Origin of the sequence: Moraxella caprae DSM 19149 (genome assembly GCF_000426885.1) — a bacterium.
GTDB lineage: Bacteria > Pseudomonadota > Gammaproteobacteria > Pseudomonadales > Moraxellaceae > Moraxella > Moraxella caprae.
In genome coordinates this window covers 1-57,671 of record NZ_AUGF01000007.1, presented here as the reverse complement: position 1 = coordinate 57,671, position 57,671 = coordinate 1, and the positions used below count along the sequence as shown (strand labels likewise).

51 protein-coding genes and 1 pseudogene (1 of these 52 running past the window's edge) are annotated in these 57,671 nt (G+C 43.4%); 12 read left to right on the top strand and 40 right to left on the bottom strand.

All coding sequences use genetic code 11. The features are described from left to right. The 13 genes and pseudogenes from lepA to K941_RS16320 form a co-directional block, all read right to left on the bottom strand. Positions 1-625 carry the beginning of a translation elongation factor 4 gene (gene lepA / locus K941_RS0102705; protein ID WP_029102402.1) on the bottom strand. 1,175 nt of this gene lie to the left of the window's left edge, so the window shows 625 of its 1,800 coding nt (coding positions 1-625); it begins with the start codon at positions 623-625; its stop codon lies beyond the left edge, outside the window. A gap of 119 nt (positions 626-744) precedes the next feature. Then, a complete protein-coding gene (locus K941_RS0102700) occupies positions 745-1,965 on the bottom strand; it encodes a capsule biosynthesis protein (protein WP_029102401.1) in 1,221 nt (406 codons plus the stop codon). Positions 1,966-2,075: 110 nt separating this feature from the next. Further along, complete coding sequence (locus K941_RS14530; RefSeq protein WP_167539581.1) at positions 2,076-4,283, bottom strand: capsular polysaccharide biosynthesis protein; 2,208 nt, start codon at positions 4,281-4,283, stop codon at positions 2,076-2,078. A gap of 8 nt (positions 4,284-4,291) precedes the next feature. Further along, complete coding sequence (locus K941_RS0102690; protein ID WP_029102400.1) at positions 4,292-5,998, bottom strand: polysaccharide biosynthesis/export family protein; 1,707 nt, start codon at positions 5,996-5,998, stop codon at positions 4,292-4,294. A gap of 16 nt (positions 5,999-6,014) precedes the next feature. Further along, positions 6,015-7,124 (bottom strand): capsule biosynthesis protein, encoded by a 1,110-nt coding sequence (locus K941_RS0102685; protein ID WP_029102399.1) that lies wholly within the window; start codon positions 7,122-7,124, stop codon positions 6,015-6,017. Then, positions 7,102-7,773 (bottom strand): ABC transporter ATP-binding protein, encoded by a 672-nt coding sequence (locus K941_RS0102680; protein ID WP_029102398.1) that lies wholly within the window; start codon positions 7,771-7,773, stop codon positions 7,102-7,104. The genes K941_RS0102685 and K941_RS0102680 overlap by 23 nt, the downstream gene beginning before the upstream one ends. 9 nt (positions 7,774-7,782) lie before the next feature. Then, on the bottom strand, positions 7,783-8,595 hold the full coding sequence (locus tag K941_RS0102675; RefSeq protein WP_029102397.1) for an ABC transporter permease: 813 nt from the start codon (positions 8,593-8,595) through the stop codon (positions 7,783-7,785). Between the two features lie 193 nt (positions 8,596-8,788). After that, on the bottom strand, positions 8,789-9,517 hold the full coding sequence (gene tatC, locus K941_RS0102670) for a twin-arginine translocase subunit TatC (RefSeq protein ID WP_036387338.1): 729 nt from the start codon (positions 9,515-9,517) through the stop codon (positions 8,789-8,791). Positions 9,518-9,549: 32 nt separating this feature from the next. Next, positions 9,550-10,074, bottom strand: a complete 525-nt coding sequence (locus K941_RS0102665) for a Sec-independent protein translocase subunit TatA/TatB (protein WP_029102395.1) — start codon at positions 10,072-10,074, stop codon at positions 9,550-9,552. Positions 10,075-10,080: 6 nt separating this feature from the next. Then, positions 10,081-10,302, bottom strand: a complete 222-nt coding sequence (gene tatA / locus K941_RS0102660) for a Sec-independent protein translocase subunit TatA (protein ID WP_029102394.1) — start codon at positions 10,300-10,302, stop codon at positions 10,081-10,083. 64 nt (positions 10,303-10,366) lie between these two features. Further along, positions 10,367-11,155, bottom strand: coding sequence for a bifunctional phosphoribosyl-AMP cyclohydrolase/phosphoribosyl-ATP diphosphatase HisIE (hisIE, locus tag K941_RS0102655; RefSeq protein ID WP_029102393.1), 789 nt, complete (start codon positions 11,153-11,155; stop codon positions 10,367-10,369). Between the two features lie 69 nt (positions 11,156-11,224). Continuing rightward, positions 11,225-11,907 (bottom strand): annotated as a pseudogene (locus K941_RS17685) (Lnb N-terminal periplasmic domain-containing protein). A gap of 60 nt (positions 11,908-11,967) precedes the next feature. Further along, positions 11,968-12,285: a hypothetical protein gene (locus K941_RS16320; RefSeq protein WP_051225821.1), complete on the bottom strand. Its 318-nt coding sequence runs from the start codon at positions 12,283-12,285 to the stop codon at positions 11,968-11,970. Positions 12,286-12,361: 76 nt separating this feature from the next. Here K941_RS16320 and K941_RS0102645 point away from each other — a divergent pair, with 76 nt between their 5' ends. The 4 genes from K941_RS0102645 (at position 12,362) to hemN (ending at position 15,481) form a co-directional block, all read left to right on the top strand. Further along, positions 12,362-13,180, top strand: a complete 819-nt coding sequence (locus tag K941_RS0102645) for a YwqG family protein (RefSeq protein ID WP_029102392.1) — start codon at positions 12,362-12,364, stop codon at positions 13,178-13,180. 121 nt (positions 13,181-13,301) lie between these two features. Continuing rightward, a complete protein-coding gene (gene rpmI, locus K941_RS0102640; protein ID WP_029102391.1) occupies positions 13,302-13,499 on the top strand; it encodes a 50S ribosomal protein L35 in 198 nt (65 codons plus the stop codon). A gap of 16 nt (positions 13,500-13,515) precedes the next feature. Next, a complete protein-coding gene (gene rplT, locus K941_RS0102635) occupies positions 13,516-13,872 on the top strand; it encodes a 50S ribosomal protein L20 (protein ID WP_029102390.1) in 357 nt (118 codons plus the stop codon). Positions 13,873-14,104: 232 nt separating this feature from the next. Further along, complete coding sequence (gene hemN, locus K941_RS0102625; RefSeq protein WP_036387320.1) at positions 14,105-15,481, top strand: oxygen-independent coproporphyrinogen III oxidase; 1,377 nt, start codon at positions 14,105-14,107, stop codon at positions 15,479-15,481. A 54-nt stretch (positions 15,482-15,535) separates the two neighbouring features. Here hemN and K941_RS0102620 read toward each other — a convergent pair whose 3' ends face one another. Beyond that, a complete protein-coding gene (locus K941_RS0102620; protein WP_029102388.1) occupies positions 15,536-16,486 on the bottom strand; it encodes a calcium/sodium antiporter in 951 nt (316 codons plus the stop codon). A gap of 188 nt (positions 16,487-16,674) precedes the next feature. Here K941_RS0102620 and K941_RS0102615 point away from each other — a divergent pair, with 188 nt between their 5' ends. The 5 genes from K941_RS0102615 (at position 16,675) to K941_RS0102595 (ending at position 27,614) form a co-directional block, all read left to right on the top strand. After that, entirely contained in the window at positions 16,675-19,914 is a 3,240-nt protein-coding gene (locus K941_RS0102615; RefSeq protein ID WP_029102387.1) for a helicase-related protein, read from the top strand. A gap of 6 nt (positions 19,915-19,920) precedes the next feature. Then, the gene (locus tag K941_RS0102610; protein ID WP_029102386.1) at positions 19,921-20,586 is read left to right on the top strand and encodes a DUF4391 domain-containing protein; all 666 of its coding nucleotides are present in this window, start codon (positions 19,921-19,923) and stop codon (positions 20,584-20,586) included. Between the two features lie 34 nt (positions 20,587-20,620). Further along, complete coding sequence (locus K941_RS14520; RefSeq protein WP_051225820.1) at positions 20,621-22,552, top strand: RNA-binding domain-containing protein; 1,932 nt, start codon at positions 20,621-20,623, stop codon at positions 22,550-22,552. A gap of 64 nt (positions 22,553-22,616) precedes the next feature. Beyond that, positions 22,617-24,485 (top strand): site-specific DNA-methyltransferase, encoded by a 1,869-nt coding sequence (locus K941_RS0102600; RefSeq protein WP_029102385.1) that lies wholly within the window; start codon positions 22,617-22,619, stop codon positions 24,483-24,485. Between the two features lie 9 nt (positions 24,486-24,494). Next, positions 24,495-27,614, top strand: coding sequence for a type III restriction-modification system endonuclease (locus tag K941_RS0102595; protein ID WP_029102384.1), 3,120 nt, complete (start codon positions 24,495-24,497; stop codon positions 27,612-27,614). Positions 27,615-27,673: 59 nt separating this feature from the next. On the opposite strand, the gene fadA is transcribed toward K941_RS0102595, so the two are convergent. The 10 genes from fadA to rdgB all read right to left on the bottom strand — a co-directional run bounded on the left by fadA (position 27,674) and on the right by rdgB (position 36,573). Further along, positions 27,674-28,846, bottom strand: a complete 1,173-nt coding sequence (gene fadA / locus K941_RS0102590) for an acetyl-CoA C-acyltransferase FadA (RefSeq protein WP_029102383.1) — start codon at positions 28,844-28,846, stop codon at positions 27,674-27,676. 25 nt (positions 28,847-28,871) lie between these two features. Next, on the bottom strand, positions 28,872-29,108 hold the full coding sequence (locus K941_RS16315) for a type II toxin-antitoxin system VapC family toxin (protein ID WP_051225819.1): 237 nt from the start codon (positions 29,106-29,108) through the stop codon (positions 28,872-28,874). Further along, entirely contained in the window at positions 29,109-29,258 is a 150-nt protein-coding gene (locus K941_RS17020) for a type II toxin-antitoxin system VapC family toxin (RefSeq protein WP_147287544.1), read from the bottom strand. Further along, the gene (locus tag K941_RS0102580) at positions 29,258-29,488 is read right to left on the bottom strand and encodes a hypothetical protein (RefSeq protein ID WP_029102382.1); all 231 of its coding nucleotides are present in this window, start codon (positions 29,486-29,488) and stop codon (positions 29,258-29,260) included. Before K941_RS0102580 ends, K941_RS17020 begins: the two co-directional genes overlap by 1 nt. Then, a complete protein-coding gene (locus tag K941_RS14510; protein WP_051225818.1) occupies positions 29,485-29,748 on the bottom strand; it encodes a hypothetical protein in 264 nt (87 codons plus the stop codon). Before K941_RS14510 ends, K941_RS0102580 begins: the two co-directional genes overlap by 4 nt. A 14-nt stretch (positions 29,749-29,762) precedes the next feature. After that, positions 29,763-31,910: a fatty acid oxidation complex subunit alpha FadB gene (gene fadB / locus K941_RS0102570; RefSeq protein ID WP_029102381.1), complete on the bottom strand. Its 2,148-nt coding sequence runs from the start codon at positions 31,908-31,910 to the stop codon at positions 29,763-29,765. Positions 31,911-32,161: 251 nt separating this feature from the next. Then, a complete protein-coding gene (clpX, locus tag K941_RS0102565; RefSeq protein WP_029102380.1) occupies positions 32,162-33,445 on the bottom strand; it encodes an ATP-dependent protease ATP-binding subunit ClpX in 1,284 nt (427 codons plus the stop codon). A gap of 59 nt (positions 33,446-33,504) precedes the next feature. After that, positions 33,505-34,158 carry an ATP-dependent Clp endopeptidase proteolytic subunit ClpP gene (clpP, locus tag K941_RS0102560; RefSeq protein WP_029102379.1) on the bottom strand — a complete coding sequence of 218 codons (654 nt, stop codon included), beginning with the start codon at positions 34,156-34,158 and terminating at the stop codon, positions 33,505-33,507. Between the two features lie 311 nt (positions 34,159-34,469). Further along, positions 34,470-35,804, bottom strand: coding sequence for a trigger factor (gene tig / locus K941_RS0102555; protein WP_029102378.1), 1,335 nt, complete (start codon positions 35,802-35,804; stop codon positions 34,470-34,472). A gap of 133 nt (positions 35,805-35,937) precedes the next feature. Beyond that, entirely contained in the window at positions 35,938-36,573 is a 636-nt protein-coding gene (gene rdgB, locus K941_RS0102550) for an RdgB/HAM1 family non-canonical purine NTP pyrophosphatase (protein WP_029102377.1), read from the bottom strand. A gap of 148 nt (positions 36,574-36,721) precedes the next feature. On the opposite strand from rdgB, the gene K941_RS14505 reads away from it, so the two are divergent. Beyond that, positions 36,722-37,903, top strand: coding sequence for a YjgN family protein (locus K941_RS14505; protein ID WP_051225817.1), 1,182 nt, complete (start codon positions 36,722-36,724; stop codon positions 37,901-37,903). A 6-nt stretch (positions 37,904-37,909) separates the two neighbouring features. Further along, positions 37,910-38,908, top strand: coding sequence for a M48 family metallopeptidase (locus K941_RS0102540; protein WP_029102376.1), 999 nt, complete (start codon positions 37,910-37,912; stop codon positions 38,906-38,908). Between the two features lie 48 nt (positions 38,909-38,956). Here K941_RS0102540 and galE read toward each other — a convergent pair whose 3' ends face one another. The 16 genes from galE to K941_RS17475 form a co-directional block, all read right to left on the bottom strand. Then, positions 38,957-39,991 carry a UDP-glucose 4-epimerase GalE gene (gene galE, locus K941_RS0102535; RefSeq protein WP_029102375.1) on the bottom strand — a complete coding sequence of 345 codons (1,035 nt, stop codon included), beginning with the start codon at positions 39,989-39,991 and terminating at the stop codon, positions 38,957-38,959. Next, entirely contained in the window at positions 39,988-41,220 is a 1,233-nt protein-coding gene (locus tag K941_RS0102530) for a UDP-glucose/GDP-mannose dehydrogenase family protein (protein WP_029102374.1), read from the bottom strand. The genes galE and K941_RS0102530 overlap by 4 nt, the downstream gene beginning before the upstream one ends. Next, on the bottom strand, positions 41,196-42,833 hold the full coding sequence (gene pgi / locus K941_RS0102525) for a glucose-6-phosphate isomerase (RefSeq protein ID WP_051225816.1): 1,638 nt from the start codon (positions 42,831-42,833) through the stop codon (positions 41,196-41,198). The genes K941_RS0102530 and pgi overlap by 25 nt, the downstream gene beginning before the upstream one ends. A 9-nt stretch (positions 42,834-42,842) precedes the next feature. Further along, positions 42,843-43,709 (bottom strand): UTP--glucose-1-phosphate uridylyltransferase, encoded by an 867-nt coding sequence (locus tag K941_RS0102520; RefSeq protein ID WP_029102372.1) that lies wholly within the window; start codon positions 43,707-43,709, stop codon positions 42,843-42,845. A gap of 37 nt (positions 43,710-43,746) precedes the next feature. Continuing rightward, positions 43,747-44,718 (bottom strand): CgeB family protein, encoded by a 972-nt coding sequence (locus tag K941_RS0102515; RefSeq protein WP_029102371.1) that lies wholly within the window; start codon positions 44,716-44,718, stop codon positions 43,747-43,749. 119 nt (positions 44,719-44,837) lie between these two features. Beyond that, positions 44,838-46,250: a mannose-1-phosphate guanylyltransferase/mannose-6-phosphate isomerase gene (locus K941_RS0102510; RefSeq protein WP_029102370.1), complete on the bottom strand. Its 1,413-nt coding sequence runs from the start codon at positions 46,248-46,250 to the stop codon at positions 44,838-44,840. A gap of 3 nt (positions 46,251-46,253) precedes the next feature. Beyond that, positions 46,254-46,703, bottom strand: a complete 450-nt coding sequence (locus K941_RS0102505; RefSeq protein WP_029102369.1) for a GDP-mannose mannosyl hydrolase — start codon at positions 46,701-46,703, stop codon at positions 46,254-46,256. A 10-nt stretch (positions 46,704-46,713) separates the two neighbouring features. After that, a complete protein-coding gene (locus tag K941_RS0102500) occupies positions 46,714-47,880 on the bottom strand; it encodes a DegT/DnrJ/EryC1/StrS family aminotransferase (protein WP_029102368.1) in 1,167 nt (388 codons plus the stop codon). Between the two features lie 14 nt (positions 47,881-47,894). Further along, a complete protein-coding gene (locus K941_RS0102495) occupies positions 47,895-48,818 on the bottom strand; it encodes a GDP-L-fucose synthase family protein (protein WP_029102367.1) in 924 nt (307 codons plus the stop codon). Positions 48,819-48,838: 20 nt separating this feature from the next. Then, a complete protein-coding gene (gmd, locus tag K941_RS0102490) occupies positions 48,839-49,954 on the bottom strand; it encodes a GDP-mannose 4,6-dehydratase (protein WP_029102366.1) in 1,116 nt (371 codons plus the stop codon). Positions 49,955-49,968: 14 nt separating this feature from the next. Continuing rightward, positions 49,969-51,582 (bottom strand): O-fucosyltransferase family protein, encoded by a 1,614-nt coding sequence (locus K941_RS0102485; protein ID WP_147287543.1) that lies wholly within the window; start codon positions 51,580-51,582, stop codon positions 49,969-49,971. After that, positions 51,579-54,380: a glycosyltransferase family protein gene (locus K941_RS0102480; RefSeq protein ID WP_029102364.1), complete on the bottom strand. Its 2,802-nt coding sequence runs from the start codon at positions 54,378-54,380 to the stop codon at positions 51,579-51,581. The genes K941_RS0102485 and K941_RS0102480 overlap by 4 nt, the downstream gene beginning before the upstream one ends. Positions 54,381-54,394: 14 nt before the next feature. Then, complete coding sequence (gene wecC / locus K941_RS0102475; protein WP_029102363.1) at positions 54,395-55,660, bottom strand: UDP-N-acetyl-D-mannosamine dehydrogenase; 1,266 nt, start codon at positions 55,658-55,660, stop codon at positions 54,395-54,397. Positions 55,661-55,675: 15 nt separating this feature from the next. Then, entirely contained in the window at positions 55,676-56,791 is a 1,116-nt protein-coding gene (wecB, locus tag K941_RS0102470; RefSeq protein ID WP_036387314.1) for a non-hydrolyzing UDP-N-acetylglucosamine 2-epimerase, read from the bottom strand. Positions 56,792-56,815: 24 nt separating this feature from the next. After that, complete coding sequence (locus K941_RS14500; protein WP_208854348.1) at positions 56,816-57,220, bottom strand: ABC transporter ATP-binding protein; 405 nt, start codon at positions 57,218-57,220, stop codon at positions 56,816-56,818. Next, positions 57,217-57,351, bottom strand: a complete 135-nt coding sequence (locus tag K941_RS17475; RefSeq protein WP_265596809.1) for an ATP-binding cassette domain-containing protein — start codon at positions 57,349-57,351, stop codon at positions 57,217-57,219. The genes K941_RS14500 and K941_RS17475 overlap by 4 nt, the downstream gene beginning before the upstream one ends. Positions 57,352-57,443: 92 nt before the next feature. On the opposite strand from K941_RS17475, the gene K941_RS0102460 reads away from it, so the two are divergent. Continuing rightward, positions 57,444-57,671 (top strand): IS630 transposase-related protein (locus K941_RS0102460; protein WP_029102361.1); only part of this gene is annotated, 228 nt, incomplete at its 3' end.

Below are 57,671 nucleotides of genomic sequence, written 5' to 3'. Positions count from 1 at the left end.
CGCCCAGATAATTATCAAACCATGAATCAATAATCAAGGCTTGTAAGGGGGCGTCTCGGTCGCCTTGTGGGGCAGGGATTTTCTCCACTAGGGCTTGTAGCAATTCATCAATGCCCACGCCTGTTTTGGCGGATACTCGTGGAGCGTCCACCGCCTCAATGCCGATGATGTCCTCAATCTCCTCGATGACACGCTCAGGCTCAACCTGTGGTAGGTCAATTTTGTTTAATACAGGTAAAACTTCTAAATCCTGCTCAATGGCGGTGTAGCAGTTGGCAACCGACTGAGCCTCCACGCCTTGGGCAGCGTCCACAACCAGCAAAGCCCCTTCACAGGCAGCGAGCGAACGAGATACTTCATAAGAAAAATCCACGTGTCCTGGGGTGTCGATAAAATTTAGCTGATATTTTTCGCCACTTGGGTGATTGTAATATAGCGTTACCGATTGGGCTTTGATGGTAATGCCACGCTCACGCTCAATATCCATGCTGTCAAGCACCTGAGCCTGCATTTCACGGTCAGACAAACCGCCACACACCTGAATAAAACGGTCGGCAAGGGTAGATTTGCCGTGGTCAATGTGGGCGATGATAGAAAAATTACGGATATGAGAAAGTGCGGTCATGATGTCTATAAAATTTGAATGATAACAGGATATTGTAGCAGTTTTTTAAAAAAATGCCTATAAAAATTCATCACGGCGTGATAAATGATAAATATGGTGGTTATGAAAAGGGGTTGGGCTTATTTGGTTGTTATCGTATCCTGTGCCAAACTTTGGTAAAAGCCCGACAGCTCCCACGGGGCTTTGCCATAAAATGAGCCGTTCAACTGCGTCTGCTCGATGAGATATTCCCTAAATTTTAGATAAAAATCACGGTCAGGGGCGGTCGGATTTACCCAAAACTCATCCAAAGGCTTTTGGTCAGTCAGTCCCGCCACATCATACAAGGCACGCCCCATGATTTTGGTGGGTTTTTGATGATATACCGACTGCAATGCGGTGGTGCTGTTTACCGTAATCATGCCAATGCTTGCCTTCATCAGGCTCGGCAAGTGCATGTCGCAGCCATAAAATACCCTGCCCTGCACCCCAAGCTCATCACCGAGCTTGGCAATCATGCGAGTATAGTCACGATGTCCACGGTCTAAGGGATGATGTTTAAACAGCAGACTTGTGCCACTGGGGGCATGCTTGGCAAAACTTATCATGACTTCGCTGATAAAATCACGCACGTCCTGATAATCACTGTGATGACTAATTTGTGAGTCGTTATGCACCTGCAAACTAACGAGATAGAAGTTTTTTTGCCCAACCAGTCGCTCTTGCAAACGTTTGTCCGAATGATAACGGGTAAACTTACGCACAGGGGCTTTGACCCACGACCACGCTTCCGCCCATAGGGACAAGCCCCGATAATGCTCATAATGCGGATATCGCCACTGCCCTACAAACACCGCCACATAATACACCATGCTCGCCACACACAGCCGATAAAAACGGTTGTCGGTAAATTCTGGCTTATCATTTGCCCGTTGCAGGGTATCAATGAGTGTTGAGTCTAGTCGTGAATAGCCGTTAATGCCGTGCTCTTCTAGGGTGATATAATCAGGTCGCAGATAACCCTCTTCAAAGACAAAAAAGGCAACCCCCAACCGCTTGCACACCTGCCGTGCAATCTCATGATAAGGGCGACAGTCGTTAAAACAAACCACCGCTTTTAGCTGTTTGTCATCAATGAGTTTGGTTAAAAATTCATCAAACTCACTTTGACGCCCCCGAAAATTACTCATCTTGTCCTTATGGCAATAAAAAAGAGCATCGCCTGCATTAAAATTAACCTTATGCACTCGCTTGCCCTCACTCATCAAAAATGTGGCAAAACGACAAAAAAACGTCCCCATTTTGCCTTGCAGTAGCAAAATGTCATCATGAGATAGCAGGCGTTTTAATATTAGCGACATGGACAATGAAACAAGTAAAAAGATGATAAAAACTAACAAATGAAAATAAAAACTGATTAAAATACAAACAGTTGGCTGACGTATTTTATCATAGTTTTTATACAATTTTTTTACCGTATGATGATTTTGCGTAATTGCATGGCGGTGGTTTTGACGTTTTGGGTCAGTCGTTTGGCAAGACTTGGCTTGGCAGTATGAGCTTGACTGTACAAATACTCGATGACTTGCTCAGGCGTGGCAAGTCCTATTCCATGCGGTAGATGATACATGGGATAGCTAATAAGCGTGCCATAGATGAGTCCATCTAGGGTCAAGGCGGGTAGATTGGGGCGGGTGCGTCTGTTTAAGGCATTGATTTTGGGGGTGTTATCGGACTCAACCACATCATCGGTCAGCCCAAAACCTGCATAAAACGGCAAGCCATAGCACACCACCTTTTTATCTCGCAACAGGGCTTCAAACCCTGTCAAAGAGCTTATCGTATGCACCACATCGCACACATCTAAGCAGTCGGGCATGGCAACATCGTGGGCGATGATGTCCACCAAATAATGATTATCCGCCTTGCCGACCCGTAGCCCTGCTTCCACATCGGGGTGCGGTTTATAGATAATCACATCATCAGGGAAATCGGCTCGCACCCTTGCCAGAAGCTCGCTGTTTTTTTTAATCACGCTCGTACACGTCTGTACGGACGCATCGTCTTCGACTTGCCCCACCACAAGGCGAATGGGGCGGTTTGATTTTAAACTGTTGATTTGTTTGAGAAAATCATGGTTTTTGGTGGGGACGTTGTATTTACTCACTCGTTTGGTTAAAAGCAGTTCATGCAAGCCTTTGGCACGCTGTATCTCGTCATCAGTTAGGCAAATACTGTTTAAAATCTGCTCCAAACGGCTCGGGGCGGTCGCATCAAAATAAATCCCCACATCGTCCATGACCACCGACAACGGGGCGATGAGCGTTGCCCCCAAGCCATTTGAACGGATAAAGCCGTCTTCCATGCACCAAATGACAGGATTTGTCATGCCACGTTTGGCAAGCTTGTCTTTTAACAGGCGTTTGGATTTTTGCCCCCATACGACATAATCGGTAGTATTAGATAAAGCGTTAAATACTTTACTGTCGGCACGTTTGGCACGTTTTTCATTGATGCCATATGGCAAAAAAAACCACCATTTGGTTTTGGGTTTAATGGTTAAATTTACCTTATCAAACCCCAAAAATCCCCGCACAAATGGCACTTTCCAGCAACTAAAATCATAAACAAGCAGTTCACGACCAAGCCGATTTTGCCAATCACGGCTGGCGATGAGATAATCCATGACCGTCTCAATGTCGCACGCTCGTCCTGTGGCAGGATTGGCATAATGGCTATACCGCACATAACTGGCATAAAAAAGCTGATTAAGGCTCGCTTTTGTGATATTTAGCGTTTGATAATGGCGGATAAGGTTTTGATACATAGATGTATTTTTGACAAAATCATCATCGGTCAAGCCAAAGCCAGCGTACCAGTTTACGCCAAAATTATGCACTGTTTTGCCAAGCATTAACGCCTCAAAGCCCATGTGCGAGCTGACCGTATAGACCGCACAGGCTTGACGGATAAGGGCAATAGGGTTGCAGGGCGTATCTAAATAAAACGGCGTGGCGATGTCGGTCGGGGTAAAATAGCCCTTACCAGCAGGGTGTGCCTTTATCCAGATATTAGCATCAGGATAACGCTCTTTGGCGTGGGCGAGCATAGCAAAAAAGCTGTCCACAGTCGCCCCTGCTCCTGTGATAGACGCATCATTTGCCACTTGGTCGATGATGATGATGTGGGGCTTGTCGTTATTTGCCAAAATCGATAAATTGGGGGCGTGCGTGGTGGCGTTGTATTTGGAGAGCTTGTTATCAATGATCTTGTTAATAAGCTGTTGGGCGTGGCGTTCTTGGTCATGATTCCAGTTTGCCAACGTTTCGCTGATAAGCTGTTGCAAACGGTTGGGGGCAGTCAAATCAAAATAAACCCCCAAATCATCAACAATAAAACTCCCCCCAACACTATCCACGCCACTATCCAAAGAACGCAAAAAACCGTCTTCAAGGGTGATGAGTGGCAGTCCATGCGTGCGAGCAAATTGTAGTGATTTTGTATAACTCGATTTGAAACGAAAATATAATCCACCAAACCCAACTGTTTTACCATAAAAAGGTTTTCGACCCCATGCTAGCACGGCTTGGGCAGTTTTGTCTTTATAAACAATGTCCGCCCCAAGTGCCACGCCAAGTAAGGGATTATTTTTAATAATCCCTTGTGTGGCACAAGACAAACGCACCATCAGAGTTTGACAATCACGCCTGTCGCCACGGCAAGCTGATAGATGACCTGTGCAATGCCACGAGCGATTTCCACTTTGCGAGTTTTGACTTTTGGCAAGACCATAATCTCATCGCCCTCTTGAATGCGATAGGCGGTATTAACGACACTGGTTTCGCCGTTTTGATGCATGACCAAAATCTCTTCGCTGTCGGCATTGTCATCAAATCCGCCTGACTTGGCGATGTAATCGCCCACCGTCAAATCGGCATTAAAGGTCAATGCCCCTTGGTTACGCACTTGACCATTTACGGTGATGACAGATGTTTGGGCAGGGATATGAATGATGTCGCCCTGCTCCAAGATGATGTCCTGCCATGAGTTTGGCACGACCACCACACGCCCTGTCGGCTCAATACGGCGAGCCTTATTGATGAACTGCTCCACCAGTTTGGCATCCTCAGAGCGTAGCTGGGCTTCTTCTCGGGTTGTGGACTGGGTAACCAGTGTCATCTCTTCTAGGCGGTCTAAGGCTCTATTAATAGACGCTTTTTGGCTTGCCTTGACCGACTCACGGTAAATCGTCAAGTTATTGACATTGGCAAGGCTAGACGGTTCAAGCTGTGCAATCACGTCTTTTAATCTTGCCCCATAAGGCAATACCACCGCCCCATTGCCCTTATGAGCCCCCGTGACTTGCACCGCTATCGTCCCTGCATGACGGTCGGAGGTGACCACGAGCGTGTCGCCATTTTGAACAGGGATGTTTTGTGCTTCATTTAGAGCATAGTATTCTGCCGTCTTGGCTTTGCCTGAGGCTCTTGTGATACTGACGTTGGTCGCATCTGGCAGGGGACCCGCAACAGCGAGCACGTCTGAGATGGTCAAGTCATTGACCCCAAACTCAAAGATATATTCATTTTGTACTCGACCTGAGATGGCAAAGGTCTGTTTTTGGGGAGCGACATTAATCACATCCCCATCTCTGAACGAAAATGGCGACAAACGCCCCATGATAAGAAAATCATACAAGTTAATTTGTTGGACAACCTGACCGCCACGCAGGATTTGCACATCAATATAACTGCCACGCTTAGGGTCCACGCCCCCTGCACGGTCTAGGTAGGATAAGACACTATCGGCTGCCAATCCGCCATAGTATCCTGGTTGATTGACAAAGCCCGTGACAAACACTTTGACGGGTTGGGCTTGCTCCAAAGACGCATACACGCCCACATTAGAGCGGTAAATCCGTCCTATCGCCGACTGTACTACACTTTGCAATTGTCCATTTTGCACGCCTGCAATGCGTACCGGTCCGACATTTGGCAAAAAGATATTACCCTGTGGGTCAACGGTCATCGTGGCGGCATACTGATACGCCCCCCACATCCTCACTTGCACGTTATCGCCGACATTGATGACATAACTGTCATTAAAGGTGGAGCCTGACGTGGTAGAGAACGCCCCACGAAAGAGCTGTTCACCAAAAATACGCACGTCTGTTTTGACATTTTGGATGACGGGACTATTGTTAATGATGGCATTGGTCGGCATACTTGCCATTGCCACCGCTTCGGCAGTGGTTGCCTCTGACGGCACGCCCGTACCATTGACCACGCCTGCCAGTCTGCCTGTATTATTGCCCGTGGCAAAATTGGTATTGGCAAAGGCGGTATGCGTCAAAACCAAAGCAATGACCAAAGGGGTTTTTATCAATTTTTTCATTGTTTTTCCTATGCAATCACTTGGCGTGGTCTTTGATGACCGCCAGTACCAATACGATAAAACCATACAAGATGAGTAGTAGCACAAGCGACGTTCCTAGCACATAGCCCACACGGGGGTATAAGGCATCTTCTGCCCGATAAGGGGAGGTGATGACCACCAAGTTTTTCATCTTACGCATGACCTCCACCCGAGAACTCTCTAAGGACGTCAAGGCGATTTTATAAAGCTCACTGGCAAACTCCGCCTCTGCTTTTAGGGTTTCAAATTCCACCGTTTTGGCGTTAAGCTTGGCATCTCGTGGGGAGGTAAGTTTGGCTTGTTCATCTTTGATTTGCTTTTCTACCGAACGTATCTGACTACGCAGGCTCACCACTTGCGGAGCTTCTGGATTAAGATAGCTGAGCAGTTGACGCTCTTCGGTACGCAATGAGCTTAGCTGTCCTTGCAAGGTGCCGATGACTTGATTGACCACTTGGGCATTGACTTGCGGGTCAAAAATCTCATTTTGGTTTTGGTAGTCAATCACCGCCTTTTTGGCGTCATTGAGCTTTTGCTCGGCATCAGCAGCTTGGGCGGCGACAAAGACAAGCTGTTCATTTGCCACATCTTTTGAGATGTTATTGACAAATTTCTCAGATTCACGCAAGATGGCTTGGTTGAGCTTTAAGGCATATTCTGGCTCAAAGCCCTCTGTTGTTACCGTAAGTACATGACTTAGCTCGTCAAGCGACACCGACACACGTTTTTTAAAGTACTCTCTTAGCTCTTCTTGGGTAGCATCACTTGGGATTTCATTGATAAAGTCCGCCCCATTAACATGATAGGCTTCACGAAACTTAAATTCTGCATCCAGCTTATCTATCATGTCATTAGACAGAATATATTTGGTCAAATATAGAGCATCTTCACGGTTGGTGTTATTAACCCCAAGCAGTGATGAGATGCCCGTGGCGGATATGCCCTGCTCGGAGACTTGCTTGATGACCACATCCGATGTACTGACGTAGCGTGGGTGAGCCAATACGAGTGTATAAGCACTGATGGCAATCCACGGCAAAATCACCACCAAGATAAACAAGATGATGGCTGAGCGATTACGCTTATTTTTTAGCTTTGTGAACATGTTCGTTATACACCTCAATGGCTTCTTTGGGGTCGTCAAAGACTTTGGCGGTCTGCTCCATCAGCACAATGCCAATGTCACAATTTTTCTCGATGTCTTTTAGGTTATGCGACACCATCAAAAATCCTGCCTGCTTACGGCGAGCTTCCAATATCTCTTCGCTACGTTTACGAAACGCCGCATCACCGACCGCACCCACTTCATCTAACATATAATAATCAAAATCAAAGGCAAGCGACAGCCCAAAGGTCAGCCGTGAACGCATGCCCGATGAGTAGCTTTTGACTGGCATGTCGAAGTATTTACCAATATCAGCAAACTCTTCAACAAAGCGAATCTTCTCATCGATATAATCACCACTTGAATACAAACGGCACACAAAACGCACGTTTTGTCTGCCTGTCAGACTGCCCTGAAAGCCCCCTGCCACGCCCACCGGCCAACTGATGGTACTATCAGTAACCACCTCGCCTTTATCGGGGGTATCTAGCCCACAGATGATGCGTAGCAAGGTTGATTTGCCCGCCCCGTTTCGCCCAAGCAGTCCTACCGACTGCTTATCGGCAATGGTCAAATTCAAATCCTTAAAAAGATAGTGCCGACCGTGTGGGGTCATAAAGGATTTGGTAATGTTTTTAATCTCAATCATCTCTTATCATCATTTGGCACGAATCAAATCACGCTCAAAGGCTTTATACAATAGCAGTCCCAAAAAATTCACACACACCGTCCATTTGGCAAAATACCACATGTCCACATGATAAATCGGATATGTCGGCGACAGCGAGTGCCTTATCATCTCTAAGTTATGAATAAATGGGTTGTACATCAGATAACTCAAATACGGCTCAGGTATCATATGCACCGAATAAATCACCCCAGAGGCAAAGTATAGCACCGTGAAAATAATGCTAATAATCTTACTTAGCTCACCCCCATAATGCCCCACAATCATGAGTATCATGGCAAGCCCAAAGGCAAAAAAGAACATCATCAGCCAACAAAACAGCACCATATCCAAATGCTCGGTACTAAACCCAATGCCAAAAAAGGCAAGCCCACACAACAAGATGACAAAGGTCATAAAATAAATCACCAGCTCCAAAAACGAGCGAGCGATAATCACATCAATATGCCGTACCGCCCGATACATGAGCAATCCAGCATTGGCAGAGACCGCTCCTAGTGAGCGAGTGGCGATTTTTTGCATCATAAAAAACGGCGTAAACCCTGCCACCAAAAACAGCATATAATCCATGCCAGGCAAGGCACGTTTCATGATGGCTCCAAAGATAATCATCATAATCGCCATTTGCAAAATGACTTCTAAGGGAGCCCACAGATAACCCAAACGATAACTGCCAAAACGGGTCTGTAACTCACGCATAAGCAGGGCATGAAACGCCGCACCCATGACGGCCAGTCCACTGCGTTTTTTTATCGGTCGGTATGGGGGTAGCTCAATGGACATGACAGGTGCCAAATTAGACAAATTTAAAAGAGATAAAAATTTTTGGCATTGTAGCATAAACCATTAAAAATTACCAAAAAACTGTTTGTTTTGCCAAATAGGTCAAAAATAATCACAAAAAAGACGTGATAAACACGCCTTTTATTCTTAATTTAGCTAAGATAAATAAGCTTGGGCAAATTACACTTTATCCCTACGCCCCATTATCAGCAATCTGTTTATCAGACTTCACAATCATTCTTGCCACAACAAGCCCCAATTCAAACAAAATACACATGGGAATGGCAAGCATGAGCATACTTGCTCCGTCAGGCGGTGTGATGATTGCCGAGACAAAAAAACAGCCCACGATGATGTATCGGCGTTTGTCGGCGAGCCATTTAGGCGTTACAATACGCATGAGTACCAGTAGCATGGTCGCCACAGGTATCTCAAACATGAGTCCAAACACCAAAAACAGCTTAATGACAAAATCCAAATAACTCTCAATGTCGGTCATCGGCAGGACGTTGTCAGGGGCGAACAAGACAAGAAATTTTAGGGCAGGCACCAACACCACAAAATACGCAAACGCCATGCCCACATAAAACAGGACAATGGCGGACAATAGTAGTGGCAGAGCCGCCCGTTTTTCGTGCTTATATAGAGCAGGCGAGACAAAACCCCAAATCTGAGCGATGATAAATGGCACGCAGATGAACAACGCCACAAAAAACGCCAGTTTTATCGGGGCTAAAAAGCCAGAAGCCACTTGGGTGGCGATGATGCTGGCGTTATGGGGTAGCAGAGCGACAAGCGGACTTGAAATCAGGTCATACAAGGGACGGCTAACATACATGAGCGGTAAAAACACGACAAGCACCGCCACCGCCATGCGAATAAAACGTGTTCTGAGCTCGGCAAAATGTGCCATGAGTGGCATATCGCCATCTGCGGTCTGTTTATCTAACTCGCTCACACGTCCCCCTGATATAAGAGTTTGTCGGCTTTATAATTGGGTAAAAATGGCGTGGGGGGCAGACGGCGTTTTTTGTCATAATCGCCCAATAAAAAAAAGCGATAAGTCAAAGGCAGGGTATCGTATTGGGGGGTATTTGCTTGGGGATTTTCACTGTCTGTGTCAGTGTTTTGATCGTCTTGTTTAGTGTCTTGAATTTCTTGCCAATTCTCCAAAATCGCACTTTGGTTGGTGCGTGCCATTTGGTCAGTTTGGCGGATCTTGGCTTGAAGCTCCTGCATTTGGGCTTTCATCTTGGTTTCGGACGCACGAATCTCATCAATCTCCGCTTTCAGGGTGTTTTGCACTTCGGTGAGTTCAAGCTCGCTGACCAGCTCACTTTGTAGGCGTGCCGACATACGGCGAAAATTACCGTACCATTTGCCAAGCGTGCGTGCGGTGATGATGAGTTTTTCAGGGCCTAAGATGATGAGTGCAATGACCCCAAACAGCCCAAGCTCAAATAAGCCCAGATTAAACATAGCCTATCAGACCGTCTCGTCTTTTTTAATCTTAATCTCTTCTACTTTGATGTTTTGGGTGTCATCGGTTTGGGTGAGTTTGGGCTTGTCTTCTTCTTTGACCGCATCTTTAAAGCCTTTGACAGCAGAGCCTAAGTCCTTGCCTGCATTTTTAAGTTTGCTTGTGCCAAACACGATGACCACCACCACCAATAAAATCAGCCAATGTGTGATAGAAAATCCACCCATGATATTACCCTTTTCAATTTTAAAAAATTAGTATAACATAAAATTTTGACAAAATGATGAAATTTTACCCTTTTGGCGTGCGTGCATTTTTCTCATCAATGCCCGACAGCCCAAACCGTCTTGCCAATTCGGTCAATACATCATCGCCCGACAACCCCAACTGGTGCAAGGCGACAAGGCTATGAAACCACATATCCGCCACTTCATAGATCACGTCCGCTTTGGTGTGTTCGTCATTGTCGCCTGTGGCACGCACCAGCTGTAATTCTTTGGCGGAGATAATCGCTTCGGTCGTCTCTTCGCCCACTTTTTCTAGGATTTTGTTCAGCCCTTTATGGTATAGGCTTGCCACATAAGAGCTGTCTTTGTCGGCGGTTTTTCGCTCATCCAAGATACGGTCAAGCTCGCTGATTACTTTGCCATTATCTGGCTTAATCGACGTATGCGGTGCGTCCACTTTTACCGTATCGCCATAGATTTGACTGGGATCTATAATGACCTTATCCACCGCCACCCAATCAAGGCTCGCCACGTCTAATTTTTCAAAAAAACAGCTCGTCCGCCCCGTGTGGCACGCAATCCCCCCAATCTGCGTGATGATAAGCACAATCACATCTCTATCGCAATCGGTGCGAATCTCATGGACGATTTGAGTGTGTCCGCTTGTCTCGCCCTTATGCCACAGCTTGCCACGAGAGCGACTAAAATACACCGCCTGCCCCGTCTGTACCGTCATCGCTAGGGCTTCACGGTTTTGCCATGCCATCATAAGTATCCGCCCTGTCTTATGGTCTTGGGCAATGGCAGGAATGAGTCCGTCTGCGTTAAAATTTAGGGTATCAAGATAGCTCATCATCGTCTCCTTTTGGGGTATTTTATCATAAATTTATCACAAAATCCGCCAATCATGCTAGGGTACGCCCTAATCAGATTTTGGCAAACCCCGCCTGATAAGTTTTGAAAACTCACGACTTTCCATGTCCGTTTTTTGCAAATGCTCGACATAAGGATTGGCGTGTGCCATGGCTCGCCACTGCCCCACCGTGTAGCTTGCATCAATCGCCCGCTCATCGTGCAGATATTCTGGCAACAGTCCTGCAAGTAGCGCCCGATAATCCACAGGTATCCGCTCAATCTCCCCCATCATATCAAAAATCAACGTAGTGCAATTACTAATCAGCGTATTATACCAACAGGCTTCGTGGTTTAGGCTCTCGCCTTTTTGTAAATAAAGCAAAAACAGCTCACGCACGCTTTCTTTTGATAAATTGACAGGATAAATGTACACATCTTCGCCACGCACGTTGGTGCGAGAGTATATCAAATCCTTCTCATCGCCCACGACAAGCCCAAGCTCAAACTGGCGAAAAAATCCCCAATCGCCGAAAAGCCCTCATGCGACTCTTTACGAATTTCAATAGAAAAGCTTAATTTTTCGCCATCGTTAAAGCCAAAACTTGCCATCGTGTGTACGATTTTATCCAAGCCCCAATCGGAGATGATAAGCTCAAAAGTTTCTAGCTCTTGTAGGTTATACTGGCAAGTTTCCCAATTTACATCATATTTGTCCTTATCATACCAAATGCGGTTATTTTTTGCGTCCATGCCAAAACACCACCCAAGACCCACGCCAAAGCAGATAAGGTACACCGCCAAATCCGTCCGTCATCTAAAAATCGCCCGAGTGATAAAAAAGCCCGTTAAACTCATTGCCAAACACACCCAAAACACCATAAAAACTTGCGTACCCAGCTCGCCAAAGGGCTTATGCACCCACAGTGCCATCAGTAGCCAAAAACTGCTCACCCCCACAAACAGCGTAAAGGCAATGGATATGAGCCAAACAAAAGCACGGGTAACAAAAAAGCGGGCGATAAATCGCTGAACGGCAGGGGGCAGAGCCTTGATAAGGGCGTTTTTTTGGGGAGTTGGTCGGTCATAATTTTGGCGGATAAAAGGGCTATTATAAAGCAAATGCCACATAAAATCACTTGCTATTGCCCCCACCGCCCAAACGTGTCATAATATCCATTGACACCACCACAATTAAGGATGCCCCATGACCCTACCCCAAGCCTTTGCCCCATTTGCCAATGAAATTTTTGCATCCATGCGTCCGTCCGTTCGCTTGACGTTATCTACCGACCCTGCCACGCCTTTTGATAGCAAGGTTGGCGGTACGCCTTATCTGCCAAAAGACCACAGTTATCCGACAGGCACGGACGGCAAGCCCATGGCGTTTTTGGCACAGATTAACTTTGGGCAAATGCCTGCCTTGCCTGATTTTCCAACATCGGGCATGTTGCAATTTTTTATCGCCAATAATGATGATTGTTTTGGCATTAACTTTGATGACCTAACCGACCGCACAGGCTACAAACTCATCTACCACGCCCATGTGCTTGACGACATCAACGCCCTACAAACAGACATCAGCATTGACACTGATGAATACGCCCTGCCATTTCCCACAGGACACTCTTATCGCATTGGTTTTGATGAAGTCATGCCCCAAGCTGTTACCGCCTTTGATTTTAAATTTGATGAAACCGTGCCAAATCTTGCTCAATTTTTAAACGACAAAGCCGACCAAGGCAACTACAATTGGGAGTTACACAGCGAGTACGACTCATGGACACAAGCCGAGTCGCACCGTGTGGGCGGTTATCCGTTTTTTACCCAAGATGACGTGCGTGGCTGGGAGCATGGCGAGCCACTGTCTGATTATGTGCTACTGTTTCAGTTAGCTAGCGAATATGGCGATGAAGGCGTGGAGCTAATGTGGGGCGATTGTGGCGTGGGAAATTTCTTTATCCACCCTGATGATTTGGCAAATTTGCGTTTTGATAAGGCGTTTTTTACCTTTGATTGTTGCTAAGTATTGCAATCCACCCAAAAACCCTTTATAATATATGTCCCACCTTCCGCTATTTATTTTTAAATAAATTGGCAAAAAGGTTCATCGGTTGGTCTGCCAACCTTTAATAAAGAGGCTAGTTATGAAAGTAAAACTAAAAACCAAACGTGGTGCGGCAAAGCGTTTTAAAAAAACCGCCAACGGCTTTAAACGCAAACAAGCGTTCAAACGCCACATTTTGACCAAAAAATCTCCTAAGCGTATCCGCCAATTGCGTGGTTGCGTCATGGTTCACGTCGCTGACGTTCCATCAATCCGCCGTATGTGCCCATACATTTAATATCTAGGAGAATATAATGGCTCGTGTAAAACGTGGTGTACAGGCTAACCGCCGTCATAAAAAAGTCTTGGCTCGTGCAAAAGGTTACTATGGTGCACGCTCTCGTGTGTATCGTGTTGCCGTGCAAGCGGTAATGAAGGCAGGTCAATATGCATATAGAGACCGCCGTAACAAAAAACGCTCTTTCCGCCGTCTGTGGATTGCTCGTATCAATGCAGGTGCTCGTCTAAATGGTCTGTCATACAGCCGTCTTATCAATGGTCTTAAAAAGGCAAGCATTGAGATTGACCGCCGTATCCTAGCAGACATCGCCATGCATGACGCAGCAGCGTTCACGGCAATCTGCGAAAAAGCAAAATCTGCCCTAGCCTAAGCTAACAGCTTGCTTAAAAACCCCAGAACTTTTGTTTTGGGGTTTTGTTTTTACTTATTGAATAAATTTACCAATCAACCCAAATCCGCACCGATTTGGCATTTTTAAAACAATGGTCTTGTTGGGCGTGCTTTTCATGCCCTTTGGCGACATCAATCCCCAAAAGTATTATTGTCTCGCACCACCCAAACGGTTATAATAGCATTCCAATACCCATTTATTGACAACCGCCATGCACCATTTTAGCCAAGTCAGCTTTGATGAAGCCTTGATTCAAAAATATAACCGTCAAGGCCCTCGTTACACGTCCTATCCGACCGCCTTAGAGTTCGCCCCCATTCTAGACGGTGTGGAGATGAGCATTTTACAGCAAAAAGACCCTGCCGTCCCCCTATCGCTCTACATTCATATCCCTTTTTGCCGTCATCTGTGCTACTACTGTGGCTGTAACAAAATCATCACCAAGAAAAACAGCGACTCGGGCGATTATTTGGACTATCTGTTTAGAGAAATTCGCCATAAAAAATCCCTGCTAAACGGCAATGCAAAAGTCAAACAAGTTCACTTGGGGGGCGGTACACCGACCTTTTTAAGTGATGATGAGCTGACTGTGTTGTGGCGGTTTTTACAAGATGAATTTGACTTTGCTGATGATGGAGACTATTCGGTAGAGATTGACCCACGAGAGCTTAGGCAGACGACTTTGGCGGTCTTACGCTCGCTGGGGGTCAATCGCTTATCATTCGGGGTGCAGGATTTGGACGAGACCGTACAAATCGCCGTGAACCGTGTACAGCCCCACAGCATGGTGCAGACGGTCATGCGTGAAGCCAGAGAATTGGGCTTTGGCTCGATTAATATTGACTTGATTTATGGCTTGCCCCATCAGAGTGTGGCGAGCATGGCGGACACGGTCGCCAAAATCATCGCCCTAGCCCCTGACCGCTTATCGGTGTTTAACTACGCCCATCTGCCCGAACGATTCACCGCCCAACGCCGTATCAAAGATGACGACCTGCCTAGTCCTGCCGACAAGCTCACCATGTTTGGCAACACCATCAAGGCACTCACGGACGCAGGTTATCAGTATATTGGCATTGACCATTTTGCTCGTCCTGATGATGGCATGGCAATCGCCCAACGCCAAGGCAAGCTCCATCGCAACTTTCAAGGCTATGCCATCTTAGGCGAGTGCGACCTGCTCTCGTTTGGGGTGAGCAGTATCAGTCAGATTGGCGAGCATATCCTACAAAACCCCACTGATTTAAAAGAATATCAGGCGCGCATTAATGACGGCACGCTCCCTGCCATCAAGCACATCAAAGCAGATGACAAAGACAAACTTCGCCGTTATGTTATCATGAACTTATTATGCCATGACCGCTTGGACTTTGCTGATGTTGATGAGCGATTTGGCATTGACAGTCGCCGTTATTTTGAGCCAGAGCTGGCAAACCTACACCAAATGGCAGAAGATGGGCTTGTCTTTATCGATGAGGCGGGTGTACAAATCCTACCCAAAGGGCGGATACTGGGGCGTAACGTGGCAATGGTCTTTGATGAATACCTAACCCAAAAGCACAGCGGACGGTTTAGTAAGGTCATCTGACACCCAATAAAAACGACCATCACATGTATGGTCGTTTTTTATACCAAGCATGGTTTAACCACCCACAAACAACCATATCGTATAACCCACAAAGATAGACAACAGCATCGCACCCACACCACGCCCGAGTTTTTGACTGCCACGCACAGCAAACAGGCACAGGACAAACAGCAAGCCCGTTACCCCACCCATGACAATCATATCACGGCTCACCACCTCACGAGCCACCGCCATGGGCATGATGGCAGCAGGAATGCCCACGACCGTTAGAGTGTTAAAGATGTTTGAGCCAATGACGTTACCCAATGCCATCTCGTCTTCGCCCTTGCGTGCGGCGATGATGGATGAGACCAGCTCTGGCAGGCTCGTGCCTATCGCCACAATGGTAAGACCGATGATAAGCTCGGACAGTCCTGCGATTTTGGCAATCTCCACCGCTCCCCACACCACAAGGCGTGAACTTAGCACCAGCACCACCAAGCCCCCGATGAGTTTGGCGAGTGCCATACCCATGCGAAAATCCACCGTGTCAGGCACATCATCACTGGCTGACTTGCCCAGTTTTGCCATATAAATCTGAAATGTCAAAAACACCGCCAACGCCCCAAGGAGGATCGCCCCGTCCAGACGACTCACTTGTCCGTCAAGCAACTGAAAAATCGCCAAAGCGGTAATGCCGATGAGTATCAAAAAGTCGGATTTGACCAAGGATTTTTGGATAAATAAAGGACTGACCAACGCTGTTGCACCCAGTACGAGCGTGATGTTGGTGATGTTTGAGCCGTACGCATTACCCAGTGCCAAACCAGGGGCTCCGTTTAGGGCGGACAACACCGACACGACTATCTCAGGAGCGGACGTGCCGACACCAATCACAAGCATGCCTACCAGCAATTTGGGCATGCCAAATTTTAGGGCGATACTAGATGACCCTTCAATAAAAAACTCGGCACTATACACAAGCAAAGCAATGCCGACAATCATCGCAATAATGGCTAACAACATAGAATAAAAGATAAGAAAAGGGGTGTGTATTTTAGCATGAACACCACGGCAATCTTATGTAATTATTGTGTTTTTTTATTAACATTTTTAGGCTATCGAGCACTGCTCAAAACTCTTTTTGGATACACTTGACATCTACCAACATATCCTTTATTTTAAAGCGAATAGCGATACACCCAAGGCAACACATGACACTCATAGACAATATCAATCATCTGCTTGCTGATGAGATAAAACAACACCTAAACTCAAATACCCAATGCAAGTTTATTGGTGATAGTTTTTCTATTTATGCTTATGAAGCCCTAAAAGAATACTTAAATCAATTGCAAAGTTTTGATTTTATTTTTAGCTCATCCAGTTTTGAGCCGGTCTCTGCCATAGCCCAAGACAAAAAAGAAAAAAGAGAATTTTTTATTCCTAAGCCAACTTATGAGAAAAGTTTATATGGCAGTGAATTTGAAATTCACCTAAAAAACAAACTCAATCAAAAAGCCATTGCCAAAGAGTGTGCTAATTGGATAAGGCAAAAAGCCACTTTTAAGTCCAATATCAGCAATCAATCCATACAAAATTTTTGTATCTTAAAATATGAAAATCATCATTTCTTATACACCCCAATCTCCCAAGGGTTTACGCCTATGGGTCTGGGTTTACAAAAAAGCAATGCATTATCTAATTTTGTCTATGTCATGAATGATGCCAATACTGTCAAACAACATGAAATGGTATTTGACCAGTTATGGTGCGACCCCACAAAAGCACATGATGTCAGCCAAGAAATCGTTCGCCACATAGAGTCAGTTTATCAAGAAAACGACCCACAAAAAATTTATTTTTTGGCATTGTATCATTTGTTTAAGGAATTTTTAGACGACAGCAATGAGGACAATCTACCTAATGATAAAACGGGCTATCAAAATACGCTTATTTGGCAAAAATTGTTTGAATTTCAAAAAGATGCTGTTATCGGTATTATCAATAAGTTAGAAAAGTTCAATGGCTGTATCCTAGCCGATAGCGTGGGTCTGGGCAAGACTTTTAGTGCTTTGGCAGTCATCAAATATTATGAACTTAGAAATAAAAGTGTTTTGGTGCTATGCCCCAAAAAGTTAAGTGATAATTGGACAAGTTATAACACCAATGTCATCACTAATATTTTTGCCAAAGACCGATTTAATTATGATGTTTTGTATCATACCGACCTATCTAGAACATCGGGGCATACTTTGGGTATGGATTTGTCCAAAATAAACTGGGGAAATTATGATTTGGTGGTGATAGATGAGTCGCATAATTTTAGAAATAAAGAATATTTTAAAGACAAAGAGACCCGCTACGACCATTTGATGAATAAAATCATTCGCCAAGGGGTAAAAACCAAGGTGCTGATGTTGTCTGCTACGCCTGTTAATAATAAATTCAACGACCTAAAAAATCAACTTGCCTTAGCTTATGAAGGCGATAGTAGTTTATTAGAAGATAAATTAGACATCAATCAAAGCATAGACACAATATTTAGAAAAGCCCAAACTACCTTTAATGAATGGACAAAGCTACCGCCTGAGTATCGTACAACCGATGCCATTTTAAACAAACTAGAATTGGATTTTTTTAAGCTCTTAGATAGCGTTACCATTGCTCGTTCAAGAAAGCACATTCAAACTTTTTATGACACCAAAGCCATTGGTAAATTCCCCACTCGCCACAAGCCCCTATCTTATCGCTGTGGTATTAGTGTGGATAATAACATTGCCTTAAATGACATTTACACGCTATTAGCCAGCATTAAGATGACGGTCTATGCCCCCATGGGTTATATCTTGCCAAGCAGGTTGGCACAGTATGCTGAACTGTTTGATACCACCACAGGCACAGGCTCTCGCTTTCGCCAAGCTGACCGTGAAAAAAGCCTACAATCTTTGATGACAGTCAATCTCTTAAAACGCCTTGAAAGCTCCGTTCATGCGTTTAGGCTAACCCTAACCAAAATAAAAACGCTCATGAGCGATATTTTGGGGCAGATTGATGATTTTCATAGCAAGCAGATTGGCTCAGGCGAGGTGGCGTTGCCCAATATTGACGATGATGAAGATATGATTGGTGGCGTGCTAAAAATTCGCCTAGATGACATGGATACCCGAAGTTTTGAGCGTGCCTTAAAAGGCGACATGGCAGTGATTGATGAGCTATTGTCTATTATTTGTCATATCAATACCGACAAAGATGCCAAGCTCCAACAACTTATCGCTCATATCACCCACAAAATCCAACACCCTATTAACCCAGACAACAAAAAAGTTATTGTTTTTACCGCCTTTGCTGATACGGCTGATTATCTGTATGAGAGTGTATCAGCTTATCTCTTAACGCATTTTGGTTTGCATACCGCCAAAATTACAGGCACAAACAACCACTCCACTCTTGGCAAAATGCCAAATAGCCAAAAAAGCTATGATTTGCAAGGGTTATTGACGTTGTTTTCGCCGCAATCCAAGCAAAAGGCGGACATCTTTCCCAACGAATCTCGTGTGATTGATATTTTGATAGCCACTGACTGTATCTCAGAAGGTCAGAACTTGCAAGATTGTGATTATCTTATTAACTACGACATTCATTGGAATCCTGTGCGTATCATTCAGCGTTTTGGGCGGATTGACCGTATCGGTTCGCCCAATGATAGCATTCAACTTGTCAATTATTGGCCAGACATCAGCCTTGATGAGTACATCAATCTCAAAGAGCGTGTGGAGAATCGCATGGCGATTGTGGATATGACAAGCACTGGCGATGATGACATTCTAAAACACCAAAGTCATGACATGGCGTACCGCAAAGAGCAACTAAAACGCCTACAAAATGAGGTACTAGACTTAGAAGACGTGGGCGGTGGCGTGTCTATCACGGATTTGGGGCTTAATGATTTTCGCATGGAGCTACTTGCCTATCTGGATAAGCACCCCGCCATAAAACGCCTACCCCACGGACTGCACACCGTGATACCCCATAATGATGAGCATGGGCTAAGTGCAGGTGTTGTTTTTGTGCTAAAACTTAAAAATGCCAAAAAAGAGCTGGGTGGACAAAACCCTTTGTATCCTTACTTTGTCATTTATCTAAATAAAGCAGGTAAGATACTTTATAATCACACCAAAGCAAAACATCTCCTAGATTTGCTCGCTCAGGCGTGTCGTCATGCTGACACGCCCATTACATTAGTGTACGAGCCATTTAATGACCGCACCAAGGACGGACGAGACATGAGCGAGTATTCTGTCTTACTAGACAATGCCATTGCCCATATCCAAGACCGCCAAACCCAAAGCGACATTGACAGTCTGTTTGGCAGTCGCCATACCCAAGCCTTAGAGCATGAGATTTCAGGAATGAACGATTTTGAGCTTATCAACTTTTTTGTCATTGAGTAGCTTATCATGAACATTCGCCACCACTATCCTATCACCACCAAAGTCGGGCAAGTCATCGCCAAAAGCCGATTTTATGAACAAGGCAATGCCAATGCTCGCATACAGCGACTGTTTACCCAAGAGATAGAAAAAATCATTTGGGCAAACAAGCTCTCGCCTGCCACACTAAACATCGATGCAGGCAAAGACGTGGCGGAGATTCAGATTTTTCATCTTATCACACGCACAAACACTCTAAATACCGACATCTTGGCATATATAGACAGGCTGATACCAAGCCCCATCATCTTTGAAAGCCACCACCCAAATGGCAGTATCCACCAAACTGCCACCTACAAACGCCAAAATCTTGCCGACAAAGACAAACTTGTCTTGGACGACTATTACACATCAAAAGATTTGGCAAATGTACCAAGTGCTGATTTGCCGATATTGCCCAATTTAGATGAGCTGTACGCTTATTTTATTCATACACTATTACCCTGCCCAGCACCAACAGGCTCTTTTGCCAGTAATTTACCCCAAAACCTACAAAAAGCACGCCAAACTCACCAGCTACAAAAACAGCTGACCAAACTCACCGCCAAACTTGCCAAAGAAAAACAGTTCAATCGCAAAGTACAAATCAACAGTGAGATACAAGCCATACAAAGACAGCTTAATTTGGTGTAAAATAGCACAATTCACCCAATCATAACTTATCACAATGAACACTCACTATCTTATCAATGACATCATCAATAGCATTGACAGCAACCACTTAGACATACTACAAGAAAGCATAGAAATAGAATGTAAACTTGCCACAGGAAAAGACGGCAGAGGCGGTTTGCCCAGTGCTTTTTGGGAAAGTTACAGTGCTTTTGCCAACACCAATGGCGGTGTGGTTGTGCTTGGTGTCAAAGAAAAAAATGGGCAGTTTGAGGTACAAGGCATTGTCGATGTTGCCAAAGTCAAAAAAGAGCTTTTTGACAATCTAAACAACAAAAAGAAAGTTAGCACCAATCTTTTGAGCGACAGTGATATACACGAATGGCAAATTGATGACAAAACGGTCATGCTAGTAGCCGTCCCCCGAGCCAAACGCACCCAACAACCTGTTCATTTAACCGAAAATCCTTATGGCAACACCTTTATTCGCCAACATGAGGGCGATTATCGGCTAGATGATGACAAAGTAAATCTGCTCATCGCTGAAAAACAATTGGAAAATCGTGATGATGAAGTGTTAGAACATTATACACTTGATGATTTGGATTTAACTTCTGTACAAGACTATCGCCAAATCTATACCAATCTAAACCCCAACTCATCCTTTAACAGCTACGATACCCAAAAGTTTTTGCAACAAATCGGAGCCTATGGCGTCAACCGCTCAAAAAAGATTGGTGGCATTACCAAAGCAGGTCTGTTGATGTTTGGGCAATTGTCTGCCATTCAGGATATTTTCCCCAATTATTTTGTGGATTATAGAGAACATCTGAATGACAACCCCCGTTGGAGCCATCGCCTAGCCCTAGACGGCAACTGGTCAGGCAATCTTTTTGACTTTTATCGCCATGTTGCCTACCGTTTACCGCAAGGGCTAGATGTGCCATTTGCCCTAAAAGACGGCATACGCCAAGATGAAACGCCTGTACATAACGCTCTACGAGAGGCGTTGGTCAACTGTCTCATTCACGCCAATTATGCCGACCGCATGCCTATTTTGGTAGAAAAATACGAACATGAGTTTTGCTTTTCCAACCCTGGCACCATGCGTATTTCTGCCCAGTATGCCCTAGAACATACTGGCAGTAGCGACTGTCGCAACCGAAAATTACAGCAGATGTTCCGCCTTATTAAGGCTTGTGAGCAAGCAGGCACGGGCATTCAAATCATTCACGACAGTTGGGCGGAACAACATTGGCAAAAACCCACCTTTGAAGAAAGACGAGAACCCAATCACCAAACCCTTGTCAAATTAAAAATCGCCAGTCTATACCCCCAAAACATCATTAACGATTTGATGATACAGTTCGGACACACGTTTGACACACTTAACCAAGATGAAAGAGTGGTGCTGGCTACCATAAAAATGGAAACAACCAGCACCAATACACGCCTACAAAAGCTCTTGGGCATACACCCCACAGACATTACCAAACTGCTTAGACAGTTGATACAAAAAAACATGCTCCAAAAGTCAGGTAAAGGGACAGGTACAGTTTATAGGCTAGCAGACACCAACCCTACCGACTTATTTAGCTTATCCGACACACCCTTGGATGCCCCGATTGGCACACCTAACGCCAAAACGGACGGCTCTATCATCACAACCACCAACCCCAACACCGGACTTAACAAGCCCAATGCCGGAGTTAATCCAACAGACATACTACCGACGCCACTAAACGTCAAGCAACAAACACAGGAACAAATACTGTCTTTGTGTGCAGAACAGCCCTTATCATCTGCCCAAATTGCACATTTTTTACAAAAAAACAAAGACGGCATTAGAAATCGCTACATCTCTGAGCTTGTAAAGCGTGGGTTTTTGGCATTTAGCTTTCCAGAAAGCCCAAACAGCAAAAAACAAACCTACTTCACCACCGAACAAGGCAAACTTTTCTTAGCACAACATGATAAGTACATGTAATAAGTACATGTAATAAGTACATGTAATAAGTACATGTAATAAGTACCAACCCCAAGGATTTCCCATGACCCTAAAACTCCACTCTCCCGACCTAACCTGCCAAAACATCGCCAAAATCGCCGAGCTGTTTCCAAACGTGCTCACCGAACACACAGACGAACACGGCAACACCGCCCCTGCCATTGACTTTGAGCTACTTCGCCAAGAGCTGTCATCGTCCATCGTGGAGGGCAGTCAAGAACGCTACCGTCTAGATTGGGTGGGCAAACGTGAGGCAATACTCACCGCTAACCGCCCCATTTACAAGACCTTACGACCATACAAAGATGAGAGCGTGCAGTTTGACACCACCCAAAATCTTTTTATAGAGGGCGACAACCTAGACGCCCTAAAACTGCTCCAAGACACCTACCTTGGGGCGGTTAAGATGATATACATTGACCCGCCTTATAACACCGGCAACGACTTTATCTATAATGACGACTTTGCCACCGACAGCGAGGACTACCTTGCCAAATCCGAGCAATATGACGACATCGGCAACCGCCTAACCATCAACACCGAAAGCAATGGACGCTTTCACTCCGACTGGCTGTCTATGATGTATGCACGGCTAAAACTTGCCAGAAATCTTTTGGCAGATGACGGTGTGATTTTTATCAGTATTGATGACAATGAACAGGCAAATTTAAAACGCTTATGTGATGAAGTGTTTGGGGCGGATAATTTTGTTGCTAGTATTTTAAGAAAAGGAAGTGGAGGCAGGCAGGATAGTTCACATCTGGCAATTACTCATGAATTTATTCTAATGATTGCCAAAGATGTTAGACATCTTAAAGTTGGTAAGGATATTCAAGAACTTTCGGGCTTTAACAAAGTAGATGAGCAAGGGCGTGAGTACAAGACACAGCTATTAAGAAAATGGGGAGAAAATAGCAAACGTTCAGATAGACCTAATTTATTTTATGCAATTACAGCTCCCGATGGGTCAGATGTATATCCAATGTTAACAGCCAATGAAGAAGGTTGTTGGCGTTGGGGGAAATCAACAATGCAAGAAGCTATCAATAGCAATAAAGTTGAATTTGTTAAAAAGGATAGCAATGAGTGGATTGCTTATGAAAAAGTCTACAAAGATGAGGCTAGCGGACTAAAACTTTTTTCCACTTGGCTTGAAGACATAAAAAATGATACAGGTGCACGATTAGTAAAGTCTCTTTTTGATAATCAAAAATTATTTGACTACCCAAAACCCGTTGATTTGATTGAGCGTTTAATAAGAATATCTTCACAGGACAAAAACGCCCTAATCCTAGACTTTTTTGCAGGATCTGCCACGACCGCCCATGCGGTTATGCAACTTAATGCCGAGGACGGAGGCAATCGCAAATTTATCATGGTGCAACTGCCCGAGCCTACCGATGTCAAATCAGAGGCTCATAAGGCAGGGTTTGCCACCATTGCCGAGATTAGCAAAGAACGTATCCGCCGAGCAGGAGCAAAAATCAGCACCGACCACCCCCATGTGGATACAGGCTTTCGTGTCCTAAAAATAGACAGCTCCAACATGAAAGACGTGTATTACCAGCCCCATGCCCTAACTCAGGCGGATTTGGTTGAGATGACAAGCCACATCAAGGACGACCGCACGGACGAGGATTTGTTGTTTCAAGTCATGTTAGATTTTGGCGTGCCGTTGTCGCTACCGATTGACTGTCGCACCATAGACGGACAGAGCGTGTATTTTGTGGCAGGCAATTCGCTTGTGGCGTGCTTTGACGGACTTAGCACCACTATCGTTGATGAAGTTGCCAAAGTCGCTGCACTGCGTTTTGTGTCATCGGAGCGTGCCATCACCTACGACCAAGACAAAACCAACATCAAAGAGCGGTTTGGGCAGTTGTCAGCACAGACGGACGTGAGATTTATTTAGGAGAGCAAGATGAAAATCCGTTTTAATGCCTTGCCTTATCAGCACAAGGCGGTTAGTGCTGTGAGTGATTGCTTTGTCGGACAGCCATATCAGTCGGGGCTGTCATACCGCCGTGATGTGGGTATGCAGGGCGTAGGACAAGGGCAACTGTTTGGGGCAACCCAAGGCAGTTTTGATGAGATAGACGAGACGGGCTTTGCCAATGCTCCCTTGGCTGACTCATGCCACATTCTCGCCAATATCCAAGCCGTTCAGCGTACACAAAACCTACCCCTATCTGACGAGCTTATCAATAGTGACAAAGAAAAAGGCAAACCTGCCAATCTGACAGGGGCGATGATAAACCTTGATGTGGAAATGGAGACAGGCACAGGCAAGACGTATTGCTATATTCGTACGATGTTTGAGCTAAATGCCCGCTATGGTTGGGGCAAATTTATCATCGTGGTGCCAAGCATTGCCATTCGTGAGGGCGTGTACAAGACGTTGCAGATGACGGCAGAGCATTTTTATGAAGAGTATCACAAAAAGATACGCTTTTTTATTTATGACTCAAAAAACTTACACCAATTAGATACGTTTAGTGCCACCAACGAGATAAGCGTCATGGTCATCAACGTGCAAGCCTTTAACGCCACAGGCAAAGACAACAGACGGATTTATGATGAGCTTGATGACTTTGGTTCTCGCCGTCCCATTGATGTCATCGCCAAAAACCGTCCCATTCTTATCCTAGACGAACCGCAAAAAATGCAAGCTGACAAGACGTTGTCATCGCTTGCTAATTTCAAGCCTTTGTTTATCCTGCGATACTCCGCCACCCACAAAAAACAGTACAACCTTGTGCATAGACTGGACGCTTTGGATGCTTATAATGGGCGACTTGTCAAAAAAATCACGGTCAAAGGCATAGAAGTCAAAGGACTGTCAGGGGTCAATGGCTACTTGTACTTACAGCGTATCAACATCTCAACATCCGCCCCCACCGCCCAGCTTGAACTTGAAATCAAATCTGCCACAGGGTTTAGGCGAGCCGTCCGCAAAGTGGGTAAGGGCGATGATTTGTACACGCTATCAGGCGAGTCTGAGCAGTACCGTGGCTACATCGTCTCGGAGATAGATGCACGGATTGGCGTGATTGAGTTTGCCAATGGCGTGTCGGTTGCCCTTGGGCAGGCGGTGGGCGATGTGGGCGAGACCACGTTGCGTACCATTCAGATTCGTGAGTGTATTTTGGCTCATTTAGAAAAAGAGGCGTTGCTGTATCGCCAAGGCATTAAGGTGCTAAGTCTGTTTTTTATTGATGAAGTCGCCAAATACCGCTTGTATGATGAAAATAATCAATCAGTAGCAGGCGAATATGCCAAGATTTTTGAGCAAGAATACGACAAGGCGGTAGAGGCGTATTTAGATTTGAATTTACAAAACGACCCTTATCAGGAATATTTGCGTGGTATCGCCACAAGCCAAACGCACAACGGCTATTTTAGCGTGGACAAAAAGTCCAAACGACTGACCGACCCCCAAATCAAAAAATCAGAGGAATATACTTCCGATGATAAGGATGCTTATGAGCTGATTTTAAAAGACAAAGAGCGTCTGCTGTCCTTTGATGAGCCGACCCGTTTTATTTTTAGCCATTCTGCCTTACGTGAGGGCTGGGACAATCCCAATGTGTTTGTCATCTGCACCCTAAAACACTCCGACAACACCATATCCAGACGACAAGAGGTGGGGCGTGGACTGCGTTTGGCAGTCAATAAAGACGGCGTGCGTATGGACAGCAATTTTTTTGGTGGTTTATCGGACGTTCACAAAATCAATAACTTAACAGTCGTAACCAACGAAAGCTATACCGACTTTGCCAAAAATTTGCAAAGCGAGATTCGCCAAAGCCTGACATCAAGAACAAGCCAAGCCACGCCAGAATTTTTTAAGGGCAAAGTGCTAAGGGTTCATGGGCAACAGCACATCATCAGCGAGACCGAGGCAAAGCAGATTCATAAGTATCTGTCAAAGCATGATTTTATTGATGACAACGACTATCTATTGCCAAGTTATCAAGACGCCAAAAGTGCAGGGGAATTACCTGCGTTACCTGAGAATTTGGCGGACAAGGCACAGGCGGTATTTGGGCTGATTGACAGCGTGCTTGATGCGTCCGCTTTGGATAATATGATTGACAACAGCGATGCTAAAATCACAAATCCCAGCAATGCCAACCTTGCTAAGCAAGAATTTTTGGCGTTGTGGCAGACCATCAACCAAAAAGCCACATTTCAAATTCGCCTAGACAGCGACAAACTTATCCACCAAAGCATACGAGCGATAGAAACTGAGAACAGAACGCTTGGCAATCAGTTTGTACCAAAACTAAGCTATACCATCGCCCAAAGCAGTCAAAAGGATTCTTTGTCTTTGTCCGACTTAGACAGCAGCCAAGCCTTTGACAATGCCACCACCAAACGAGTGCGTGCCGATATTGCCATGACGACCACACTACGCTACGACCTTGTGGGCGATGTCGCCAAAAAGACCAATCTAACTCGCAAAACAGTGGTGGAGATTTTGCAAGGCATATCGCCTGTGGTGTTTTTGCAGTACAAATACAATCCCGAGAGCTTTATCAATAAAGTCAGTCAGCTTATCAATGACACCCAAGCGGTCATGCTCGTGCAGAATCTTAGTTATCATCTGCTGGACAAACGCCACAAGACCAATGAGATTTTTATGGCAAATACACCAATCAACAAAGACAGTTTTTTGGCAACCAAGCACGTCTTGGACTATGTGCCTACTGATTCTGAAATTGAACAAAAATTCGCCAAAGCCTTAGACGGTGCGGACGAAGTAGCGGTTTATGCCAAATTGCCCGACAAATTTCAAATTCCCACGCCCTTTGGTGGCTACAATCCTGATTGGGCGATTGCGTTTCGTCATGGGGCGGTACGCCATGTGTATTTTGTTGCCGAAACCAAAGGCTCGCATAAAGAGGGTAGTCTAAGAACGGACGAAAAGCACAAAATTGACAGTGCCAGACGTTTTTTTGAGACACTAAACGAGCAAGGCGGTCAGGTCAAATATGACGTGGTGGATAGCTTTGAAAGGCTCATGCAAATCGTTGGCTAAAACAAAACCGAATGGCGATTTTCCATTCGGTTTTTTATCGGCTCGGTTGTGGCGATCAATCACACCCTCTCAATCACAGTCGCAATCCCCTGCCCTAGTCCGATACACATGGTGGCAAGTCCGATTTGGGTGTCTTGTTGCTCCATGACGTTCAAAAGCGTGGTGGTAATTCTTGCCCCCGAACAGCCTAAGGGGTGTCCTAGGGCAATCGCCCCGCCATTGTGATTGACAATGTCTTGCTTGTCATACAGCCCCAAGCCTTTGAGTACCGACAAGCCTTGGGCGGCGAATGCTTCGTTTAGCTCCACCGTTTGAATGTCGCCGATAGACAGCCCTGCTCGTTTTAGCGCCTTTTGCGTGGCAGGGACAGGACCATAACCCATAATCGCCGCATCGCACCCTGCCACCGCCATGGCGCGGATGACCGCTCGTGGGGCTAGCCCAAGCTCCTTGGCCTTGCCTGCCGACATGATAAGCATGGCGGACGCACCGTCTGATAGGGCGGACGATGAACCTGCCGTTACCGTGCCGTTTATAGGGTCAAATACGGGTCTGAGTTTTTGTAGACTCTCTAAATTAGCATCAAAACGAATGACTTCGTCCACCGTGCATAGTTGCAAATTGCCCTGCTCATCATGCCCTTCCACGCCCACGATTTCTTTATCAAACCGTCCTTCTTGGGTGGCTTTGGTTGCCTTGACATGTGAGCCTAGGGCAAATTCGTCCTGCTCGGCTCGTGTAATGTCATTCATACGCCCAAGCATCTCAGCAGTTAGCCCCATCATGTTGGACGCTTTTGCGATGTGCTTTGAGCTACTGGGGTTGATGTCCACACCGTGCATCATGGCAACGTGCCCCATATGTTCCACGCCCCCGATGATAAAAATGTCGCCTTGATGGGTCATGATTTGGGCGGCGGCGGTGTGTAGGGCTTGCATGGACGAACCACATAGGCGGTTTACCGTTTGTCCTGCGACGTGCTTTGGAATGCCTGCCAATAGGCTTGCGTGGCGAGCGATGTTCCAGCCTTGCTCCAAGGTTTGATTGACACAGCCCCAGATTACGTCCTCGATGTCATTGGGGTCAAAATCATTTCGCTTGATTAAGGCTTTCATCAGCTCTGCCGATAGGGTCTCGGCTCGCACATTGCGGAACATACCGTTTTTGGATTTGCCCATGGCGGTACGTACGCCGTCTATAATCACTACGTCTGTTGGAGATAGGGTTGTCATGGTTTTTTCCTTAAAAAGTTTTAGTTTAGAAAATACATTTCACATCGTATTTAACAATATTTTCATCAACCGTTATAAAAGTTAATTGATGGCTCATTGCTTGGGAAATAAGCAATCTGTCAAAAGGGTCTTTGTGATGAAAAGGCAATCGTTGCAATCCCAAAATATCACGCTCTTTAATTGGCAAAATTTTATAAAGATTATTTTCTTTAATAAAATCAATGGCTTGTTTTAAAGGCGTATTGAGCTGTAATTTGCCCAATTATGTTTTGATTTGCAATTCCCACAAAGTTACCATACTCAAATAAATGGTATGATTGGGATTATCCAAAATTGACTTGGCAATCAGGCTTAATTTCTCAGGCTCATTATCCGCCCAAATATAAATATGGGTATCAATTAAATAAGCCATTACGCCTTCTCGCCAAACCAAAATTCATCGCCCAACTCATCATCAAAATCATCGCTGACATACGCCACCCCCAAACTGTCTGCCCCAAGCCGGCTTATTTTGGGCTTACTGTCGCTGTCACTTGCCAATAAAAACTGGGCAATGCTCGCTCGCTTTTGCAAATCCAAACTTGCCATTATCGGCAATACCGCACGCACTTCTTGGGGTAGATTTGGGGGTAGGTCTATCATATCGCCTCCTTTTTGACAAAATGGGTAAAGTCAGACCATTGGGAAATTTTAAAGGCTTTAATGTCGGTGATTACATTGGCAAATTCTTTGTTTCTGTTAAGTTTTACCATTAACTTGGACAAAGTTTCCAAATTCTCATTTTGATTAACATAAAAACACGCCGACACGCTTTTTTCAAAGCCAAATTGAGTAAACAATTCGTCCACTTCTTTTAATAGCGTTTCGTCATTGTTGGTTAAGTTAAAAATCACACCGTACATTTTTCGCCCCGAAATCAATAAAAACTCTCGCCACGCTCTGCCATGTCTCGCAAGAGTTGCGGAGCTTCATACGCCTTGCCCAGATGAGCGTATTTATCGCACAAGGCGACAAATTCTTTTACGCCCACTTGGTCAATGTAGCGACACGGACCACCACGAAACGGCGGGAAACCAAGCCCCATGAGCATCGCCATGTCTGCCTCGCCTGCACTTGCCACGATATTATCTTCTAGGCAACGTACCGTCTCGGTACAAAACGCCACCATTAAGCGGTCAATGATTTCTTGCTCGTCAAAATCGGCATTACCGTCTTGCACCGCCTTTAACAGCTCATAAGTGGTCGTATCCACGCTCTTTTTGGGCTTGCCTTTTTTGTCAAGCTCATAGTTATAAAAGCCTGCACCATTTTTTTGACCTAGACGGTTATTTTCAAACATGACAGTCGTGGCACTCTTATAATCAGGCTTCATACGCTTAGGAAATGCCTCCGCCATAACGCTACTTGCGTGAACGCCTGTATCAATGCCCACGACGTCAAGCAGATAGGCAGGTCCCATAGGCCAGCCGAATTTTTCCATGACTTTATCAATCTTGACAAAATCCGCCCCGTGTTTGATGAGTAAATCAAACGCCCCAAAATAAGGGAACAGCACACGGTTCACCAAAAATCCTGCACAGTCATTCACCACAATTGGCGTTTTGCCCATTTTTTGAGCAAGGGCAACCGTGGTCGCCACCGCTTCATCGCTTGTCTGCTCGCCACGGATAATCTCCACAAGGGGCATACGATGAACAGGGTTAAAAAAGTGCATACCCACAAAGTTTTCTGGGCGTTTTAGCGACTTGGCAAGCTCGGTAATGCTAATCGTGGACGTGTTGGAGGCAAGGATAGCCGTGTCTTTAATCAGGCTTTCGGTCTCGGCAAGCACCGCTTTTTTGACTTTTTCGTTCTCCACCACCGCTTCAATGACGATGTCAGGGCTAGCAAAATCGCCATAGTTTAGGGTTGGGCGAATTTTGGATAGGGTTTCGCCCATTTTGGCACTATTGATTTTGCCACGTTCTACTTCTTTGCTAAGGAGCTTGCTCGCTTCATTCATGCCTAGGTCAAGTTGCTCGGATTTGATGTCTTTCATAATGATAGGCAAGCCCTTGACTGCCGACTGATAAGCGATACCACCGCCCATAATCCCTGCCCCAAGCACCGCCATTTCATTGATGTCATGGGCGGTTTTGGATTGGTCTTTAGCACGTTTTTTGACAAGCTGGTCGTTTAGGAATACACCGACAAGAGCAGCCGCTTGTGGGGTTTTGGCGGATTTGGCAAAATTAGTCGCTTCAATCTTAATCGCTTCATCACGCCCCAAATTAACGTGGTTTTCTATCGCATCTAGGGCAAGGGCAACGGCAGGATAATGCTTGGGATTGGCTTTGGCAAAAATCACACCTTTGGCAGAGTTAAACGCCATTGCCTGCTCGGTTTGGTTAAGTTTAACAGGTTCTAACTTTTCGGCACGTTTGGCTTGCCAGTCAAGCTCGCCATTTATGCACTTTTTGACCAAATCCAGAGCCGACTGCTCCACACTCTCGTTCGCCACGACAGCGTCCACCAAACCCACTTTTAGGGCATCGTTAGGTTTTAGGGGGTTGCCTGTGGCGATGAGTTCTAGGGCGTTGTCAATGCCGATAATGCGTGGCGTACGCACACTACCACCAAAGCCAGGGAAAATACCGAGTTTGGTCTCAGGCAAGCCAATCTGAGCCGATTGCCCCATGACACGGTACTCACACACAAGGGTCATCTCGCACCCACCGCCCAACGCTGCGCCATTGATAGCCGACACCTTAGGAAATGGTAAATCTTCAAAACGGTTAAACACACTGTTAATGTCAAGTAGCCAATTTTCCAATTCCTCTTGGGGTTTTTTAAAATAACCGACAAACTCGGTAATGTCCGCCCCTGCGATAAAAACCTTTTTGCCTGACGTTACAATCAAGCCCTTGATGCTCGTGTCCTGCTCCAAGGCGGTTACGGCTTCTTTGAACTCAGCATTGGTGGCTTGGTCAAATTTATTGACCGATTCGGCTTCATTATTAAAATGAAATTTGACAATGTCGCCATCTAGTCGGCTGACTTGTATGGATTTTCCACTATAAATCATGATTACTCCTGTTATGTCCCCCAATGGGGTTTGGTTAAATATCACTCATGATACGACCGATACAGGCAAAACAACAAATCACATTTGTCATCTCCATCTCGCCCACAGTCCATCACTGGCAGTGCGTACTTACTATATCACAATCATTTGGGCAAAATCATGACCATTTTGTAACATTGACTTGTTGGTCATTTTCCAATAAATTTTCAACAAAAAAGCGAACCATCGTCCGCTTTTTTGTTTCATGCACCTTATTTAATCACAGGTTCTTTGCCGTCTTCTATCACCGCACGAGTTACCACCACTTCTTTGGCACCCTCCATGCTCGGAAGTTCGTACATGGTGTCAAGCAGGGCATTTTCGATGATAGAACGCAGACCCCTCGCCCCTGTCTTACGCTTCATCGCCTGCTTGGCGACTGCCGTCAAGGCTTCATCTTCAAAGGTCAGCTTCGCCCCTTCCATGTCAAATAAGTATTCGTACTGTTTGGTCAAGGCGTTTTTGGGTTCGGTGAGAATTTGGATAAGGGCTTCTTCATCAAGCTCATCTAATGTGGCGATCACAGGCAGACGTCCGATAAGCTCAGGAATAAGACCAAACTTAATCAAGTCCTCAGGCTCGACTTCTTTAAACAATTCGCTGATTTTGGTCTCTTCTTGGGCTTTGACGTCGGCATTAAAGCCAATGCCCGTCTTCTCCGTGCGTTGCTGGATGATACGGTCAAGCCCTGCAAACGCCCCACCGACAATCATCAAGATGTTACTGGTATCCACCTGAATCATCTCTTGATTGGGATGCTTACGTCCACCTTGGGGCGGAATGTTGGCAACCGTCCCTTCGATGAGTTTTAACAGAGCCTGCTGAACGCCCTCGCCCGAGACGTCCCGAGTGATAGAGACGTTCTCGCCTTTTTTGCTGATTTTGTCAATCTCATCAATGTAGATAATCCCACGCTGGGTGCGTTCCACGTCATAGTCGGCAGATTGGAGCAGTTTTTGAACGATGTTCTCCACGTCCTCGCCCACATAGCCTGCTTCGGTGAGCGTGGTCGCGTCCGCCATGGCAAATGGCACATCTAGCATCTTAGCAAGGGTCTGAGCAAGTAGGGTTTTGCCCGAACCTGTGGGGCCGATGAGCAGGATGTTACTTTTGGCAAGCTCCACGGGCGAGATTTTGTTATCGGCACGCACTTTTAGGCGTTTGTAGTGGTTATAGACCGCCACGGACAACGCTTTTTTGGCGGTGTCTTGACCGATGACGTATTCATCTAGATGTTCACGAATCTCTTTGGGCTTGGGTAGCACCGCACTCGCCCAGTCTTTATCATCGGTTTTGGCTTTTTTGGCTTTGGCATGGCTTGGCTTTTTGCCTTGCTCGTTTTTGGTGTCCAAATCCATACCGCCCAACATGTCGCCACACAGCTCCACGCACTCGTTACAGATGTTGGTATTCTCATCAATGCCGGCAATGAGCTTTTTGACTTCATCTTTTTTCTTGCCACAAAAGGCACAGCACGGCTCTTTGGTCTTAGTCATCAGTTTTCCTTTTACACATCTTTGCTAGGCAGGATAAGCCTGCCGTTATCGGTCATTTGCTACACAGGTCGTTTTTCAAGCACGGCATCCACCAAACCATACTCTTTGGCTTCAAAGGCATCTAACCAATAATCACGCTCAACATCTCGCTCGACTTTTTCAAGTGGCTGACCGGTACGCTCGGCAAGAATGGCATTTAGGCGTTCACGGATTTTTAGGATTTGTTTGGCACTAATCTCAATGTCGGTCGCCTGACCCTGAGCCCCGCCCGATGGCTGATGAATCATCACACGGCTATTTGCAAGGGCATAACGCTTACCCTTGGCACCCGCCGCCAACAGGAACGACCCCATACTACACGCCTGCCCCAGACAGATGGTAGAAACGTCAGGCTTGATAAAGTTCATGGTATCAAACATCGCCATGCCTGCCGTTACCACGCCACCGGGGGAGTTGATGTATAGATGAATGTCTTTTTCAGGGTTGTCCGCTTCCAAAAATAGCAGTTGGGCAACAATCAAATTTGCCATGTGGTCTTCGACTTGACCAGTCAAAAAAATCACACGCTCACGCAAAAGACGTGAAAAAATATCAAACGAACGCTCGCCACGACCTGACTGCTCAATTACCACAGGCACAAGAGCAGACTGTGGGGCAGTGTGAAAGGTGTCGGCGAGTTGGTCATAAAAAGGGTTTTTGCGAAAATCACTCATACAATATCCTGTTAAGTCTTGGGCGTGCCTGCCCTTTATAGCACAATTTAAAATTTAGAAATATTTTAGAAATAAACTATCTGTTTTTGCATGAAAAATGGCTAAATCTTGTTTTTCATAATAAAAGCTCGTTTGATAGAACGACTATCAAACTTTACTTTTTCCTTGAAAAACAGGCGATTTCCCCTATTTTTCATTGCAAATACAAAGGCAGGCACGCCCTTAAAAGTTCAAATGAAATCAAGCTATTTTACCACAAAATAAAAATACCCCAACACTTTTTGTTAGGGTATTTGTGTCATTTTGGCAAATTACATTTGGGCTTGCTGAGCTGCCGCCAATAGGTCTTGGTATTTGACTTCTTTGTCGGTCACTTTACCTTGTGATAGGATGTATTCCACCACTTGATCTTCTAGTACGACCGCTTCGATACCAGCACGCTCTTGTTTGTCGTTGGTGTAGTATTCGATGACCTCGGCAGGGTCTTCGTAGTTTTCGGCAGCCTCGCTGATAAAGGCAGTCACACGCTCTTGGTCAACTTCTAGCTTTTGCTTGTCGATGATTTGACCCACGAGCACACCCAGACGTACCGCACGCAACGCTTGGTCTTCAAACAGCTCATCAGGTAGCATGTTTTTGTCAAAGGTATTTGGGTTGGCACCAAACTGCTGGGCAAAACGTTGTAGCATCAGGTTACGCTGACGGTCAATCTCCCCAGCCAGCATGGCATTTGGCACGTCAAATTCGTTTTTCTCAACCAACGCGTCAAAGGTAGCTTGCTTGACTTGGTTGCGAGCGGCACTCTTAATCTCACGCTCCATGTTTTTACGAACATCCGCTTTTAGCTTATCAAGACCACCTTCACTCACACCGAACAGCTCAAAGAATTCATCGTTTAGCTCAGGTAGTTTGGCTTCTTTGACTTCTTTAACAGTGATTTTAAAGTCCGCTTCTTTACCTTTTAGGTTCTCGGCTTGATAATCTTCTGGGAAAGTTACCTTGATGGTTTTCTCTTCGCCCGCTTTCATGCCCTTCATGCCATCTTCAAAACCTGGAATCATCTGACCTGAACCGATGATAAGACGATAGTTCTCAGCACTGCCACCTTCGAACTTCTCACCATCGATTGAGCCTTCAAAATCAAAGGTCGCTTCATCACCGTCTGCCAACTCGCCATCTTTGGTTTCAAAGGTTTGGCGTTGTTTTTGTAGGTTTTCAATCATGATGTCCACATCTTCATCAGACACGGTGGCAACTTGACGCTCCACTTCAATCTCGCTAAGACCTTTAACTTCCACTTCTGGCATGGTCTCAACAGACGCTTGGTACACCAAAAAGTCGTTTTCTAGCTTAACATCATCAATGCTAGGCACGCCCACGGCACGCACTTTTTTGTCAGCCAATACTTCAAAAACGGTGTCACGAATGACATCATTGATGACTTCTTGCTGAATGCCAGCACCATACTGAGCACGGATGTGGCTCACAGGCACTTTACCTTTACGAAAGCCATCAATCTTGGCAGTTTTGGCAAGGCTACGAATACGGCTTTCCACTTTGCTCTGGATGGTACCAACAGGTACTTTAACGGTCAGTTGGGTTTCTTTGTCTGAGATGACATTTACAGCAACGTCTAAGTTACTCATGGGGAATCTACCTTAAAATTTGTTAAAATTCAATCACTTACTTAGTGAAATTCTCAAAAATCTGGGTAAGCATTTTATAAAAACGCCCACAAAAATCCTAAAAGATGGGTAGTATAGCTTTTTTTTGGCAAAATTACAACCTATCAAATTCGCCCTGCTTTAAATGGGCGATGAGCTTATCTAGGGCTTGCCCTCGATGACTGATTGCATTTTTTTCGCTCTTTTGTAGTTGTGCCGAAGTTTTATTAAACTCTGGTAGCCAAAATAAGGGGTCATAACCAAAGCCATGCTCGCCCATAGGCTCTTTTAAAATCTGCCCACGCCACAATCCTTGAGCAATCATCGGCAACGGGTCATCGGCATGGCGAACAAGTGCCAACACACAGACAAAAAACGCCTCCACCATTTCGCCTTTTTCAAAAAAGGGCTGTAATTTGGCAAGTAGTGTTTGATTATTCGCCCCATCATCGCCTTTTTCGCCCACGCCATTTAAACTGGCATAGCGAGCCGAATAAATGCCGGGGAAATTGCCAAGCACAGGCACGCACAGTCCGCTATCGTCCGCCAACGCAGGCAGTCCGCTTGCAGAACTGGCATGACGTGCCTTAATGATGGCGTTTTCGACAAAAGACAGTCCTGACTCATCAGCGTCCGCAATGCCGAGCTTGCCTTGGGGGATAATGCTAATGCCTAGATTTGCCTTGTCAAATAGGAATTGAAATTCAGCAAGTTTGCCTTGGTTGTTGCTTGCTAGGATAAGTTTTTTCATAAAAATTAAGCCTGAGTTTAGATGTCTTATTTTATCATAAAATCAATAAAATTAATCAAATCTTAACTTTTGTATTTTTGGTTTGATTTTGGTATAATTTGTGTACAAAAAACAAGAGCCATTCTCAAATCAAGCATAAGGACATTGTATGTCAATCCCCAAAGACGACCAAAATACCTTCAACACCTACGACACCCTACCCCCTACCAATTATGACACACCCACACCCCCTGTCCTGCCCGATGAGCCGTATCAATACGACTTTTATTTTTATGGAACAGGGACGGAGTATTTTAAGATTTGGATTGTCAATTTACTGCTCACGATTATCACGTTTGGGATTTATTCGCCGTGGGCAAAGGTTCGCCGTCTGCGGTATTTTTATGGCAACACCGAGCTAAACGATGAGCCATTTGACTTTACCGCTAACCCCAAGCGGATTTTGCTTGGGCGACTCATCGCTCTTGGGGTGTATGTTGTCATCAGCGTCTTGGGACAATTCTCGCCCATAGTGGCAGCGGCGGGCGGTCTTTTAATCATAGCTTTGTTTCCGTGGCTTGTGCGTTCTACGTTACGCTTTCGGGCAAGAAACAGCCAATACAAAAACGTCCGCTTTGCCTTTGTGGGCAGTCTGCTTGCCGCTTATGTGTTGTTTGGCTTGGTTATTTTTGCCAATCTGCTTATCACTGGGGCGGTGTATTTGAGCATAAGTTTGGACGTGTCTGATGTGATTGATATGATGATAATCATGATTGGCTTTGCTCTGCTTGCTCCATTTGCGTGGCGACTGTTTAAGAGTTATCAGTTTAACAACACCCAATTTGGCGAGATGGCATTTGAGTGGCACGCCAGTATGTTTGATGTGTACAAGGCGGTGTTGATACCGATTGGGATTGCCATCCTTGTCTCTATTGGTGGTATGGTCATGATAGGTCTTGGGGCAGTGATTGGGTCGGATTTTGGTGTGGGAGTTGCAGTGCTTGCCGTGATTGGCATGTACCTTATGATGCTACTTATCGTACCGCTCACCCAAGCCTGTCTGCACAAGGTCGTGTGGGGCAATTTGACCATTGGCGAGAGTGAGTTTGTGCTAAATGAGTTTAGCATTTTTAGATTTGCTTTTATTCAATTTACCAACTTCTTGCTGATTGGCTTGACACTTGGGCTATTTACCCCGTGGGCGGCAGTGCGACTTCATCGCTATAAGACCGAGACGCTGTCTTTGGTAAGTTATGAGAATTTTGATGAGATTATCACACCCCAAATGGTAGAAGAATCCGCTTTGGGCGAAGAGATTGCCGATGTGTTTGACATTGACGTGTCATGGTAGGTTGTCATGAGTACACGCCTAATCATCGTACGCTATTTTGATGGCAAAACAAGCAAAGCCCATACCGCCCATATCCGCCCAAGCACAAGCCCCGATAGCTTTGTGCTAGAAGGCGACGGCTTTGGCCGAGTGTATCGGACTGCCGACTGTGAATTTGTGCCGAGCGTGGGGCGGTCGGCAGGGGTGCTTGCCTTTGGTAGCGGTGAGCGGATTGAGCTGATTGGCGGTGTACCTGATTGGCTTGAACTGCACAACAAACGCCTATTTCAAAAAATCTCCATCATGGAGAGCAGTTTTGGGTGGATTTTGGTAAGCTTGGTCGCTGTTGTTATTTTTATGACAGGCGTACTCAAATTTGGCGTGCCATTGGCATCGCACCACATCGCCCACTCCCTGCCCCCTGATGTCTTGATGGAAGTCGGACAAAAGGCAGAAGAGCACGTCATGGAGCTGACCGAGCCAAGCAAACTGCCACAGGCTCGCCAAGATGAGATAGTCGCTCTGTACGACAAGCTAGATGGCAACCCCAAAGCCAAAGTACTGGTACGTGGGGGCGGGGTCATCGGGGCAAATGCTCTTGCCATACCGAGTAACACCATCGTCATCACGGACGAGCTCATCGAGCTTAGTGGGGATAACAACGAAATCCTAGCCGTGCTTGCCCATGAACAGGGGCATTTGGTACATCGTCATAGCTTAGAGCAGGCGATTAGCAGTATTGGTGTGGGGGTGCTGGTCATCGTCATCACAGGCGATGCATCTGATTTGATACTCGCCCTACCCACCATGCTCGCCGCCGCCCAATACTCCCAAGATGCGGAGATAGAAGCAGATAAATTTGCCATCGATGAGCTAAAACGCCTTGGCATATCGCCCATGCACCTTGCCAACTTCTTTGAGAAAATGAAAAAAGAACATGGCGACGGTCAAGGGCATTGGTCGCTACTGTCCACGCACCCCAAGACGGATAAGCGGATTGAGCAGGTTAAGAAGCATAGTGAATAGGACATGACTGTCATAATGTCGCAAAAACCGCCTTTGGGCGGTTTTTGTTTAGGCATGATACCCTCTGGGATTTTGACTTTGCCAACGCCATGTATCGACGCACATACGCTCGATGTCGTATTCTGCCGTCCAGCCAAGCAAGTTTTTGGCTTTATCACTACTGGCGTAGCAAGTGGCAATGTCCCCTGCCCGTCTTGGGGCGATGACGTATGGCACGGACTGCCCTGTGGTGTGGATAAAGGCATTGACCAGTTGTAGTACGCTTGTGCCGTTGCCTGTGCCTAGGTTAATCGGCTCAAAGCCAAAAGCTCTCTCGCATTTGGCGATATAATCCAGTGCCGACACATGACCTTTTGCCAAATCCACCACATGAATATAATCACGCACCCCTGTACCATCAACAGTATCATAATCATTGCCAAACACGGATAATTTTTCTAATTTACCCACCGCCACTTGGCTGATATAAGGCATAAGGTTGTTGGGAATGTCGCTTGGGTCTTCGCCGATTGTCCCTGATACATCCGCCCCAATGGGGTTAAAGTAACGTAGGGAGATGATATTCCACACTTGGCTGTCCTGCACGGATTTTGCCAAATCTTCTAGGATATACTCCACCGTGAGCTTGGACTGCCCATAAGGGTTGGTGCATGAGCGTTTGGCGGTCTCGGTAATTGGTAAAATCTCTGGGTCGCCATAGACCGTTGCCGATGATGAAAAGATAAAGTTGGTTACGCCTTTGTCTTTCATGACTTCTAGTAGGTTTAGCGTGCCTGTTACGTTGTTTTGGTAGTATTTAAGCGGTTTTGCCACGCTCTCGCCCACCGCTTTTAGCCCTGCAAAATGAATCACACCAAAAAAATCGTGGTCATTAAAGACTTTGTTTAATAATTCTTTATCAAGCACATCGCCTTTGATAAAGGGGATTTTTTGACCGACAATTTGCTCCACCCTGTCAATGGCGATGGGGCTAGAATTGGATAAATTGTCATACACCACAGGATTAAATCCTGATTTGACAAGTTCAATTAGGGTGTGTGAGCCAATATAGCCCGCCCCGCCTGTGACTAAGATATGTTTCATTGTTTTCTACCTATACCAACATAGTTGCCTTGATACTGTTTAATCTCATCTTCACTCAAGATATTTTTACCATCAAATATCGGCAGTGCAACCTCATTTAATTGATTTAAATCTATCTGTTGTTTATCCGACCAATTTAAAATAAATAAGGCGTGAGCATTTGCCAAATTTTCATAAGGCGTATTAATGATATTAAATAACGGACTATCGCCATAAAGGGTGGTCAATTCTGGCACAGTATGTACCCCATAGACAAAGGTCTTAATCTCATACGCCCAGCATAATTTTAATAATTGATGAATGGCACTGCCTGTGGTTTTGCTTGTCTCACTTCTGTACCCTGCCCCCCAAATCACCACTGTTTTATTCTCAATATTGCCATCAAAATATCGCCAAAACTTTCTAAATATCAGCTCTTTTTGGTCGTCATTGACCGTTAAAACCGATTTTAAAAGTGCGGTATCTACGCCATTGGCATTAAAACTTTGCATTAAAAAGTTTAATTCACTGGGCAAGGACTTACCACCAAAACCCCACCCTGCTTTTAAATATTCGCCCCCAATTCGGCTATCCATTCCCATCATTTTTTGAATGCTTTTAATGTCTATCTTTTGGCTATCAGCAAGGCGTGCCATTTCATTGATAAAAGATAGGCGTGTCGCTAGCATTGCATTGATACTGGCACGAGCAAATTCTATGGTTTTGATGTTATCAATATGATGCTTTTTGCTGTTTTTAATTAAACTTTGCAAGATATGAGAATGCTTAACGCTATTGTAAGATTTTTCGCCAATGAGTAACAACTCAATATGAAAAAAGGCATTAAAATTATGACCATCCTTTAAAAAATTAAACGGCACATAATATACCCAGTTACTTGGACAACCCCTTGCAAAATCCTCAAAAAAATTTAAAGGTTTTGAACCTGATAGTATAATCTGGCTATTAGGATTGACGGTTAAATTTTTGACATCAAAATCATTGGCTTCATCAAAAAATAACCAATAGTGTTCAAAGCTTTCTATCTGATTTTTAATAAGAATTTTATTATCAGAAGTGTATAATTGCCAAAGTAAGGATAATTGGCGGTCAAATTGATAATTATCTAATGTCTTTTGAATGTCATTCTTATCAGCAATCAAATGCACTTGCCAATCCAAACTAGCCAAAAATACAGCAGTGTTAATGCTTTCAAAGTTAATGCCTAAGAGGTTGATTTTATTGTGCATTTTTTTACTCCAATCACAGTAAGTAGTGCATTGGTTGAACCATCAAACTCACTCGCCCCACCATTTAACACACCAAACACACTATCTGCCATCACTTTGCCCACTTCCACGCCCCATTGGTCAAAGGGGTTAATGCCCCATATCACACTCATGACAAAGACTTTGTGTTCATACAAAGCGATGAGCGAACCCAAAGTTTTGGGCGACAGGGCGGTCAAAAGAAGCGTGGTGGAGGGCTGATTGCCACGATATTGTTTAAACTGGCTAAACTTATCGTTATTATTTTTTAACTCATCAGGCAAGGCATCATTACCAAAGGCAAGCACTTGGCTTTGGGCAAGGCAATTTGCCAAAGACAATTTATGCTGATTTTCCAAATACTTATCGTGAATTTGCCCACTGTCATAACGGCAAATGGGCGTGATAAAATCGCACGAGACCCTTTGCGTGCCTTGATGAAGCAGTTGATAAAAGGCGTGCTGGGCGTTGGAGCCGATGTCGCCCCACAAAATCGGACAGGTGGCATAGCCAACCTTTTGACCATCTCGTTTAACCGATTTGCCATTGGACTCCATTTCAAGCTGGGTTAAATAATTGGGGAAGAATTTAAGCCGTCCATCATAAGGCAATACCGAATGGGCGTTAATGCCCAAAAAAGTGGCATTCCACACGCCAATAAGTCCCAAAAGCACAGGCAAGTTTTTCCCAAATTCAGCCGTAGCAAAATGCCGATCCATCTGATTTGCCCCCGCCAAAAGCTCATAAAAATTATGCATTCCAATCTTTATGGCAATGGCAAGCCCAATGGCTGACCACATACTAAATCGTCCGCCCACCCACTCCCAAAGCAAAAGCTGATTATCGGCGTGGATACCCCAGTCCGTCATCTTATCAGGGCGGGTAGAAATGCCAATAAAATGGTGGCGTAAAATGGCATCAAGGTTGGTGTGAGCCGATTGTAACCACGCCAAAGCAGTTTTGGCATTGGCAAGAGTGTCAGAGGTGCCAAAGGATTTTGAGGAGATAATAAACAGCGTGGTTTGGGGGTTTAGGGTTTTTAGGAGGGTGTCTAGCTGTGTGCCGTCCATATTGGAGACAAAATGCACACGAATGTCGGTATCTGCCCATTCATCAAGGGCAAAGGTTGCCATTACAGGTCCAAGGTCAGAACCGCCCACGCCAATATTGACCACATCACTAATCGCTTTACCGGAGTAGCCACGCCACACCTTTTGGCGGATACGCTGGGTAATCGCCTCGCATTTTTGCAAACTTGCGTGAACTTGGGCATTGACATCAACACCGCCCACGATAAGCGTTTCGCCTTTGGGAGAGCGTAAGGCGGTGTGTAGGGCTGGACGGTTTTCGGTGTCGTTTACCTTTTGACCTGTGAGTAAGTTATTGATTTTGCCTGATAAATCACACTCATTCGCAAGGGCAATAAGCTTATCCAAAATCCTGCTATCCACAAGCTGTTTGCTATAATCTATATAAATATCACAAGCGTGAGCGGTGAATGCCGTGCCACGAGTGGGGTCGGATTTAAAGAGGGTGGTTAAATCTGGGACGCTTTGGGCAAGGGTGCTTAGGGTTTGCCAAGTGGAATTTGTCATAAAAATTCCTTATTTTTCAGATAGTTGCCTTTGGGCAAAATACATAAACGCACGCATATAGCTACCCATATCACCAGCGTCAAAACTCCCCCCTGTCATCGTAACCACATCCACGCCCTGTGTGCCAATCAAAGCATCAATGGCATCGGTCAGCTGAATCTCTCCGCCCACGCTAGGAGCGGTTTTGGCAAGGTAATCAAAAATGGCATTGTCAAAGACATAGCGACCCACCACCGCCAAATTGGACGGAGCATTTTCGGGCTTTGGTTTTTCCACAAAACCTGTTACAGGCAATACTTTATTTTCGTTTGATTTTTCTAGCGTTTGGGCATTTTCTAACTTGGCAATGCCATATTTGTCAATGTCCGATACCGCCACAGGGTCAACCAAGATTTGACTACGCCCAGTTTTGGCAAACTCATTCATCATAAACGCCAAATTTTGCGTGGCATAGTCCGTTTCATAAGGATCTAGCACCACATCGGGCAGCAGCACGGCAAAGGGGTTGTCGCCCACCACCGCTCGCCCCTGCAAGACAGCGTGTCCAAGCCCCAAAGGTTTGCCTTGACGAACACTGATAATCCGCACATCATCGGGCAAAAAGTTTAGGCTGTCCGCCAATTTGTCTTTGCCTTTTGAGCGTAATTGCGTGTCAAGCTCGCTATTTATATCAAAATAATTTTCAATGGCGGACTTTTGGGCGTGATTGACAAGGACAATGGTTTTAATCCCTGCTTTGATGGCTTCGTCAATCACATAGGCAATGGCAGGGCGATTGCCAAGTGGTAACAGTTCTTTTGGCACCGCCTTAGACAAGGGGAGCATACGAGTGCCAAAGCCTGCGGTGGGAATGATGGCGTGGGTGATTTTTTTCATATTTTTTTACACCTTAAAATAGATTTATCGCAAAATGCTAGCTATAACCAACAACTTTTTTAATCTTATCCAAAAATTGTTGCCAAGTAAAGTTTTGTAAAATATAATCAGAACCCGCTTTTGTTCTTTCCAAATCTAATTTTGAGGGACCATGCTTTAATCGTTGAAATAACTCCACTGCCTCCTCTTCACTCTGCACAATATGACAATATTCAGAAAATAACTCACTCATCGCCAAACTAGGAGTGGATACCAAAATCCCACCACAGGCCAAAATCTCTACCACACGCCTTGAAAACATTGTGGGAGAATTTTCAATAGTATTGACATTCAGGGAAACCAAAAAATTACGATAGATGTCTGCTGTATCCACATAATCCAAGGCTGACATCACTTTTAATCCAAATTCTTGTTCTGGATAACGATAATTATGCGATTTTCTATCTGAATTGCGATCAAAAATCGTAACTGGTAAACCTGCCTTTAATGCTGATGAAAATAACATCTCTTGGCGTTCACGACGCTTATCATGAATATGTTTACTAAAACTGCCAACAAAATTCGCCTCGTTTTTTTGAAAATTAAACCCTTGAAAATGATGAATTCGTGGCTGAATAGGAAACATTGCCGCATCAACTGTTGTTGAAGTGGGTACAATTGCACGATATTTCTCTATGCAATTAGCATCAACAGTAAAGATATGATCGAAATGTTTAGCTGAATCAATAAAGCGGTCAAAATGAATAGAATCCTCCTTGTTCCAAAAAACAGTGGGAATGCCTTTCTTTTTAGCTTTCTCAACCAAATGCACTAATTTTTCATTGGTTCGTTCAGGATGGTCAGGATAGGAGGCAATCTTATATTTCCATCGGTCTTTGTAACCGTGCCAAGCGGATTCTACAAATAGAATTGTTTTTTTTTGCAAAATATACCAAGTTTGTTGAATCTCAATTTGCTCCAATCTCATAGATTGAAAAGTTAAACTATCACTAACTATATAAACCTTCATATCAGAGCCCCTCCTCAATTTCTATTTTTCCTTATGGTGTGTAAGAATAATCAATATTTCAGTCTACAATAAAGATTACAATACAATCTTGCAGGTACTATATATGTCTATCTTTGTAGTTAAACTACAACCCTCCCATACCTATCCTCAAATCTCACAATATCGTCCTCGCCAAGATAGCTACCGACTTGCACTTCAATGAGTTCAAGGGGGATTTTGCCGGGGTTTTCCAGATAATGCACAGCTCCCAATGGGATATAAATGGACTCATTTTCGGTCAATAACACTTCTTTGTCATCAATACCCACCTTTGCTGTGCCTGATACCACAATCCAATGCTCGGCACGGTGGTGGTGCATTTGCACGGACAGTTTTTCGCCAGCTTTGACAGTAATGCGTTTGACCTGATAACGAGTGCCATTGTCTATGGAATCGTATTTGCCCCAAGGGCGATACACTTCACGGTGTAATTCAATTTCTTTGCGGTTTTGTCGCCCTAGTGCTTGCACAAGTGATTTGACATTTTGGGCATTATCCCTATTAGTAACGAGTACCGCATCTTTGGTTTGCACCACAATGGCATCGCTGACACCCACCGTTGCCACCAGCCCTGTTTCAGCAAAGAGATAATTATTATGACTGTCAATCGCTAAAACATCGCCAATCTTGGCATTTCCTTGCTCGTCTTTGTCAGACACCTCCCATAAAGACGACCACGCCCCCACATCATTCCACCCTGCATTCATCGGCACAACAACAGCGTCAGTGGTTTTTTCCATCACTGCATAATCAATGGAGTCCTCAGGACAAGTGGCAAAAATCTCATTATCAATCCGCACAAAATCCAAATCGTCATTGGTGTTTTGAATGGATTTTTCACAAACCTCATGAATGTCTGGGCGATGTTTTTGTAGTTCGTTTAGATAAGTTTGAGCCCTAAAGGCAAACATTCCACTATTCCACAAATAATCACCACTTGATAGGTAGTTTTGGGCGGTTTGTAAATCTGGCTTTTCTACAAATTGACTGATCAAAAAGCCATTATCGCCCAACTTCTCGCCACATTGGATATAGCCGTAGCCTGTTTCTGGGGCATTTGGCACAATACCAAAAGTAACAAGTTGGTTATTTTCAATATGGCTAATGGCATTTTTGACCGATGTTTGAAATGCCACCTTATCCAAAATAATATGGTCAGCAGGTAATACTAACAGATTAGGGTTTTTACCATTTTGAGTGGCATAAAAAGAGGTAAGAGCAATCGCGGGAGCAGTATTTTTACCCACAGGCTCTAAGATGATATTATGGTCTAAATAACCAATCTGGCGTAGCTGTTCTGCTACCAAAAAGCGATGATTTTCATTACAAATCACAATCGGCTTGGCACAGTCTAGCCCCTCTAAACGCAAAATGGTTGTCTGGAGCATTGTTAAATCGCCGTGCAATTTATGAAATTGCTTGGGAAACAATTCTCTGGATAATGGCCAAAGGCGAGAGCCTGTACCACCTGCGATGATGATGGGTTGGAGCATTTTTTATTCCTTAAAATAATCTTTGGTGTATTGATGAACTTCTATATCTATCATGAGTTCATCAATATCAAACCACCGATAATCACTGTGTTGTTCTATGGGCAAATCATTTAAATCATCTACCACCAGTTCATATGCCAGTACAACATAATGGGTAGCAATGTCATCACCAAGTATGCTGTCATCATAAAAATGCTGATAAGGAGCGATAAACCTTGCTTTATTTAATGAAAATGATTGCCCCAATTCTTGATGAGTTAATCGGATAAATGCATCAGCAATTTTTTCATTTTTGCGGATACGCCCACCCACCACAAACCAAAAGTTTTTGGCGGGGGGATTATTGCGTTTGCCGAGTAACACTTGCCCTTGATGATTTTTGACGATTAGGTCTATGGAAATCAAGGGCGTGTTATCAATAATAGTGCAAAAAGTCTCTTGGTTTAAAAACATTGTTGATGCACTATTTTAAAACTTTTGCTAACAAGTCTAATTCTCTTGTTAAATCGATTTGGTGATTACCCACAAACAAACCATGAGAATCCAGATAGTCAGCATTATTGACAGAGCCTGAAATTTCATAATCAAAGTATTTTAAAACATCGTGATTTTTTAGGAAATTACCCGTAACAATCGGACGGCATTCAATTTCATTTTTTGCCAGTATTTTCACCACTTGACTGCGAGTAATGTTTGCATCGGGGCGAATAATCAACGAAAAACCAAACCAGCTGCTTTCACCAATTTCTTGTTGAATGATAAAATTGGGGTGATTGGCAAACTTTGATTTAAAATACTCAGCATTGATTTTGCGTTGCTCTAAAAATTTAGGCAATTTTTTCAATTGTTCAATACCAATCGCACCACTCATCTCTAATGGACGAACATTATAACCAGGTAAAACAAATTTAAAAGACTCTTCAAAAGGATTATCTGATTTTACGCCCGTGATGTGATTGTGTTTTGGTAGATTTCTTGTCCAACCGTGAGCCCGAATACAAAGTAAAATATGATATAATTCTTCATCATTGGTTACAACGCAACCGCCCTCCATTGTGGCGATATGGTGAGAAAAGAATGAACTAAAAGTTCCCATTAACCCAAAAGTACCTGCGTATTTTTGGTTAAAGGTCGCCCCCATTGATTCACAATTATCCTCCAATAGGATAATATCTTTTTCGCCAATCAATGATTGGATTTTGGCAAAATCATTAGGGTTGCCCAGCAAGTTTACTGTTAAAATGGCTCGCGTTTTATCCGTAATGGCATTTTCCAATTGATTCAAATCCATATTTAAAGTATTTAAATCAATATCCACAAATTTAACCTTTAAGCCATATTGTTGTAATGGGAAATAGGTGGTTGACCAAGAAACCGCAGGAACGATAATTTCATCGCCACGCTTTAAAGGATTGTTTTTTCTAAAAAATAATGCTGCAATCATTAATAGATTGGCGGTTGAGCCGGAACTAACCATAACAGCATATTTTGACCCAAAAAACTGAGCAAAATCTTTTTCATATTGAGCAACAAATTGCCCCATAGAATACATATCAGAATCAATGACTTTTTGAATTGCTTGCAATTCTTTTTCGTCCCAAGTGCTACTGGCCAATGAATAAGCGACCATATTATAATACCCCATTAAATTTTTAAAGTTAAAAAATGTTGATAAGTTTCATTTAAACCTTGTTCTAAGGAAAATTGATTTTTCCAACCCAATTGTTGCAATTTATCAGTATTGACAAGTTTTTGTTTCATACCAACAGGTTTTGATAAATCGTGTACAAATTTTCCTTGATAACCAACCACTTTTGCAATTTGTTCATAATAGTCATTGATAGAATAATCGTATCCCAAACCCACATTGGTCATATTGGGTAATTTGGACAAATTCTCCAAAGCAAAGAATATGGCATCAGCCAAATCCTCAGCATACATAAACTCTCGACGAACAGTACCGTCCCCCCAAATCTGCACATTATCTACGCCATTCATTTTTGCATGGTGAACTTTTAACAATGCAGAAGGAATCATATGTGATTTAATGGGGTCAAACTTATCATATTTACCATACAAATTACACGGAATGAGCGTTTTGTATTCACAATCAGTATTGGTTCTACTGATATATTCACACAATTTGGCGGTAACGATTTTTGCCAATGCGTAGCCTTCGTTGGTTGGCTCTAATTCGCCTGTTAAAATACTTTCCTCAATTAAGGGATTTTGAGCATTTCTTGGATACATACAGGAACTACCCAAATTAATCAGCTTTTTAATACCTGCTTGATATGTTCCCAAGACAATATTTTGCCCCATTAAAGTATTTTCGTGCAAAAACTTTACAGGATTTTCAATATTGGCTTGAATACCACCAACAATACCTGCCGAATGAATCACAACATCAGGCTGAATGTCTGCAAGATAGTCATCAACAGCATTCTTATCGAGCAAATTTAATTCGGAACTGCTAGGTGCTAATAATTGATATTGTGAAAAATTTTTGACATAATCTTGCACATTACGCCCCACCATACCAGAGCCACCCGTTAATAAAATTTTCATAGAATTTCCTTTATTAACGGTTATTCAACAGAAACAGGGGTGTGATAACCGTGCTGTTTTAATAAGGCGTGGCGTTTGGCAACTTTTAAATCCTCTTGCACCATCTCACGACACATTTCTTGTACGGTGATTTCTGGTGTCCAACCGAGTTTTTCTTTGGCTTTTGTTGGGTCGCCAAGTAGGGTTTCCACTTCGGCAGGACGGAAGTAGCGTGGGTCAATTTTGACAATCACATCACCCACCTTGACAGCGGGAGCATTTTCGCCTGAAATGCTTTCTACGATGCCTACTTCATCAACGCCAACCCCCTCAAAACGCAATGTAATGCCAAGCTCTTCGGCTGACCAAGTGATAAACTCACGCACGCTGTACTGTACGCCTGTGGCAATGACAAAATCCTCTGGTTTGTCTTGTTGGAGCATCATCCACTGCATTCGCACATAGTCTTTGGCGTGTCCCCAATCGCGAAGTGCGTCCATATTACCCATATATAGACAAGATTCTAAGCCCTGTGCGATGTTGGCAAGTCCACGCGTGATTTTACGTGTTACAAAAGTCTCGCCTCGTCTTGGCGATTCATGGTTAAACAAAATGCCGTTGCAGGCGTACATTCCATAAGCCTCACGGTAATTAACCGTAATCCAATAGGCGTACAATTTTGCCACCGCATAAGGCGAGCGAGGATAAAATGGCGTGGTTTCTTTTTGGGGAATTTCTTGTACCAACCCATACAGTTCAGAAGTAGAGGCTTGATAAAAGCGAGTTTTCTTTTCAAGACCCAAAAAGCGAATGGCTTCAAGTAGGCGAAGTGTACCAATCGCATCCACATCGGCGGTATATTCTGGCGATTCAAAACTGACCGCCACATGACTTTGAGCACCCAAATTGTACACTTCATCAGGCTGAACTTCTGCCAAAATGCGTGTTAAATTAGAAGTGTCGGTCAAATCGCCATAATGCAATTTGAAACGAGCATTTTCAATGTGCGGGTCTTCATAAATATGGTCAATCCGTCCTGTATTAAACAGGGAGGCACGGCGTTTGATGCCGTGAACTTCATAACCTTTTTCAAGCAAGAATTCGGCTAGATAACTACCGTCTTGACCTGTGATACCTGTGATTAGGGCTTTTTTCATAAAAAATCCTCATTTCAATAAAGTCTTAGCTCAATTAATTTATTTTTGATAATATTGATGTTGTTTATTATCTCTTCCTTAGTTCCAACAAACAACATATCATCAAAATATGATAGATGATATTTTTCACCATAAATAGCAATAAACACCCCATCTGTTTTTACATCCAATTCATTAAATATATTCAAAATCACATCTACTTTTGATATTTCTTGGAACTCTTTGTCAACTCTTACATATCTATCTTTATTATCCAAGAAGTATATTTTATTCAAGTCGCAGACACCAAAAGCTTTAACCGCCTCAAAAAAATAAGACTCACCACCACATAAAGCGATACATTTTGACAATGCCAATATTTCTGAAAAGGCTATTTCATCATTAAGATCCACAGCGACATCTCTTCTGTAATGCAGAAGCGTTTTATCAAAAAGATAATTATTGTGATTACAACCCAAACCAACATCTTGTACAAATTCAGATAAAAAAATAATAGACTTTTCAGGAAAACTACTCTGAATAAATTCAGCAACCCTTACACAATCAGATGATAACAAAATATACTCAATATCTCCATTATCATCAATACATCTTTTTATTGCGGAATATATTTTTTGTCCCGATGGTGGTTTGACTCCCCACAGGTTACGAACGGAGGAGTAATATCTTTCTCCATTCCCATGTCGCACATGTACAGCAAGTGCTTTCTGATACTTATTTGAAAGCTCAAACTTATCTTCTAACCTAGATAAGCGCTCCATAACCGAATAACTTGGAATAATACGTGAATAAAGCCTTCTTGATACCTCTTCAGATTGCTCACCCTTATTTTGGTAATATCTCATATTATCTCTTGTAACCAAAATGGCCTTTTGAGCTTGTTTGGGCAAATAATCACTTGTATCATAGTGCGAAATGTTTTTTTCTGATTGATATGTATTATGACCAAAAATATGATTTACCAAATGTTCAGCAAAACCAGATTTTAATATCTTATAATGATTGCCAAATTTAGATTGATTTATTTTTTTTGGGTAATCAATAACTTTGGAGGTCAATTCATCCACCACAGCTTCTTTTATACTATTTTGACTTCCAATAAGCCCCAATGCAGTAGCAATAACGGAAAGACGCCCTCCCAAACCATAAAAAGGAGCATACACACACACCAAACCTTTTTGATTATTCTCTGATATATTATTTATTAGCGAATTAAAAGACAACCTATCTGTATATATATTAACAGAGGAAAGGACAATACATCCTCTACGCTCTCTAGAAATCCGAATAGCTGAAATTGTTGCTCCTATACTGATTTTTTTGGTTTTTGAGAATTGATCTACAAAAATCCAACTCTCTTGATGCAAAACACTTAAGTTTAGGGGGACAACCTTATCAAGATAAATATCTCTTAGCACAACCTCTACACTATCCACATAACTAATATATGGTAGATCAACTTGAACAAATGACCCTTCCTCTTCCAAAGTGTGGGCACTATAACGATGGCTGGACATTGAGCCATCAAGCAAGTAGCCTACCCCCCCTTTTTTTTCCCAATCACTAACTGAGCTTGAAAAAGTCGTACATAAATACGATATATTTATTAAATTCATACTTAAACTCAACCAAAAATCTCCTTAGTTAAAGAATGAAATACGGTATCTTTACCATATCTTTTGATTATAAAGCTCCTATTTTTAGAAATCAATTTTTCATTATTTCTACCAATATGCTTCATAACATATTCAACTGCCTGCTCATCTGATGATACAATCCAAGAATCTTGGTATATCTCTGATGCCTCGCTCCAATTCCATACCACTGGGATAGAGCCAGACAACACACCATCAGCCAATGCATAATGAAACGATTCAAAATCACTAGGCGATAAAATGAAATCAATATCTTTATACCATAGAGCAACATCATTACCCCACTCACTAAATATAACCTTTGATTCCAACCCTTTTTCTTTTATCTGATTATAAACATCATAATAATAATCCAGCTCTTTTATTCGGCTTGCTCCTTTCATAAATTCTAGATTCTCAGGTCTATGCCCTTTTATGTGCAGTTCAGCATCAATGCCTTTTTCATTGAGAGCCAATAGCAAATTAACAGCTCTATCAAAACGCTTTCTTTGCGGAACAATTCCAACCATGCCTAGCGTAACAACTTTTGCTCTAGCTTTTTTACCCCCAGAAAAACCATACTCATCATCTAACACGAAATTAGGGATAACAATGGTTTTTTCTCTAGGCAAAGAGAACAACCTAATATACTCCTCTCGTACACTATTGGAAACAAAAATAACTTTTGTTACAGCACCAAAATTAATTTGTTTACCAAATTTCTTAGCACGTTCATTAATTTCTTGCAAATGCACACGAATATATAGGGGCTTATTCTCAATATTGTTATTGGAAAAATAAACAGCATTAGCTAATCCCCACTCACAAAAAATCACACTGGATTTTTTGTAATTGTTTTTTGAGGTCTCTAAATCTGTCGCTATCCCCCACTCCCAAATATCACGGATAACTTTAAATCCTCTAGACTTCAAATAGGAAATGTATGGATCGATAAATTTAAAATCATGTCCCGAAAAACAAATTAAACCTATATTTTCTACATCATGCATCAAATTAAAGGGTGAATAAACACTAAGTCGTTTCGCCACATTGCTTACCGCATGTTTATCTCTCAAATTATTAATCAAGTGGGTTGAATCAAAGGATCTTTTGGATGAGATTACCTCACAAAAATCACTTTCATCTTTTACATAAAAAGGATAATCGCTACCTAATTCATTTATATGAATTTTACTTGGATAACAAATCACCTTTTGATTCATAGCAATCGCTTCAAGCAACTTTGTAGACAATTCCAATGTAAAGTCCTCAAAGTATCCTGGTCGAAAAGCCCAAACATAATCCATATCTTTTAGTAAATTAATGCACTGCTCTCGATTTAAGGTGGTATAATGCTCAGCCTTAGCTTCTGCCAATAATTTTTTGATTTTTGCAACAAAAGGTTTTCTCTCTTCCCCTTTTGCTGAAATTTTATTAGCCGCAATAAAAAGTTTAATTTTTCTATCATTTTTTCTATTGAAGTTAACAACCCAAGATAGAAGCTCCTCCATACCCCAATTAGGCATAATTTTTCCTGCATAGCCAATTTTTATTTCTGCATCAGTACTTTTATGCACCACCTTTAGTGTCTTATCAAAAATAGCATCGGGCAATGAAGGGGGTAGATAGGCAAAATTACTATGTTCATACCCTAATAAAGAAAATACCTGTTTTTTTATTTCTATTGTTTGTATTAACATCAAATGAGAATGTAAGGCAATATTTTTTACTAACTTTTGTTGGGTATCAGAAATAAAAACCACCCCCTCCTTCATTTCATAAAAATCTGTAAGGTAGGAGATAGTGCGGTATTTGAATATACGATCAGAAACTAATTCATTGGCCGCAACAATACCCCTAACTAGCACACCTCTTAAATAAGGATGCATAAAGTCAATATTACGAATAACGTCCAAGGCTTGCTGTTCATTAATTTCAACACTATCTGAATAGTCAGACGGCTGAATGATTGTTAGATTATGCTTGTTTACAATATTCGATACGATAATATCACTACGCAAATTTTCCTTCAAAACAAGAATAACCTTATGATTTGTTGCTATAATATCCACCATTGAAGACATCCAAATAGAAGATCCATCCGCTACATTCGGTGAAATATTTGCGTAAATAATATATGTGTTATAATCAAAAAGTTGCCATATTTTATCATGAATTTTTTTTTGATCGACAACAAACCCTATTGGTTCTTGGCTTTTTTGATCGCTGATATTTTTAGACTTTTCACGATAATTTTTATCAAACAATCCAATTTCTTGAATCTCTAGATTATCCTTATATGTAGTATGAAACTTAACCACTAAAAAAGGTGTATTTTTATAAATAACGAGAGATGTACTACTATGATAAAAACCATTCTGAGCCCTACCACCCCCAACATAACTAAACATACCATCCTTTCCCATATTCAACCCTAACTTTTTTGAAATATGGGGACTAACTGCTACACCAAACATCTCAAAAGATGCCCAAACTAACTTTCTATTTTTATGAAGAGCGCCACTCCTGTGTTTTAAAACAAGATTATATTCACCAGAATGCACATTAACAAATACTACCATTTTGTTTTTTATACCACCAAGATCTTGTACATTCAAAATTGTATTTGCATGTACTATTAAAGCATCTTCCGCCCTAAATTGATGGTAAATATCAAGAAACTGCTTTCCTTGCCTATAATAATTATAAGCTTTTTTAAAAGCAGGCAATCTATTAGCTTTCTCTCCAATTAATATAGTGCTATTCTTTAACTTATCAAATACTCTTTTCATGTTTTTATACACCACTATTGTTTAATACCCTTCGTATCCACTATTAACTGATTTCCAGTAAATTGCATCAACTTAAATTCCCTATGATCTACCAAAACTACCAACACATCAGCAATACTTAAGGCACCATCCAAAGAAACCAAGCTAATATTTTGTTCTGTCAATTTAGCTGGTAGTTCTTCCACATTCGGCTCAACTGCCAAAATTTGATTCGGGTATTTCTCTGCCAATTTTTCAGTAATTTTTAAAGCAGGGCTTTCACGCAAATCATCAATATCTGGCTTAAACGCCAAGCCTAAACAAGCAATCTTAATTTCATTAATGGATTTACCAGTTTTTTGTAACACTTCAATGACCGCCTCGTTAACCTTACCAATAACCCAATCAGGCTTGTTATCATTTACCAATCGTGCAGTATGAATCAATTTCGCCAAATCAGGGGTTTTGTTCACGATAAACCAAGGATCTACCGCAATACAATGCCCACCAACACCACAGCCTGGCCGTAAAATGTTCACTCGTGGATGACGATTAGCAAGAGAAATCAGCTCCCAAACATTGATGTTGAGTTTGTCACAGATAATCGATAATTCATTAGCAAAAGCAATGTTCACATCACGAAAAGAATTTTCTGTTAATTTACACATCTCTGCGGTGCGTGCATTGGTAACAATACAATCACCTTTAACAAAAACTTTATACAAAGCCGTCGCAGCATCTGAGCATTTTTGAGTCATACCGCCAATAATGCGGTCATTTTCAATCAATTCACGCATTACTTGACCTGGCAAAACACGCTCGGGACAATGAGCAATACGAATATCAGATTGCTCACCATTTTGTTGTGGGAAAGTTAAATCTGGACGAGCCTCTGCTAGCCATTCTGCCATTTGTTCGGTTGCTCCAACTGGTGAGGTCGATTCCAAAATGACCAAATCACCTTTTTTTAGCACAGGTGCAATGGCTTTACTGGCAGATTCAATATAACTTAAATCCGGCTCATAATCATCACCTTTAAACGGTGTTGGCACAGCAATCAAAAATGCATCGGCAGGCTCTGGTGTTAATGTTGCTCTTAATTTGCCTTCATTCACACATTTTTTAACCACCACATCCAAATCAGGCTCCACAATATGAATATTGCCTCGATTAATGGTATCTACCGCCTTTTTATTGACATCAATACCTATCACATTTAAGCCATGCTGAGCAAAGGCGGCAGCCGTTGGTAGTCCAATATAGCCAAGTCCAATTACCGAAATTGTATTAAAATTTAACATATAAAATTCTCTAATTTATTTAAATACTGCTAAGATTTGTTCAACTGCTGTACCATCCCCATAAGGATTATGAGCCTCAGACATTTGCTGATAGGTTGCAGTGTCATTAATGAGCAACTTAACATTATCTACAATGCTTTGCTTAGATGTACCGACCAATTTTACTGTACCAGCTTCTACTGCTTCTGGGCGCTCGGTTGTATCTCGCATCACAAGAACAGGTTTGCCCAGTGAAGGTGCTTCTTCTTGAATACCACCAGAATCAGTTAAAATTAGATAAGACTGTCGCATCAAATAAACAAACGATAAATAATCTAAAGGCTCAATCAAATGCACATTTTCTTTATCTTTTAGCCAGCGATTAACTGGTTCTCTCACATTTGGATTTAAATGGACGGGGTAAACGAATTGTATATCAGAGAATAGCTTAGCCAATTCAGCAATGGCGACACAAATATTCTCAAAACCTTCACCAAAATTCTCTCTACGATGTCCAGTAATGAGAACAATTTTTTTATCTTTTAAGTAACTAAATTCTTGCTCATATTTTTCTTGCAAAGATGAGCTGTCATCTATTTTTTTACAAGCCAAAAATAATGCATCGATAACCGTATTGCCAGTAACATAAATACCATCTGCATTTACACCCTCTGCCAATAAATTAGCCTTTGTACTACTTGTTGGGGCGAAATGGTATTTTGTTAATGCACCCGTTAACTTGCGATTACCCTCTTCTGGCCAAGGAGAGTAAATGTTGTGAGTGCGCAACCCTGCTTCAATATGAGCGATATCAATTTGATTATAATAGGCTGCCAATGCAGTTGCCAAAGTTGTCGCTGTATCGCCATGTACAAAAATTGTGGTCGGATGATAATCATCTATAACAGGCTGGATTTTTTCTAAAATAGACGAGGTAACAGTTGAGAGTGTTTGCTTGCTACTCATAATATCCAAATCGTAATCTGGTACAATTTCAAATAATTCAAGCACTTGATCTAGCATTTGTCGGTGTTGCGCTGTAACACACACCCTATAATCCAAACCGCTGTTTTTAAACCCTTCGACCAAAGGTGCCATTTTAATGGCCTCTGGGCGAGTACCAAATACAATTAAATTTCTTGCTGACGACATAAGCCCATCCGAATTAATCAAATTCTACAACTTCTTATAAATCTCAAAAGCTTCATCCATATCTTCATACACTGTTAATTCGCCCGCTTGCAAAATCGCCACTTTATCACAGTGTTGTTTGATATTGTTTAGCTCATGAGACACCATTACCAATGCCCTGTCCGCTCTTTCCTCAAAAAGCTCCTCTTGGCATTTTCTCTTAAAGGTCGCATCGCCCACCGATGTTACTTCGTCAATCAAATAGCAATCAAAATCAATCGCCATTGAAATGGCAAAGGCAAGTTTGGCTCGCATACCTGACGAATACACCCGCACAGGTTCATACAAATATTTACCAAGCTCTGCAAAAGATTCTACAAAGACTAGGGCTGTTTTATAATCCACATCATAGACACGAGACACAAAACGCACATTGTCCGCACCCGTCAAACTACCCTGAAACGCCCCACCAAAGGCCAAGACATTTTCATCTTTCTGATAATTTTGCCCGAACTTGGTGGTTCTGCACCACCCAAAATACGCACCAAGGTAGATTTGCCAGCACCATTTCTGTCTAGTATACCATTTTTTTCGCCATATTCAACCGTTACACCCCAAAAACCCCAAATATGCTACAATACCCTAACATCCATTAAATAGAACTTTAAATACCATGACCTACTCCTTAGACTTTCGTAAAAAAGCTCTGGCACTCATCAATGACAAAGGCATGTCTTATCGCAAGGTAGCTTCTTTACTTAATGTCTCTACTCGTACCTTACAAAACTGGCAACAAAACATAGAGATTAAACCCACCAAAGAAGTAAAGCCTAGAAAGATAGATGATGAGGCATTACTCAAAGATGTAGAAGATTATCCCTATGATTATCTGTATGAGCGA

Excerpts from the sequence above, each read along its gene's own strand:
- K941_RS0102530 (WP_029102374.1), bottom strand. The coding sequence starts at position 41,220 with ATGCACAATAAAATCAACCTCTTAGGCATTAACTTTGAAAGCATTAAC.
- K941_RS16320 (WP_051225821.1), bottom strand. The coding sequence starts at position 12,285 with ATGTGGCATTTGCTTTATAATAGCCCTTTTATCCGCCAAAATTATGAC.
- K941_RS0102500 (WP_029102368.1), bottom strand. The coding sequence starts at position 47,880 with ATGGTCGCTTATTCATTGGCCAGTAGCACTTGGGACGAAAAAGAATTG.
- fadB (WP_029102381.1), bottom strand. The coding sequence starts at position 31,910 with ATGATTTATAGTGGAAAATCCATACAAGTCAGCCGACTAGATGGCGAC.
- K941_RS0102595 (WP_029102384.1), top strand. The coding sequence starts at position 24,495 with ATGAAAATCCGTTTTAATGCCTTGCCTTATCAGCACAAGGCGGTTAGT.
- pgi (WP_051225816.1), bottom strand. The coding sequence starts at position 42,833 with ATGACAAATTCCACTTGGCAAACCCTAAGCACCCTTGCCCAAAGCGTC.
- K941_RS0102540 (WP_029102376.1), top strand. The coding sequence starts at position 37,910 with ATGAGTACACGCCTAATCATCGTACGCTATTTTGATGGCAAAACAAGC.
- K941_RS0102495 (WP_029102367.1), bottom strand. The coding sequence starts at position 48,818 with ATGAAAATTTTATTAACGGGTGGCTCTGGTATGGTGGGGCGTAATGTG.
- rplT (WP_029102390.1), top strand. The coding sequence starts at position 13,516 with ATGGCTCGTGTAAAACGTGGTGTACAGGCTAACCGCCGTCATAAAAAA.
- tatC (WP_036387338.1), bottom strand. The coding sequence starts at position 9,517 with ATGCCACTCATGGCACATTTTGCCGAGCTCAGAACACGTTTTATTCGC.
- tig (WP_029102378.1), bottom strand. The coding sequence starts at position 35,804 with ATGAGTAACTTAGACGTTGCTGTAAATGTCATCTCAGACAAAGAAACC.
- K941_RS14510 (WP_051225818.1), bottom strand. The coding sequence starts at position 29,748 with ATGTACGGTGTGATTTTTAACTTAACCAACAATGACGAAACGCTATTA.
- K941_RS0102615 (WP_029102387.1), top strand. The coding sequence starts at position 16,675 with ATGACACTCATAGACAATATCAATCATCTGCTTGCTGATGAGATAAAA.
- K941_RS0102480 (WP_029102364.1), bottom strand. The coding sequence starts at position 54,380 with ATGAAAAGAGTATTTGATAAGTTAAAGAATAGCACTATATTAATTGGA.
- K941_RS0102510 (WP_029102370.1), bottom strand. The coding sequence starts at position 46,250 with ATGCTCCAACCCATCATCATCGCAGGTGGTACAGGCTCTCGCCTTTGG.
- K941_RS0102620 (WP_029102388.1), bottom strand. The coding sequence starts at position 16,486 with ATGTTGTTAGCCATTATTGCGATGATTGTCGGCATTGCTTTGCTTGTG.
- K941_RS0102610 (WP_029102386.1), top strand. The coding sequence starts at position 19,921 with ATGAACATTCGCCACCACTATCCTATCACCACCAAAGTCGGGCAAGTC.
- K941_RS0102515 (WP_029102371.1), bottom strand. The coding sequence starts at position 44,718 with ATGAAGGTTTATATAGTTAGTGATAGTTTAACTTTTCAATCTATGAGA.
- rpmI (WP_029102391.1), top strand. The coding sequence starts at position 13,302 with ATGAAAGTAAAACTAAAAACCAAACGTGGTGCGGCAAAGCGTTTTAAA.
- K941_RS0102645 (WP_029102392.1), top strand. The coding sequence starts at position 12,362 with ATGACCCTACCCCAAGCCTTTGCCCCATTTGCCAATGAAATTTTTGCA.
- K941_RS0102580 (WP_029102382.1), bottom strand. The coding sequence starts at position 29,488 with ATGATAGACCTACCCCCAAATCTACCCCAAGAAGTGCGTGCGGTATTG.
- clpP (WP_029102379.1), bottom strand. The coding sequence starts at position 34,158 with ATGAGTGATTTTCGCAAAAACCCTTTTTATGACCAACTCGCCGACACC.
- clpX (WP_029102380.1), bottom strand. The coding sequence starts at position 33,445 with ATGACTAAGACCAAAGAGCCGTGCTGTGCCTTTTGTGGCAAGAAAAAA.
- K941_RS0102665 (WP_029102395.1), bottom strand. The coding sequence starts at position 10,074 with ATGTTTAATCTGGGCTTATTTGAGCTTGGGCTGTTTGGGGTCATTGCA.
- K941_RS0102505 (WP_029102369.1), bottom strand. The coding sequence starts at position 46,703 with ATGTTTTTAAACCAAGAGACTTTTTGCACTATTATTGATAACACGCCC.
- wecC (WP_029102363.1), bottom strand. The coding sequence starts at position 55,660 with ATGTTAAATTTTAATACAATTTCGGTAATTGGACTTGGCTATATTGGA.
- fadA (WP_029102383.1), bottom strand. The coding sequence starts at position 28,846 with ATGACAACCCTATCTCCAACAGACGTAGTGATTATAGACGGCGTACGT.
- K941_RS14505 (WP_051225817.1), top strand. The coding sequence starts at position 36,722 with ATGTCAATCCCCAAAGACGACCAAAATACCTTCAACACCTACGACACC.
- hisIE (WP_029102393.1), bottom strand. The coding sequence starts at position 11,155 with ATGAGCTATCTTGATACCCTAAATTTTAACGCAGACGGACTCATTCCT.
- K941_RS0102690 (WP_029102400.1), bottom strand. The coding sequence starts at position 5,998 with ATGAAAAAATTGATAAAAACCCCTTTGGTCATTGCTTTGGTTTTGACG.
- K941_RS14520 (WP_051225820.1), top strand. The coding sequence starts at position 20,621 with ATGAACACTCACTATCTTATCAATGACATCATCAATAGCATTGACAGC.
- hemN (WP_036387320.1), top strand. The coding sequence starts at position 14,105 with ATGCACCATTTTAGCCAAGTCAGCTTTGATGAAGCCTTGATTCAAAAA.
- galE (WP_029102375.1), bottom strand. The coding sequence starts at position 39,991 with ATGAAACATATCTTAGTCACAGGCGGGGCGGGCTATATTGGCTCACAC.
- K941_RS0102680 (WP_029102398.1), bottom strand. The coding sequence starts at position 7,773 with ATGATTGAGATTAAAAACATTACCAAATCCTTTATGACCCCACACGGT.
- K941_RS0102700 (WP_029102401.1), bottom strand. The coding sequence starts at position 1,965 with ATGTCGCTAATATTAAAACGCCTGCTATCTCATGATGACATTTTGCTA.
- rdgB (WP_029102377.1), bottom strand. The coding sequence starts at position 36,573 with ATGAAAAAACTTATCCTAGCAAGCAACAACCAAGGCAAACTTGCTGAA.
- K941_RS0102685 (WP_029102399.1), bottom strand. The coding sequence starts at position 7,124 with ATGTTCACAAAGCTAAAAAATAAGCGTAATCGCTCAGCCATCATCTTG.
- tatA (WP_029102394.1), bottom strand. The coding sequence starts at position 10,302 with ATGGGTGGATTTTCTATCACACATTGGCTGATTTTATTGGTGGTGGTG.
- gmd (WP_029102366.1), bottom strand. The coding sequence starts at position 49,954 with ATGAAAAAAGCCCTAATCACAGGTATCACAGGTCAAGACGGTAGTTAT.
- wecB (WP_036387314.1), bottom strand. The coding sequence starts at position 56,791 with ATGTCGTCAGCAAGAAATTTAATTGTATTTGGTACTCGCCCAGAGGCC.
- K941_RS0102520 (WP_029102372.1), bottom strand. The coding sequence starts at position 43,709 with ATGAAAAAAATCACCCACGCCATCATTCCCACCGCAGGCTTTGGCACT.
- K941_RS17020 (WP_147287544.1), bottom strand. The coding sequence starts at position 29,258 with ATGGCTTATTTAATTGATACCCATATTTATATTTGGGCGGATAATGAG.
- K941_RS0102675 (WP_029102397.1), bottom strand. The coding sequence starts at position 8,595 with ATGTCCATTGAGCTACCCCCATACCGACCGATAAAAAAACGCAGTGGA.
- K941_RS0102600 (WP_029102385.1), top strand. The coding sequence starts at position 22,617 with ATGACCCTAAAACTCCACTCTCCCGACCTAACCTGCCAAAACATCGCC.